40 protein-coding genes, 3 pseudogenes and 1 other annotated feature (1 of these 44 only partly in view) are annotated in these 41,726 nt (G+C 39.6%); of the genes and pseudogenes, 28 read left to right on the plus strand and 15 right to left on the minus strand.

From position 1 onward, the window contains the following. Positions 1 to 33 carry the start of a hypothetical protein gene (locus ACFX4H_RS15625; protein ID WP_164468797.1) on the minus strand. Its footprint begins 123 nt before the window's first position, so 33 of the gene's 156 nt are visible here — the first part of the coding sequence; the start codon lies at positions 31 to 33; its stop codon lies off the left edge, out of view. Positions 34 to 815: 782 nt separating this feature from the next. Here ACFX4H_RS15625 and catA point away from each other — a divergent pair. Continuing rightward, the gene (catA, locus tag ACFX4H_RS15630; RefSeq protein ID WP_377435788.1) at positions 816 to 1,463 is read left to right on the plus strand and encodes a type A chloramphenicol O-acetyltransferase; all 648 of its coding nucleotides are present in this window, start codon (positions 816 to 818) and stop codon (positions 1,461 to 1,463) included. Positions 1,464 to 2,252: 789 nt separating this feature from the next. Here catA and ACFX4H_RS15635 read toward each other — a convergent pair. The 3 genes from ACFX4H_RS15635 to ACFX4H_RS15645 form a co-directional block, all read right to left on the minus strand. Continuing rightward, positions 2,253 to 3,710: a S8 family serine peptidase gene (locus ACFX4H_RS15635; protein ID WP_377435789.1), complete on the minus strand. Its 1,458-nt coding sequence runs from the start codon at positions 3,708 to 3,710 to the stop codon at positions 2,253 to 2,255. Between the two features lie 550 nt (positions 3,711 to 4,260). Further along, positions 4,261 to 5,526 carry a nucleobase:cation symporter-2 family protein gene (locus tag ACFX4H_RS15640; protein WP_328136915.1) on the minus strand — a complete coding sequence of 422 codons (1,266 nt, stop codon included), beginning with the start codon at positions 5,524 to 5,526 and terminating at the stop codon, positions 4,261 to 4,263. Between the two features lie 209 nt (positions 5,527 to 5,735). Continuing rightward, positions 5,736 to 6,077, minus strand: coding sequence for a Na-translocating system protein MpsC family protein (locus ACFX4H_RS15645; protein ID WP_249599193.1), 342 nt, complete (start codon positions 6,075 to 6,077; stop codon positions 5,736 to 5,738). Between the two features lie 393 nt (positions 6,078 to 6,470). On the opposite strand from ACFX4H_RS15645, the gene map reads away from it, so the two are divergent. Continuing rightward, entirely contained in the window at positions 6,471 to 7,211 is a 741-nt protein-coding gene (gene map / locus ACFX4H_RS15650; RefSeq protein ID WP_096340484.1) for a type I methionyl aminopeptidase, read from the plus strand. A 672-nt stretch (positions 7,212 to 7,883) separates the two neighbouring features. Here map and ACFX4H_RS15655 read toward each other — a convergent pair. Beyond that, positions 7,884 to 8,459 (minus strand): pyridoxamine 5'-phosphate oxidase family protein, encoded by a 576-nt coding sequence (locus tag ACFX4H_RS15655; protein WP_063590075.1) that lies wholly within the window; start codon positions 8,457 to 8,459, stop codon positions 7,884 to 7,886. A gap of 289 nt (positions 8,460 to 8,748) precedes the next feature. Between ACFX4H_RS15655 and ACFX4H_RS15660 the strand changes: the two genes are divergently transcribed. Then, complete coding sequence (locus ACFX4H_RS15660; RefSeq protein ID WP_377435790.1) at positions 8,749 to 9,951, plus strand: macrolide family glycosyltransferase; 1,203 nt, start codon at positions 8,749 to 8,751, stop codon at positions 9,949 to 9,951. A 368-nt stretch (positions 9,952 to 10,319) separates the two neighbouring features. On the opposite strand, the gene ACFX4H_RS15665 is transcribed toward ACFX4H_RS15660, so the two are convergent. The 3 genes from ACFX4H_RS15665 to ACFX4H_RS15675 form a co-directional block, all read right to left on the minus strand. Further along, the gene (locus ACFX4H_RS15665; RefSeq protein WP_377435791.1) at positions 10,320 to 11,681 is read right to left on the minus strand and encodes an MFS transporter; all 1,362 of its coding nucleotides are present in this window, start codon (positions 11,679 to 11,681) and stop codon (positions 10,320 to 10,322) included. A gap of 258 nt (positions 11,682 to 11,939) precedes the next feature. Continuing rightward, positions 11,940 to 12,659: an RraA family protein gene (locus ACFX4H_RS15670; RefSeq protein ID WP_377435792.1), complete on the minus strand. Its 720-nt coding sequence runs from the start codon at positions 12,657 to 12,659 to the stop codon at positions 11,940 to 11,942. 42 nt (positions 12,660 to 12,701) lie between these two features. Beyond that, complete coding sequence (locus ACFX4H_RS15675) at positions 12,702 to 13,679, minus strand: 2-hydroxyacid dehydrogenase (RefSeq protein ID WP_377435793.1); 978 nt, start codon at positions 13,677 to 13,679, stop codon at positions 12,702 to 12,704. A 111-nt stretch (positions 13,680 to 13,790) separates the two neighbouring features. Here ACFX4H_RS15675 and ACFX4H_RS15680 point away from each other — a divergent pair, with 111 nt between their 5' ends. The 7 genes and pseudogenes from ACFX4H_RS15680 to ACFX4H_RS15710 all read left to right on the plus strand — a co-directional run bounded on the left by ACFX4H_RS15680 (position 13,791) and on the right by ACFX4H_RS15710 (position 16,871). Then, positions 13,791 to 14,246 carry a hypothetical protein gene (locus tag ACFX4H_RS15680; protein WP_377435819.1) on the plus strand — a complete coding sequence of 152 codons (456 nt, stop codon included), beginning with the start codon at positions 13,791 to 13,793 and terminating at the stop codon, positions 14,244 to 14,246. Between the two features lie 195 nt (positions 14,247 to 14,441). Then, positions 14,442 to 15,086, plus strand: coding sequence for a Type 1 glutamine amidotransferase-like domain-containing protein (locus ACFX4H_RS15685; RefSeq protein ID WP_328136887.1), 645 nt, complete (start codon positions 14,442 to 14,444; stop codon positions 15,084 to 15,086). 70 nt (positions 15,087 to 15,156) lie between these two features. Further along, the gene (locus ACFX4H_RS15690) at positions 15,157 to 15,300 is read left to right on the plus strand and encodes a hypothetical protein (RefSeq protein ID WP_377435794.1); all 144 of its coding nucleotides are present in this window, start codon (positions 15,157 to 15,159) and stop codon (positions 15,298 to 15,300) included. Further along, positions 15,269 to 15,469, plus strand: a complete 201-nt coding sequence (locus ACFX4H_RS15695; RefSeq protein ID WP_377435795.1) for a hypothetical protein — start codon at positions 15,269 to 15,271, stop codon at positions 15,467 to 15,469. The genes ACFX4H_RS15690 and ACFX4H_RS15695 overlap by 32 nt, the downstream gene beginning before the upstream one ends. Positions 15,470 to 15,491: 22 nt before the next feature. Continuing rightward, positions 15,492 to 15,989, plus strand: a complete 498-nt coding sequence (locus tag ACFX4H_RS15700) for an SRPBCC family protein (RefSeq protein ID WP_377435796.1) — start codon at positions 15,492 to 15,494, stop codon at positions 15,987 to 15,989. Between the two features lie 97 nt (positions 15,990 to 16,086). Next, positions 16,087 to 16,462 (plus strand): annotated as a pseudogene (locus ACFX4H_RS15705) (DMT family transporter); the annotation flags it as partial. Continuing rightward, complete coding sequence (locus ACFX4H_RS15710) at positions 16,452 to 16,871, plus strand: VOC family protein (protein ID WP_095679082.1); 420 nt, start codon at positions 16,452 to 16,454, stop codon at positions 16,869 to 16,871. The pseudogene ACFX4H_RS15705 and the gene ACFX4H_RS15710, both read left to right, overlap by 11 nt. Before the next feature lie 52 nt (positions 16,872 to 16,923). Here ACFX4H_RS15710 and ACFX4H_RS15715 read toward each other — a convergent pair. After that, positions 16,924 to 17,112 (minus strand): annotated as a pseudogene (locus ACFX4H_RS15715) (SDR family oxidoreductase); the annotation flags it as partial. A 469-nt stretch (positions 17,113 to 17,581) separates the two neighbouring features. Here ACFX4H_RS15715 and ACFX4H_RS15720 point away from each other — a divergent pair. The 4 genes from ACFX4H_RS15720 to ACFX4H_RS15735 all read left to right on the plus strand — a co-directional run bounded on the left by ACFX4H_RS15720 (position 17,582) and on the right by ACFX4H_RS15735 (position 20,072). After that, a complete protein-coding gene (locus ACFX4H_RS15720; RefSeq protein WP_034304323.1) occupies positions 17,582 to 17,845 on the plus strand; it encodes a hypothetical protein in 264 nt (87 codons plus the stop codon). A gap of 63 nt (positions 17,846 to 17,908) precedes the next feature. Continuing rightward, the gene (locus tag ACFX4H_RS15725; RefSeq protein WP_034304321.1) at positions 17,909 to 18,103 is read left to right on the plus strand and encodes a hypothetical protein; all 195 of its coding nucleotides are present in this window, start codon (positions 17,909 to 17,911) and stop codon (positions 18,101 to 18,103) included. Between the two features lie 419 nt (positions 18,104 to 18,522). Further along, a complete protein-coding gene (locus ACFX4H_RS15730) occupies positions 18,523 to 19,527 on the plus strand; it encodes a phosphotransferase enzyme family protein (protein ID WP_241637832.1) in 1,005 nt (334 codons plus the stop codon). An 11-nt stretch (positions 19,528 to 19,538) separates the two neighbouring features. Beyond that, positions 19,539 to 20,072 (plus strand): GNAT family N-acetyltransferase, encoded by a 534-nt coding sequence (locus ACFX4H_RS15735; RefSeq protein WP_052137144.1) that lies wholly within the window; start codon positions 19,539 to 19,541, stop codon positions 20,070 to 20,072. Positions 20,073 to 20,165: 93 nt separating this feature from the next. Here ACFX4H_RS15735 and ACFX4H_RS15740 read toward each other — a convergent pair whose 3' ends face one another. After that, positions 20,166 to 20,963: a peptidoglycan-binding protein gene (locus ACFX4H_RS15740; protein ID WP_202311830.1), complete on the minus strand. Its 798-nt coding sequence runs from the start codon at positions 20,961 to 20,963 to the stop codon at positions 20,166 to 20,168. Between the two features lie 290 nt (positions 20,964 to 21,253). On the opposite strand from ACFX4H_RS15740, the pseudogene ACFX4H_RS15745 reads away from it, so the two are divergent. The 8 genes and pseudogenes from ACFX4H_RS15745 (at position 21,254) to ACFX4H_RS15780 (ending at position 26,501) form a co-directional block, all read left to right on the plus strand. Beyond that, a pseudogene (locus tag ACFX4H_RS15745) lies at positions 21,254 to 21,905 on the plus strand (HAD family hydrolase). A 113-nt stretch (positions 21,906 to 22,018) separates the two neighbouring features. Continuing rightward, the gene (locus ACFX4H_RS15750; RefSeq protein WP_323602772.1) at positions 22,019 to 22,513 is read left to right on the plus strand and encodes a GNAT family N-acetyltransferase; all 495 of its coding nucleotides are present in this window, start codon (positions 22,019 to 22,021) and stop codon (positions 22,511 to 22,513) included. A 49-nt stretch (positions 22,514 to 22,562) separates the two neighbouring features. Continuing rightward, positions 22,563 to 22,802 carry a hypothetical protein gene (locus ACFX4H_RS15755; protein WP_034304313.1) on the plus strand — a complete coding sequence of 80 codons (240 nt, stop codon included), beginning with the start codon at positions 22,563 to 22,565 and terminating at the stop codon, positions 22,800 to 22,802. Positions 22,803 to 23,067: 265 nt separating this feature from the next. Continuing rightward, positions 23,068 to 24,000 (plus strand): ABC transporter ATP-binding protein, encoded by a 933-nt coding sequence (locus ACFX4H_RS15760; RefSeq protein ID WP_034304310.1) that lies wholly within the window; start codon positions 23,068 to 23,070, stop codon positions 23,998 to 24,000. Further along, positions 23,997 to 24,953 (plus strand): ABC transporter permease, encoded by a 957-nt coding sequence (locus tag ACFX4H_RS15765; protein WP_377435797.1) that lies wholly within the window; start codon positions 23,997 to 23,999, stop codon positions 24,951 to 24,953. Before ACFX4H_RS15760 ends, ACFX4H_RS15765 begins: the two co-directional genes overlap by 4 nt. A 152-nt stretch (positions 24,954 to 25,105) precedes the next feature. Next, entirely contained in the window at positions 25,106 to 25,243 is a 138-nt protein-coding gene (locus tag ACFX4H_RS15770; protein WP_161784818.1) for a hypothetical protein, read from the plus strand. 80 nt (positions 25,244 to 25,323) lie between these two features. Beyond that, on the plus strand, positions 25,324 to 25,866 hold the full coding sequence (locus ACFX4H_RS15775; RefSeq protein ID WP_063590089.1) for a hypothetical protein: 543 nt from the start codon (positions 25,324 to 25,326) through the stop codon (positions 25,864 to 25,866). 431 nt (positions 25,867 to 26,297) lie between these two features. Next, positions 26,298 to 26,501, plus strand: a complete 204-nt coding sequence (locus ACFX4H_RS15780) for a zinc ribbon domain-containing protein (RefSeq protein ID WP_034304303.1) — start codon at positions 26,298 to 26,300, stop codon at positions 26,499 to 26,501. Positions 26,502 to 26,565: 64 nt separating this feature from the next. On the opposite strand, the gene ACFX4H_RS15785 is transcribed toward ACFX4H_RS15780, so the two are convergent. After that, positions 26,566 to 27,432 carry a LysR family transcriptional regulator gene (locus ACFX4H_RS15785; RefSeq protein WP_377435798.1) on the minus strand — a complete coding sequence of 289 codons (867 nt, stop codon included), beginning with the start codon at positions 27,430 to 27,432 and terminating at the stop codon, positions 26,566 to 26,568. A 133-nt stretch (positions 27,433 to 27,565) separates the two neighbouring features. Between ACFX4H_RS15785 and ACFX4H_RS15790 the strand changes: the two genes are divergently transcribed. Both ACFX4H_RS15790 and ACFX4H_RS15795 read left to right on the plus strand, forming a co-directional pair. After that, complete coding sequence (locus ACFX4H_RS15790) at positions 27,566 to 28,699, plus strand: NADH-dependent flavin oxidoreductase (protein WP_377435799.1); 1,134 nt, start codon at positions 27,566 to 27,568, stop codon at positions 28,697 to 28,699. Between the two features lie 43 nt (positions 28,700 to 28,742). Continuing rightward, the gene (locus ACFX4H_RS15795) at positions 28,743 to 29,639 is read left to right on the plus strand and encodes a DMT family transporter (RefSeq protein WP_063590091.1); all 897 of its coding nucleotides are present in this window, start codon (positions 28,743 to 28,745) and stop codon (positions 29,637 to 29,639) included. A gap of 24 nt (positions 29,640 to 29,663) precedes the next feature. On the opposite strand, the gene ACFX4H_RS15800 is transcribed toward ACFX4H_RS15795, so the two are convergent. After that, a complete protein-coding gene (locus tag ACFX4H_RS15800) occupies positions 29,664 to 31,073 on the minus strand; it encodes a LysM peptidoglycan-binding domain-containing protein (protein ID WP_377435800.1) in 1,410 nt (469 codons plus the stop codon). A 270-nt stretch (positions 31,074 to 31,343) separates the two neighbouring features. Here ACFX4H_RS15800 and ACFX4H_RS15805 point away from each other — a divergent pair, with 270 nt between their 5' ends. Continuing rightward, positions 31,344 to 31,853 carry a DinB family protein gene (locus tag ACFX4H_RS15805; RefSeq protein WP_377435801.1) on the plus strand — a complete coding sequence of 170 codons (510 nt, stop codon included), beginning with the start codon at positions 31,344 to 31,346 and terminating at the stop codon, positions 31,851 to 31,853. Between the two features lie 126 nt (positions 31,854 to 31,979). On the opposite strand, the gene ACFX4H_RS15810 is transcribed toward ACFX4H_RS15805, so the two are convergent. Beyond that, the gene (locus ACFX4H_RS15810) at positions 31,980 to 36,149 is read right to left on the minus strand and encodes a S8 family serine peptidase (protein WP_377435802.1); all 4,170 of its coding nucleotides are present in this window, start codon (positions 36,147 to 36,149) and stop codon (positions 31,980 to 31,982) included. A 154-nt stretch (positions 36,150 to 36,303) separates the two neighbouring features. Next, positions 36,304 to 37,551, minus strand: coding sequence for a helix-turn-helix domain-containing protein (locus ACFX4H_RS15815; RefSeq protein WP_377435803.1), 1,248 nt, complete (start codon positions 37,549 to 37,551; stop codon positions 36,304 to 36,306). A 298-nt stretch (positions 37,552 to 37,849) separates the two neighbouring features. Between ACFX4H_RS15815 and desA the strand changes: the two genes are divergently transcribed. The 3 genes from desA (at position 37,850) to argS (ending at position 41,517) form a co-directional block, all read left to right on the plus strand. Beyond that, positions 37,850 to 38,881: a Delta(5) desaturase DesA gene (desA, locus tag ACFX4H_RS15820; RefSeq protein WP_063590093.1), complete on the plus strand. Its 1,032-nt coding sequence runs from the start codon at positions 37,850 to 37,852 to the stop codon at positions 38,879 to 38,881. Between the two features lie 92 nt (positions 38,882 to 38,973). Further along, positions 38,974 to 39,516: a response regulator gene (locus tag ACFX4H_RS15825; protein ID WP_377435804.1), complete on the plus strand. Its 543-nt coding sequence runs from the start codon at positions 38,974 to 38,976 to the stop codon at positions 39,514 to 39,516. A 67-nt stretch (positions 39,517 to 39,583) separates the two neighbouring features. Beyond that, positions 39,584 to 39,802: a binding site (T-box leader), on the plus strand. Between the two features lie 41 nt (positions 39,803 to 39,843). Then, positions 39,844 to 41,517 (plus strand): arginine--tRNA ligase, encoded by a 1,674-nt coding sequence (gene argS / locus ACFX4H_RS15830; protein ID WP_377435820.1) that lies wholly within the window; start codon positions 39,844 to 39,846, stop codon positions 41,515 to 41,517. A gap of 134 nt (positions 41,518 to 41,651) precedes the next feature. Here argS and ACFX4H_RS15835 read toward each other — a convergent pair. After that, positions 41,652 to 41,726 (minus strand): hypothetical protein (locus ACFX4H_RS15835; RefSeq protein WP_238141571.1); only part of this gene is annotated, 75 nt, incomplete at its 5' end.

Here is a 41,726-nt window from a genome sequence, read left to right on the forward strand (position 1 = left end):
TTGATCCTTGTTTTGCATCCCTTGTTTAGACAATACGTATCCATCTCGCTTTCGATATTATTGTTTTTAATATGCGCAAGTATAAGGAAAATACGTATTATTATTTAAAAAATAATTCTTTTAGTAACTTATTAATAGTTCTTATTATATTGGAAATTTTTTCTTTCTTCTTCGGTGTCTTACTTCAATAGGGGAAGGGAGTTGCAGCGAATATATCTGCTAAACGGCAGTTTCTTTTATCAAAAAAGAAGAAATTAGTTTAAGTCTGTTAATTATTGTAGTTAAACGAACGGGTGCTTTAGCGCCATAGAGGGCAGCCAATTTGCGGCCAGTAAGAACGCTTTTTAAAAAAGGGCTGAGCCTTATGAGTGATCTGATTGAGTTTGGTAAATCGTTAAACAAAAACCTCCAATTATAGCAAATTAAGTAGAGGCTAGCGCGACGACCAAAAAAGGATTAATCTCCCATGAGTGCTACCTATAAAGGGCGCGACAGTCGGTGGTACACCGTGGTCGTCGGAGTCAGACTAACGGATGGGCTCAAAGGCACCATAGTTCAACGATCTCTTCCCCAGCCGTTAAACATTATTGACCCCGAACCCATTTTCATTCTCTGTGGTGCAGCACCGGTTTTGCGCTGCATGGATGGCTAACGGAGCAGGATCGTTAAAGAAAGTAATCTCTGTAAGTTGATTTTAGTCTGGGAATATTTAATAATGTTGGGGTACAAATTCTTTTAAAAAAGGATGACTGTCATGAAAAAAGCAGAGGAAATAGCCTCCTAAATCAAGTAAAACACATTAGGAGGCGTTGTATATGAAATTCAATATAATTGATCATCAAAATTGGGTTCGAAAAGAGTACTTTGAACACTATTTACAACAACAAACAACATTCAGTATAACGAATGAAATGAATATTACTGTTCTAATGGAAAACTTAAAGAAGAAAAATTATAAGTTATATCCCGCGTTTATTTTCATGGTTACAAAAATAGTTAATTCCCATCGAGAATTTAGAACCAGCTTTAACCAAGAAGGGAATTTAGGTTATTGGTCAGAAATTTTGCCTTCTTATACAATTTTCGATAAGAAGACATACACATTTTCTAGCATCTGGTCACCAAATGCAAGTAGGTTTTCTGAATTCCATTCCCAGTATGAAAAAGATGTAGAAGAATACAATGGTACGGGTAGTTTATTTCCAAAGACCCCTATACCAGATAATCATATTCCGATATCCATGATCCCTTGGAGTTCTTTTACAGCATTTAATTTAAATATTAATAATGGTGGCGATTTTCTCTTACCCATTATAACCGGGGGGAAATATTCACAAATAAAAGATGAATGGTTCTTGCCTGTTTCGTTGCAAATTCATCATGCAGTTTGTGATGGTTATCATGCAAGTGTTTTTATGAATGACTTCCAAAGGTTTGCTGATGAAAGTGCAGACTGGCTCTAGTTGTTCATTGGGAAAATACAAAAGGGAACTGTGAAAATCGAGTTTGTCTACATTTTTTTGTTTGTACAAATTTGGACGTTGATTGGAACGTAGGGCACTCGCTTTCCGCGGGCGGTTCGCCCTCGGCGCACTTGCGCCTGTGGGGTCTCCCTTGGACTCGCTATTCCCGCAGGAGTCTCGCACACCCGCTCCAATCAACTATGTTTAAAAATTTGGATGGAACTCCTTTTGCCTAAAGTATTGGGAACTGTGAAAGCAGTTCCTTTTTTTTATAGAATTAAAGGTTTGTGTACCGTTAGCTCAATAAGTAGATGTTTTTGGTGGTATTATATGGATATAAGAATGACTTACATAATTTAAAGGGAGATGATTTAATGTCATTTAATATTTTGATACCAATTATTATAATGGGTCTCATAATTCTTTGCGGATTTGGAATTTTCAAGATTGCCAAAATCATAAAAAGGTGAGGCTAGCCGGCAGCCATTACTTATGAAAATAAAGGGCAGGATAATTCCATAACACAAATTGGAAAATGTATATTTACTTGGACTAGAATTTGTAATTAAGCGATAAAACAAAAAATCCCTGCAATTAAGCAGGGGATGAATTTTAACTGGTGAGTTGTGTTAATTAGAATATGGCCTTACGCATTTTATGTGTTTCCGTTTTTTATATTTCGGGAAAATAGCCTTTTTTGTTATGGATATATTTTTCCCAATTACTGTTTGGGTTACAGATTCTGATCAAGAACCTTTCCTTGTACTATTAATATTTCAGAAATATAGGCTACTTCCTTATATTTTCTAATGCTCTATATGCATTTGCTTCTCCTGAGCCAAATAAAGCATCTTGTCCTTTCTTTCCATAGTCAAGAGTTGTTTGCTTAATGCGTGCTGTTACTTGGGCTGGTTTATACTCCGGATGAGCTGCCTTAATAACTCCTGCAATTCCAGCTACTTGAGGAGTGGCCATGGAAGTACCAGCATTAAACTCATATGAAGTACCTAAATAGGTAGGCCAAGTACTAAGGATTAAGTTACTTGGATCAGCCGCCGCAGGGTCATTGGTTTCTGCATACTCAGGCCCGAAATCCCCTCCGGGAGCTGCCACGTCAATGGCACCGTTTCCATAATTAGAGTAGAAAGCAAGCTGTTGAGTTGACCATTTTGTGGAGGCAGACACATTAATGACTCCTGGCAGCTGTGCCGGTACCACGGTTGCAGGCCCTTTCACGCTCATACCATATGGTTCATACAATTTATTTAAAAATTCGTTAACTTCCTTCTTGTCATCTAGATTTAAACTCTCATTACCACTGCCGGCCACTACAGTTACTCCATTCTTTACTGCATATTGAATGGCTCTCTTCCAAAGTAACGTTTCAGCGATTGATTTATAACTTTCTCCCTCAATTGTCATTTTGTTATTATTATAGAAACGTAGAGACATATTAATAACATCTACCTTGTCATTTGTTGCTGCAATGATTCCATCTATAATCCAAGTTGGTAATCCAAGGGCTTGCTCTGAGTATAATGCGCGATAGGATCTGATTCCTAAATCCGGTCCTACACCCTTTACTTTACCATTTGCTCCAATGATCCCGGCAACGTGAGTGCCATGTCCATTGCGATCTTTAATATCAGTGGGATCACCTGTTTCAGATTCATCCATTCCAGCAGGAACAAGGTTACGTCCGCCTAAATTATTATTCTTTAAGTCAGGATGAGACTCATCAATTCCGGTATCAATCACTCCCACCACTGCTTTATGAGTAATGCTTCCATCTTTATTTTTATATCCGCCTGTTTCTAAATCATATGATTTCCCGTCGTTGGTCACCCTTTGTATATCCCATTGGGAGTCCCAATAACTCTCAGAATTTTGCTGGCTGATGATACTGGATCCATAGTTATAAGGGCTGACTGCTGTTTTGTCTAAGGTTAGGGGAAGTTCTCTGTTAGCAGCTTCTATTGAAGAATGAGCTTTTAGGTTTTTAAGAAATGAAGGCTCGTCAGATTGAGCTTCTATTCCTCCAACTTCGGGAAGGACTTTGGTTACTTTACCACCGGCTTTCCGTATTACCTCTTGGTAATTCTCTGGTAATCCACCTTTAAAAGCTATTGCGTACGAGTCATCCATCTCCTGATTTTGACTCTTAGCTTGGGCAGGAACATCACCAACGGAAAGTATCCCTGCTCCTACAGCAATCGAAAGTACCGTATGTAGAATTCTCTTTTTCATATGTCTCCTCCTATATAATGGAAAATATTAACCGTATACTATCTTAATATACAACAACTTAAATTCCAAGTTTTTCTAATGAATCTATTATTGAAATTGGCAGCTCTTTTTATTTATGAAATGATCCGGGCAGTCAGTTGAAGAAGGGAAAGGTTTTTTGTCTAGAATATGTCTTGTGGGAACTGTGAAAGGTGTAAAAAACCTGTGTCGCCAAAAGGTTTGTATATTAATGCAATTCCAGTATCAATCAATCTATGAGGAGGGTTCAAATGGATAAGAGAGTTCAATTTGACTTTGAAATCAAGTTTACTAATGGCGGTGGGCCTGAATTAAGTTCAACTTTTCTTCCTCGCTCGCTGTTTGGACAACGCTGACCATCCTCTCATAAAGCTACTCACAGGAACTAAAAGGACGAAACTCCCCTGCCCTTTTGGGCTACCCAAGGATAGTGTTCAAATATGTCCTTTAACTTTTCCACAAACTCAGACAATGGAATTTCATTTAATGCATTCAAAGTTGCATGTATCATAACCCCTTTATCTTTTTTTCATTAAACATGTGCTTCGTTAGCTTCCTCATGCTGGAGGGGTGCTGGAGCTAGAACAGTACGGAAATTAAAAAAGAGGTTCATAAAGATAGCAGTTAGGCTTCCGGTAATCACTCCATCGCTAACGATGATTCGAAGGGATGGAGGCAATTGACTAAATAACTCAGGTACGACGGTTGATCCTAGTCCTAACGAAATTGAGCAAGCAATAATAAGTGCATTATGTTGATTGGTGTAATCTACTGAACCTAGCATTTTAATTCCTGAAGACACGACCATACCAAACAACACAACCGTAGCACCACCAAGTACGGGGGCAGGAATAATGGTAGCAAGGGCCGCAATTTTAGGAATTAAACCAAGAAATACTAGGATACTACCTGCTGCAACCACAACGTTCGTTGATTTGTTTTGAGATAGTTGAACCAACCCTATATTTTGCGCAAAGGTGTTGTAGGGAAAGGCATTAAAGATCCCTCCTAAGGTGATAGCCAAGCCTTCTGCTCGATATCCTCGAGTGAGATCATCTTGTGTAACAGGACGATCACAAATTTCCCCTAAGGCAAAAAATACACCTGTTGATTCAACTACAATGACTAATCCTACAATTAACATCGTCAGTGTTGCACCGATCTCGAAGGATGGGGCACCGAAATAGAACGGTTGAGGAATACGGAACCATGAAGCTTCTAAAACCTCATGGAAATCTACTTTCCCCATCATCGCTGCTAGTGCTGTACCTGCGACAATCCCTAAGAGCACGGAAAGGGAGCGGACATACCCTTTAAAGAAACGATTGATAATAAGAATAATAGCGATGACACCCATGGACAATATCAAGTTATCTAAGCTACCGAAGTCCGGATTCCCTGTTCCGCCTGCCATATTTCTAACTCCCGATGGAATTAACGATAGTCCAATGATCACGACGACAGTTCCCGTGACAACAAGTGGAAAGAACTTTACGAGTTTTCCAAGATAGCGAGCAAATAAAAAAATGAAGAGTCCAGCTACTATAATGGATCCGTAAATGGCAGGAATACCATATTGTGACCCGATAGCGATCATCGGCGACAGGGCAACAAAAGAAGCACCCAATACAACGGGTAGACCAATTCCAAAATATTTGTTTTTCCACGCTTGCAGTAAGGTAGCGATACCGCAGGTCAATAAGTCAATGGCGACCAAGTAAGCCAATTGCTCCGGAGTAAGGTTTAATGCCCTCCCAACAAGCAATGGAACAAGAATCGCCCCAGCATACATCGCCATGACGTGCTGGAATCCTAACGAGAATACTTTTGAATTCACCTTTATTCCCCCTTAATTTGTTTTATAAAAAAAGCCGCAGAAATAGAAGGGGTCTCCTCCTATATCTACGGCTCCTAAACCACGTATAACGAAATTTAAGCTCCTGAATCCTTGAAACAAGTCCGTGAAGAAAAAATGATAAATCAAAATTTCTCCAATAATAAGTTTGGTTAGATACCAAGTGATTGTTCTAGGTAAATCACCGTACAAGCATGATCACTTGTAGAATCGTAATCCTTAAATATGGTGTTGACCTTCACTCCAAATCGCTTCTCAATGTTTTCTTTTAATCGAAGTTTATATTCCTTGGCTAAAGCCCCGTCGACGGATAAGGTCAGCTCAGAATACCTTTCACTTAATACGGAGATTAAAGGGGAGCGCTTCGTCTGCGCAAAAATGACAATGCGATTATCCTGGATATCAATTGTTTGCTTACTAACTCCCGCACTATAAATTTCTTGGTTGATGTCATTATATAACTGCGACAGCTGTTTTTTAAAAGAAGAATTCACCCATACTCACCTGCTGCTTCTAGTTCTTGAATTAATCATATAAATATTATTGCCCTTTGTCACTACTAATGTAAGGAAATCTAACATATTATTTTACATTTGCTTACCAGTCCGTAGCAGCTCCATCCGTCCAAGAATCAACACCTCCCGAAAAAAGAAGCCATGGTCTTCGATAAGAATGGCATTGACCAGAACTATCCCAAAGAGCGCATCATTATAGGATAAAAAAAGGAACTGCTGCAAATGTTGTTGTCTATTTCTTGATCGAAGAAAATTCAAGTTGAGGGGCATCGTACCCAATTATGTACATTGCTTTTATTTTTCGCTAAAATAAAGGGTATAATGAATGCGTATATAGTTTATTGATGATAAAAGATAATGAGGTAGAAAAAAATGATTGCAAAAACAGAAGATGATTTTAATGGTTTGAAGGAAATTGGCAAAATTATTGCCTCCATTAGAGATGAATTGGTACAAAGAACAATTCCGGGCATAACGACCAAAGAACTTGATGATATAGCCGGGGAACGTTTAGAACAAGCGGGTGCAGTTTCAGCTCCAAAAGGTGAATATGATTTTCCTGGCTATACTTGCATCAGCCTAAATGATGAAGTGGCGCATGGCATTCCTGGTGATCGGGTTATTCGTGAAGGGGATATAGTAAATATAGATGTATCCGCTTCAAAGAACGGTTATTTCGCAGATACAGGGATCTCATTTGTAGTAGGCGAAGGGGAAGAAGTATTAACGAAATTATGCGACGTCGCCAAAAAGGCATTTGAAGCGGGTCTTAAGAAAGCAAAACCCGGTTCCAAAAAAAGCAGAATCGGAAAAGCGGTGTTCGAAACAGCGAGACAGCATGGGTTCACGGTTATCAAAAACCTTACAGGACATGGTGTTGGACGTAGAATACACGAAGCACCTGACCATATTTGTAATTATTATGATCCATGGGATAATGAAATATTAAAGGAAGGGATGGTTATCGCATTCGAACCATTCATCTCAACCCTTGAAGAAGAAGTATTCCAAAAAGAAGACGGTTGGACCTATGCTACTGAAAAAAGCTTTGTAGCTCAAGTGGAACATACGATTATCCTTACTAAAAATGGACCGATCATTGTCACGCTTTAATTCAAGCATAGTCGGAAAAGGCGCGTATTCATATAAGTTGTTCGCCTGAAGTAACATAATTCGTAACAGTTTTAAAAAATGTTTCTCGCATCTAAAGGAGTTGCTTTTGCAGCTCCTTTTCTTATGCAACTATAGGGGCAGGTTAAGCAAGTTTCTTCAAACTGTTTCTCTAACAGATAATTTATTCACCTTGTAATCGTTACTCCATATAATGAAAGTAGATAGGACAACTCTCTCCTGTCCTATTTATTCCCATCCGGTTCATTTGAAGTAACTATTCTTAGCGGCGAATAGTTACTTTTTTTAGTTGCAAAGAATCTTCACCAAACAAGTCAATTAGCTGATTTCTCTACCCGTTTTTTTATTAAGGATCATCCACTCCACTATGACAAAGTTGAGAACGAGCCCTGCCCAAATGTTCACATTCAAAACTTTCTCGATCATCTTATCTCTTCCTTCTGAAAGCATAAATCCATTAATGGTGTACCAATATGTGTAACCAGTATAGAATATTGTGTTGTCGAAGTAATATCTATACGGCTGTTAGCAGGATTTAAAGTTAGATAGGGGATCATGAAAGGAATCATAATCCCAACCGGAACTATAACTAAAATCCACTTGCATCATACCTTTTTTAACTCCTTTATATGTTTGTACGTGACAAGCAGAATTTTAGGTGGTTTTAGAGTCATTCGATAATTTTTTCCCTAATGGTGTCAGAATGCCATCAATCGTGGAGGAGTTCTTTTCACGCAAATAATTTTCCAGTTCAGCTTCATCCTTTTTCATGTTGGATCGATTCAATGTTTCACGTTCATTGGAGTAGGTCATGAAGGGGACACTATATCCGCAAGAGGTTTGGACTTTATGAATTTTGGCTAAAATGATTTGTCTTGCACCGGGCATCATTTCAAAATGACCTATCATCCGATCCCATTCTTCTGTTTCAGGCAGAATCACCTTGCCTGAACCATATAAGCGCAAGATCATCGGCGGACCTTCAAATGCACAAAACATAAAGGTGATCCGGGCATTTTCATTAATATGTCCGCTCGTTTCGTTACCACTCCCGGTTAGATCCAAATACGCAATTTCGGTGGATGATAGGATGCGAAGGGTATCATACCCTTTTGGAGAAAGGTTTACATGCCCCGCCGCATCCAAAGGTGCCGTTGCAATAAAAAACAAATGCTGTTTCTTTATGAAGTTTTGATGCTCAGCCAACATTTCCGGAAAATACTTTGCCATCATTATTCCCTCCAAAGAAATCCATTTTAAAATATAAGTTCTCTATTAATGAGTGGATTACCTTTTTCAGCTATACTGCCCTGATGAAAAAAGCGATAGCTGCATACAGCGCTCATTTTCCCTTTAAGAATCCGGCTGACCTTTATGATCGATATTAACTTTAGATTACAAGGGTGATTAAGAATTTGAGATTTTCCAGTATTGTACTATGATAAATTTATATTGTTCAAATTTGGAAGGGTATGGGAGAGTGACCGTACTCTTACAGAATCATTTAAGGAGTGGTAGAATGGCACGTGTTTTATTTATTAATGCTGGATCAGAAGGACATATCAATCCAACTATTGGAGTTGTGCAGGAGCTTATTTCGCGTGGAGAAGAGGTAGTGTACTTTACGATAGAAGCTTTTCGGGAACGTATTGAGAAGACGGGAGCTACTGTACGAACAATTGACGGTGAAAAATTTATAGAAGCTTTTCTCTCAGGGGGAAGAAATTATTTACTCGAAAGAATCAACGGTCTTTTACATACGGTAGATATCGTCATACCTAGCGTGCTTGAACAGATCAAAGGAGAGCATTTCGATTACATCATCCATGACTCCATGTTTGGCTGTGGACGTATGCTTGCCCAAATCCTTAAGCTTCCCGCAATCAATTCTTGTACTTCTTTTGCGCAGACAAAAGCAACATTCGATAAAATGCTGGAACAGCTTTCTAAAGAAATCCCTCCAGAAATAGGTAAACCCATACACGATGAATTTCAAAGACTGACGGCAATGGTGAAGGAAAAATATGATGTGGAGATCCATTCTGCTTACGAAGTTTTTTGTAATCCTGCACCACTTTCAATCGTTTATACAACTAGGGAGTTTCAACCTTTTAAAGAAGCATTCGACCAAACTTACAAATTTGTAGGTCCGTCCATCTCTTCACGAATAAAGCAGGATAACTTTGACCTTGCTGATATCAAAGGAAAAAATCCCCTTTACATTTCGCTTGGGACAGTTTTTAACCGGTCTCTTGATTTTTATAAGCTTTGTTTTGAAGCATTTGGAAAAAGCGATCACACGGTTGTCATGTCGGTCGGTCAACAAACCCCGCTAATTGAATTAGGAGAGATTCCCCAAAACTTCATTGTTAAAAAATACGTTCCACAAACGGAAGTGCTAAAATACACTAAATTATTTATCACACATGGCGGAATGAATAGTACCAATGAGGGTCTCTACTATGGAGTTCCGCTAATTGTCATCCCGCAAAGCGCGGATCAGCCGATGATTGCAGGGCAAGTTGCCAATATCGGAGCCGGTATTACATTACAAATGCAAAGCTTGACTGCAAATCAACTGCGTGAGGCCGCAGATCATGTGTTAAACGACCCAACCTTCCATAAAACTGTTTCAAAATTAAAAGAATCCTTTCAAAAATCGGGTGGATATCACCAAGCTGTTGATGAGATTTTTGAATTTAAAAGACAATACGATATTTAAAAATGAATGATCGGTGGCATTTTCTTAGTGGCAATTCTTTTTTTATTGTAAATGAAGGAATGAATCAAATTGTATTTTTGAAAGATGTAAAAGTGGTCTGCTATTTATATGGTTAACCTGAGAATAATGGATATGGTATATTTTTTGAATCTGAGAATGCCGGCTATATGCTTAATATTAAGTATGATTTAAAATTTCGAATAGACAGAAACGACAGTGTCGTTATAGGCAAGGGTTTAATTGAGGGGTGCTGCGGCAGACTTTTTTTGTTGAGGTAAAGGGTCATTAATATTAAAAAAGATCAACCAGCGATTTTTACTGGTTGATCTTTGAAAAGAAGATGTAAACGGATACATTTTTAAAAATAATCATGATGTAGCTATTTCATGGTCATCTTTCTCTATCGCTAGTTTAGTCTTTTCCATTGGTTCAATGATCGTAAAGAGGAGGATAAAGGTCATTAAAGAGCTGACTGATAAAAACATGAATACCATATTCCAATTAAATGAATCTAAGATCAAACCTACTACGAATGGAGCAAATGCACCGCCTAACGATCCTCCAGTATTAACAATTGAAGCGGCAAGGGGCAACTTTTCTTTGGATGTAATCCCCATAGGATATGCTAAAAACGCTGAATATCCCAAATTCAACAAAATACCCGTAATAAGAAGAACGATACTTAAAAACATTGGGTTATTTGGGGCGTACAACAATGCATACATGCTGAAAATTGTCGATGCTGCAGTCACTATCATAAGAGGTTTTCGACGTTTGTTAAAGATGTTATCCGAAACCCAACCGCCTATTAGATTACCTAACATGGCCCCTATCCACGGAGAGGAGGCAACAAATCCCATTTCCATAATGGAATACTTTTTGACGTTAACCAAATATGTAGGTATCCATGTCATAATGGCATAAACAATACCGACCATGAAAAAGTACCCCAACGTACATCCCCATATATTCCATGAAAGAAAAACCTTCCTATTTGTATCAAGGAAATCTACTTTCTTGGTACGAATAATTTTGTCTACCCATTTCATCGAATATTTTTTCTTATTTCCTTTGATTTTCTCATCGATGGTCGAAGGCTTTTCTGATTTGATATAATCTATTTCCTCTTTTGAGCAATGTGGACTTTCTTCCGGATTATCCTTTACTAGCCAGAGCCAAAATAAAGCGAAGATAAAGCCCGGAATGGCAAATATATAGAAAACTTCACGCCAGCCGAAAGTATAAATGATGTAAGCACACAGCGGAGGAACTATGGCAGGAGCGAACTTGATTGCTGACATATAAATTCCTGTCGCAGTTCCCTTTTCCTTTCCAGGGAACCATCGGTTAATCGTGGAAATAATTCCGACTGGAAGTGGTCCCTCTGCAACACCTAGTAATATTCTGCCAATTTTAAGTTGAAGGGCAGAACTAGCCGTTCCGATAAATAATGTTGCAGCCGAAGTAACAATCATAGAGAAGGTGAATATTTTTCGTGTCCCAAACTTACTATAGATGAACCCAGCTGGAATCTGGATAATTGCATATCCGATGTAAAAAAGACTAGCCATTGCACCAATATCAGTGTTACTCAATTCAAATTCTTTTTGAAAATATGGAATGACTACACTGATATTTGCCCTGTCTGCACCAGCGATCATATAAGTTAGAAAAATTAATAACATGACTACCCAACGAAATCGAGTCTTTTTTTGTAATGAATTCTGCATTATTTTTCTTCCCCTCCTCATAAATAATTTGTCACAGTAACGATTTCCTTCTTTTTTGATTTAAATTGTAAGTAAGTATAGTGTCTAAAGGAATGGAGAACTCCAGTCTAATTTCCAAACATCATTATAAATGTCTGGAAAATTCCAGAGTAATCCACAGAAGAGGGTTCCCGTCGTATCTACCTTTATAACAACGCACAACTTAACGAGTTACCGTGAGAATATGCTAAGTTACAAGAACTTTAACATACACCATAGTTAGTCTCGATTACCTGTAATCAATTCTTTTACTTTGGATGATCTATTTTTAATTTCACAGCCCCGGTCTTGAAGACTTTTATCAACCCAAGTTCGATCCCACGTCATATTCATGATATCATCCATTTCCTGGTGTTCCCTGAGCAACTTAGCTTTCGATTTTTCTATTAACTCATCCGTATCTTGCGGGTTAATGACCACAATGCCATCATCATCGCCAACTACAATGTCTCCAGGATGAACCACTATTCCGCCACAAGAAATAGGAACATTAATTTCTCCAGGTCCGTCTTTATATGGACCCCGTGGATTGACACCTGCTGCGTAGATTGGGATATCCATCTTTCTTAAGGCTCCAACATCACGAATGGCACCATCGATTATAAACCCGCCTAATCCTCTTTTTTGAGCCCACAATACCATTAGTTCGCCCATGATTGCATTTGTTAAATCCCCCTGAGCATCAACAACTAATATATCGCCGGGTTGAGCAAGATCCAGTGCTTTATGAAGCATGAGGTTGTCACCGGGACGTGTTTTAATTGTAAAAGCTGGCCCAAGTAATGGCTTATCATTAATTGGACGAATTTTAGGATTCATGCAAAACATACGGTTCATATTATCAGCAATTACAGATACGGGTAACCCTTTAAACTCGTTTACTGCTTCTTTAGTTGGACGATTAATGTTTGAATACACACGCATTCCAATATTAGACATGATGTAGGTCCTCTTTCCTATTTTTACATTCGATTTTTAGAGTTAAACAGATGCTGAAGTCAATGTCACTAAATTATCAGGCATGTTCCCATCTTCTACTTTACTTATATTTTCAAAGGATAAGCGCAGTACAGTTTCCAACACATCCCTAGTCCCCCCTGCAATATGAGGAGTAGCAAGTATATTATCAAGTTTTAATAATGGATTATCTGAATTTATGGGTTCAGATGACCAGGTATCAATGGCTGCGCCAAGTAAACGATTACATTTTAATGCTTCGGCGAGTGATTTTTCATCAATGATATTACCTCGGGCTACATTAACTAAAATTGCTGAAGACTTCATAAGTTTCAATTCCTTTTCACCAATCAAGTTTCTTGTGGCTGGTATTAAAGGAATATGGAGGCTTATAATATCCGACTGTGATAATAAATCATTAAAAGTTACATAAGTTAATCCTAATTTTTTCTCCTCTTCCATTGATAATCTATTCACATCATAATAAACAACGTTAGTTCCAAAAGCCTTTGACAATGCTGCAACTTTTTTTCCTATGTTTCCTATACCGATTATCCCATGGGTTTTACCGTTCACTTCGAACATTGATGGGCGGTATTCCCACATTTTCCATTCACCACTTTTTGTTACTCGATCTAAGAAATGAAGTTTTCTGTACAGGCTTATAATCATGCCGATGGTCAATTCCACAACACTGTTTGAATTTGCTCCTGGTGTACTGGCAACATGGATTCCCAACTCACTAGCAGCATTCAAATCAATATTATCAACACCACTTCCGGTTTTTTGAATCAATTTAACATTGGGTGCTTTTTCTAATAACTCTCTAGTAATAGGATAAGATGCTGTAATTAAATAGTTTGCTTCATGTAATGCTTGTTCTTTTTTTACATCATCCAAATCAATCCAGTATTTAACCTCCATATCCAAACTTTTGAATGTATTTATTATTTCATGTGTTGCTGTGAATACTTTTTCAAAATAAATAACTTTACAACTCAAGGTACATTCCTCCAATTCAATTAGACAAAATAATTAATTAACTTTATATTAAATATAGAAAATGAGATTGTAAAACGAATTAATTAGCTATTTAATAACATAAATATTGCTATTTGGAGGCGGAATAATGGATTTTCCCATCCAAATGTAAAAGTTAAAAAGTGCTTTACATCACCTATGGTTGTTCTTCAAACTTCAGATATAAGTTGTTATAGTTCGGAAAAGCTTCATCCTAAAGAATTAGATTCTGATTACGAACTATTCATGCCTTGGGGAGTTGAATATCAATCTTGGCATTCTTATTGGTGGGATCCATTATCGATTTCACGAATAAAACTAGACAGTACTCATTTGCTTCTACATCTTCTTCAAGATCCATTACAGTGGGCTATTGTTCCTAAATGGATAGCTGATGAAGCAATTAAACGTGGAAGTTACAAAATTTATGAACTTACAGATTCACCCCCGGATTATACAGTTTATGAACTTACTCATATAAAACAAACAACGCTTAAGCAAAAGGCTATAGAAATTATTGATCACTACTTTCAGGAAGAATTCTATTAAACGTTCCTATCACTACTTGTGGTGGTGTCTACAAATCTTAAAGGTGCTTTACTTCAAGTAGGAAGGTTGCTGTGTCAGCCTTTTTTTGTTGAGCTACGGGGGCAATTTAGCTGCAAAGCGGTGTCCTATAAAGGTATTGTCTTTTTTACATAGAATATTTTAATAGAATAGCATGTAAATGAATGGGGGACATATATGGAAATTTGTTTAATTGGTGGCGGAAATCACACGAATAATGAATTAGGTGAAGTGTTCCTGGAACTTTCAAAAATGATTAAACCTGAAGCTAAGATTTTAATAATCCCTTTTGCAACGGACAATTCCAGGTATGAAAGTTGGATGGCAAGTATTACACAAGCCTTTTCAATCATGGAGGATGTAAGTATTGAATTATTAAATGAAGACCTTTCAGGCAAAGAAATGAAAAAGTCTATAATGGAACATGATATTCTTTATTTTATAGGTGGAAGGCCAGAAAGGTTAATCCATGTAATTGAAGAAAAAGGACTTACCGCAATTATCAAAAACTTTCAAGGTTTAATCATTGGATATAGTGCGGGTTCATTAGCTTTCGGCCATGATTGCATAATCACAAAAGATAAAGACTATCCAGAAACGATAGTGATTAAGGGTTTAGGATTAGTGGGGTTTAGCGTTGAGGTCCATTACGAGGATAATATAGATGGAGAATTATTTCCCCTATCAAATGAACGAAAGATATATGCAATACCAAATGGAAGTGCAGTTTTCTCCAAGAACGGGGAACTATATAAAGGTTTAAATGATATCTATTCCTTTCATTATATGAAAAAGGAAATTGTGAATTCCAAAGTCTTATAAAACTGGCAGGCGCTTTATCCTAATTGGAGCAAGGTCGCAGGAAGCTAAGGATAGTGAAAAGGAGACTGCAATGAAAGTAAATTTAATGATCTTCATTACATCAATAAAAGAACAAGAAAAGAATAGGTTAGTGATGAAAACATTTGAATCTGATATTCGTCCTGTTACAGGGGATATAATCGATGTTTCCCGGGTTCGATCCACGATTTCATAATGGATATGAGGTCGTAAAGGTTACCATAAATTATGCTTCGAATGAATGTTCGGTATCCCTGCACCCGCTTGCAATCGAAATCGAGGAAATCAGGATGGAAACTTATTTGGAGAAACTGGAAGCACACGGTTGGCGTGCTGTCTCAAAAGAGGAATTGAAAAGTATATAAAAATGATATAAGGAGTATGAAAATGGAAAAATACTCGACAACCACTTTAAAGATGAGTAGAAATTTTGATGTAATGCCTGAAAGGGTATTTGAGGCATGGTTGAGCCCTGGGATGATGAGAAAATGGTTTTTTACATTGGAGGGGACAAATAAAGTGACACAAAATGATCCTCAAGTGGGAGGAGCTTGGGAGATTATTGATCATCGCGATGGAAAAGATTATCGGGCGATAGGGGAGTACCTTGAAATGGACCGTCCCAATAAATTAGTGTTCACTTTTAAAATGCCGCAATTCAGTGAAGCGGCAGATACAATTACAGTTGAGCTGAAAGAACTTCAAAAGGGCTGTGAAATGACATTTTCACAAAACATCACCGTTCCTCATGAAGAAAATTGGACACAATCCGATATCGAAAAAGCTCTCGAAGAGTATCACGATGGATCTGAACATGGCTGGAATTTAATGTTTATGGGACTGAAAGAATTGGTTGAAACTGGACAAGTCAGCTATAAAGGCTAATAGTCGTTGGCCGCAGTTTTTAGACAAAAGGGAATCGGAATCGCATCCCGAACCCTGAAGGTTGGAATGGATTGAAGAAATCAGCTGGAACGCAGCAGGAGGAATTCTTTTGGCGGCCATTGTGTTCAACCAAGGACAAGCAGTCACTATACCGACATCCATTACATATTTATCTGCTTTGTTCTATTTAACTATATTCGCTTCCTTTGGAGCTTGGCTATTTTACCTCAAGCTTGTAGAAAAGATAGGTGGGGGCGAAAAGTGGATACATGGTTGCCCTTTTTCCGGCAATTGGAGGTATAGCTTCAGTGATGATTGGTTAATCAGATTCAACCATTTTCTTGGGAGCTGGCTGTCTTTTCAGTTGTTTAGGTGCGGCGATTGCATTAGGTTTTGGCATGAATATTGGTAAAAGTAATTTGAAAGAAAAATGTAATTCGATTTACAGAGAGGGATGGGACAATGGAAAGTAAATGGCCAACTGAAATGAAAGTAGCGCAGATCCGGGTTGCACGTCCTACTGATCAACTAAAAAAGGTAGTAAACTTCTATTGTGAAGGATTAGGATTGAAAAAAATCGGTTCTTTTGAAGGGCACGAGGGATATGACGGCATCATGATCGGGCTTCCGGATTCCAGCTATCATCTGGAGTTTACTCAACATAAAGATGGCAGTCCTTGTCCTGCCCCATCAAAAGATAATCTGCTTGTCTTTTATATTCCTGAACGTAAAACCATTGAGGAAATCACGAATAGGTTGAAAGGTATGGGCTATGAACCGGTTTCTCCGGAGAATCCATATTGGGAAAAATCAGGTGTTACCATTGAAGATCCGGATGGTTGGAGAATTGTATTGATGAATTCGCCCGGCATAGGAAATTAAATTTCACAAAGGAAACGACCGAAAAGCACCATGCTTTTCGGTCGTTTTGGAGTTATGAGGACATCGTGATCCCGCCATTGATGTGAATGCACTGTCCTGTTATATAAGCACCTTCATCAGAGGCTAGCAGCACATAGGCGCCCGCATGATCTGCCGGCTGCCCAGGCCGGCCAAGCGGTGCCTCGTTGCCGAATTCGGCAACGGATTGTTCGTCGAACGTCGCCGGGATCAGCGGAGTCCAAGCATTCAGCTTTTTTTGGTGCCATTCTATGGGGAAAGCGTGAAACTCACGAGTAAAACGCTGAAATTCACGAGTAAATCGGCTAAACTCACGAGTAAAAGCGTGAAACTCACGAGTAAATGGCTAAAATTCACGAGTAAACGCCGATTCGACAAATAAAAGCGTGAAAAATTCAAGAGTATATGCCCCAATATACGAATAATAGCCCCAAACTCACTGGAAATGCTCCAAAACTGGTCAATTGGCTGTATAAAGGTGTAAAGGAGATTGAAGAAGGCAATGATTTTCCTTTCGTAAGCAGTTATTGGTTTTGGCGGGTTTTGTTTATCGTAATCAGTTTATTCATCATTTTTACGACTGTAAATTCATTCTTTCGCTGAAAAACCCAAATTTTTGTAATGATTTATTTAGCCTTGGACATACTTAATGAAGATATCAATAACTAACATTTAATTAAGGAGGAAACCCAATGGCTAACGAAAATATCCAAAAGAAAATGGAACATATTTGGCAGGATACATGTGGATCATGGGAAAATTGTACGGAAGCCACAATTCAGTCATTTTTGGCAAAATCTGAAGAAAGCAATATTGACCCGCAATATTGCATGAGCTGGGTGGAACAACATAAAGCCCAAATACCTGAATGGGATGCCGTTTCAAAAGTATCGCTCGACTGGGTTAATCAACATACCTCAACGGGTTCACCCATTTCAATCAAGGATGATTATTAAAAAGATATATTCTTTCTGCTTATGACTGGTTCGAACTCTACTATGGTTAAGAGGTGAAGATAGTTGTCAAATCATGAGGAACAAAACGGTCAAACAAATCGTCGGGATCCAGATTACAGAGTTAATGAGTGGGATGAAATGAATGGTGAAGATAAATTTGTACAATCAGCCATCCAAGAGGAATTCAATAATCCGGTAATCGAAGAAACAATCTTGAAGTTCAATAAAATAGCGAATGAAGAAGAAAAGGAAACTTGATTTTGGACGCCCCTATAGGGCGTTTTTTTTTTGAGAAGGCTCTTTTCGTAAAGGTTGTTGTTTTTAAAACGAAACTATCTAAGGTTGATTGGAGCGGAAGTGCGAGACTCCTGCGGGAGCGGCGGGACAGGTGAGACCCCACAGGCGTTTACGCCGAGGGGGCTCACCGCCCGCCCCGCGGAAAGCGAGCATCTGGAGGGGAAATCAACCACACCTCACTACTTGGTAAATAGCAACAGAGTATGTGAAAACAGCCTTTGAGAAAGACGAAGGAGCCGTTAATAAATGATTATGCAAAAGAACATATCTTTACTTTTTAGATTTATAAAATACAAATAAAGGGAAATGGCATCTTAGTATCGTATAAAGCATAGTATAAATCGTTTTCATTAATAAAGTTGGCAATGGGAGTGAAGATCATGGAAGCAGCGGTAGAACGAATTTTTTCTAATGAATTGGTGAAATTGGCTGGGGATTTTTTTCAAGTGAATGCTGGGAATCCGGTTAAACTTGGAGATGCAGAGAACTACGTTTTTGAGGTTTACAGGGATGGGACGCCATATATCTTAAGAATGACCCATCAATCACATCGTACAAGAGATCAAGTGCTTGCGGAGTTAAAGTGGATTGAGCATTTACAGAATAATGGGAGTGAGATTCCTAAAGTTCTCTTTTCGATAGAAAAGAATTTAGTTGAAATTGTAAAGGGCTCGGATGGTACGGAATTTTATTGTTGCCTGTTTGAAAAAGCTCCTGGTGTTAGGATGAAAGTCACTGATGAAAATTTCGATGGACCTTTATTTTTTGAATGGGGAAGAACCATTGGCCAAATGCATAAACAAACAAAAAGTTATAAGCCTGAAGCGAAATATAAACGGCTGGATTGGTTCGAAGAGGAATTATTGAATGTCCAGCTCTATCAATCCGATGTACCGGAGCAAGTGATCCGCCAACAAGAAATAATCAACAAGCATTTAAATGCCCTTTCCGTTCATCAAGATAATTTTGGCTTGATTCATTCTGACATACATAACGGCAATTTCCACTATCATGAGGGGCGGATTCATGTTTTTGACTTTGATGACTGTTCATATCACTGGTTTGCCAGCGATTTGGCGATCCCTCTGTACTATCTGATGTGGAGTTTGGAACGTGAAGGGATAAAAGGGCTCGATGAATATGCTGCCAAGTTCATGAGAGAATTCATAAAAGGGTATGAGACGGAAAATATCCTGGCACCTGTGGAATACGAAACGATTCCTCTATTTTTAAAGCTAAGGGATTTAACGTTATATAACTTTTTTCATAAAAAGTATGATTTGAAGAATGCGGATCGTTCATTATCCAACACCGTTCAAAAAATCGAACAAAGAATCATGGAAGGCCGGACTATTGTTCACTTCGATCCGAGCATGGTTCATTAAGGGGGATTGGAATGCCAGGAATGAAAAATAATCGGCTTGCATATATGATCCGGACTGGTGTATTGGAAGATGCGGAAGCGGTTTTGGATGTACAGAATTCCGTTATTTCCGAAGGCGAGTATTTTATTGCCGTATCGGAGGAGTTCAATAAAACACCTGAACAGCAACGAGATTGGCTACGAAGGTTATTGGAAAATGAACGGGAAACCATCATCGTGGCTGAAATGAATGAAGAAGTGGTTGGATGGATAGCCTTTCAATCGGAAACTAGGAAGAGAATGTTCCACAAGGGTTCATTTGGGGTGATGATCAGAAAAAATTTCAGAGGGATGGGAATCGGAAAAGAGCTTATTGAGGCGTTATTGGATTGGGCAGAAGCCAATCCGTTGATTGAAAAGGTGAGTTTGGGAGTTTTTTCAACGAATCATCGGGCAATATCATTGTATAAACGGTTGGGGTTTGTTGAAGAAGGCCGTAAAATCAAAGAATTCAAGATGAGCGAAAGTGAATACGTTGATGACATTATCATGTACAAATTGGTTTAAACAGACCGAAAGAGCATGAATGGATTCATTACATGCTCTTTGCGGTTTGGGTATGTATCTATTTTTATAGTAAATCGATATTTATGTCATGCATTATCGAATGACTCTTACCTTCACTTGCTTTCTTCCCCACGTTAGAGCATCCGCTTCTTTTGCGATGAATACATCGATTCTGTTTCCTTTGATCGCACCGCCCGTGTCTGCAGCAATGGCTTGTCCGTAGCCTTCGACTTCCACGATGGAGCCTAGCGGAATCACGTTAGGATCGACTGCTATCAGTTTGGCATCATCATATTTTTCTAAATCGACACCCATTCTTGTAGTGCCTGAACATCCTTCGCAGCTTGCTGTATAAGCCGTACTTGTAACCGTCAATTCTTTAACTGCTGAGCTTGCTGAACTGGCTCTTTCTTCTAATTTACTGAAGGTCCGTGCACCGGCTATACCGTCAGCGGATAATCCCTTTTGCTTTTGAAAGTTCATGACTGCTTGTTTTGTACCTGTTCCATAAATGCCATCGACCGTTGATGAGTAAACATCCCAGGCTTTCAATAGCCTTTGCAGTTCAGCTACAGGTCTTCCCATATCCCCGCTTTTCAGTGTCTGTATTTTCTGATTCGTTTGTGTTCCTGATATTCCATCGACTTTCAGCCCTGATTTTTCCTGAAACTTCTTTACGGATTCCTTTGTAATCGGTCCGTAGTAGCCTGTTGCTTCATGATAGGGAAAAACCCCTTTTGTCAGTAATAATTCTTGTAATTCTTTAACATCACTATTACTCATTCCAAATGAAAGTGTGCGATCCAAAGCAGCGGCTTCGCCTTTAGTTGGCATGCAAACTCCTAGAATGAATACAGAAGCCGTTAGGATCGTTAATAAAATTTTCTTCATGTTTATCCTCCTCGTTGTTTCCTGCAATTAAACCATTCGTTAAACTATCACTCTTTTAGGCGCAGTTAAGGAAAAACACCGCGAAGGCACTAAGTAATTGTTAAAACATGTAACATAAAGAAAAGAAATGAGGCGGACATCGGGTTACCATATCCTTATCAATTGTCGAATTATGGGAAATAATCAAGTTTCATATGAAACTAACGGAACCGTTTGGTTGAACAGGGGCATTCATTCATGTACGTTTAAGTTAATAGAATTTCTATTGTAAGGTTAAAGGAGGGAATCATATGATTAAGGCCGTTATTTTCGACTTTGATGGCTTAATTTTAGACACGGAAACGGTTTGGTATGAGGCCTATAGAGACGATGGCTTTTTATGAATCTGATTTGCCTCTCGAACATTTTGTTACATGTATCGGAACCGATAATACTGAACTAAATCAGTACTTCAAAGATCAGCTGGGGGAAAGGTGTAATATTGAAGAAATTGAATCCAGAGCAAAAAGCCTCCATGAAGTAAAGATGAAAACAGCACAGGCACGTGAAGGTGTGAAGGATTATCTAGAAGAAGCAAAAAGAAATGGATATACAATCGCCCTCGCTTCAAGCTCGACAAAAGAATGGGTCACCCATCATTTGGGGGAACTCGGACTGTTACACTATTTTGAAGTTATGATCACAGGGGATGATGTTGATAAAGTTAAACCAGCGCCCGATTTGTATGTAAAGGCAATTGAAGTCCTAGGCATTCAGCCTGCAGAAGCCGTAGCATTTGAAGATTCGTTAAATGGGCTTCAAGCGGCCCTGACTGCTGGGTTGAAGTGTGTAATCGTACCAAATCCCGTGACGGACGCTTTAGCTTTTGAAAATCATCATTTACGCCTCCGATCCATGGCGGATAAGAGCTTGTCTGACGTTATCAAGCATATTGAGCAATAACAGTTCAACGGCAATTATAGTAAGATGAGAGAATGAAACCGCGCCGAAGATGGCAGAGTCTTCGGTTTTTCCAGTTATAATGAATGTTATATTTTGGTGTGGGGGATGAGTTTATGGGATTGCAAACGAATGACGAAGGAGTCCGCCTGCGGGAGGTCAAGGAGAGTGATCTTCCTATCTTTTTCGAGCAGCAATTGGATCCTGCCGCAAACTATATGGCTGCTTTCACATCTAAGGATCCATCAGACAAGGCGGCTTTTTTGACACATTGGAAGAACATCTTATCGAACCGGGATATTCAAAAAATGACCATACTCTGCAACGGGTGTGTGGCAGGCAGCATTCTCAAGTTTGAACAGTTTGGTAACCCGGAAGTGAGTTATTGGATCGGGAAGCAATTTTGGGGTAAAGGGATCGCTACATGTGCATTGCTCCGTTTTTTGCCGAACATAAAAGTCCGCCCTCTTTATGCCCGAGCAGCCAAGGATAACCTTGCATCGATCCGGGTGCTGGAAAAATGCGGATTTGAAAGATTCGATGAGGACAAAGGGTATTCCCATGCAAGAAGCAAAGAGGTTGAAGAATTCATTTTGAAACTTGAAAATTAAGAGAATAATAACAATATCGTTAAGCCTATGAGGAAACGGGTGACAGACAATGGGATATAAGATTTTTTCCATCATTTTTATTTTATGCGGTCTTTTTGTAATGTGGTTCGCCCTATTTGGCAAAAAGAAAGAAATCAAAGAGTTCGGCTCCGGAGTACCCACAAATTTCATCGATGTAATTGTAATGATGATATATAAGCTTTTACCTTCCATTATTAGAAAAATCCTTCTATTTGCAATGGGTCTGGCCATTTCTATCGGATTTACCTATATATTGTTTAAATTATAGTAAATTTTCCTTATCAAATAAAATAATCCTGAAACTTTATTCTTACGGAATCGTATAAAATGGTAACGATATATAGGAGTTGTTGCTATTTCGAAGAAAAAAAGTGAAGGCAGTGTTTAGGATAATGGGGGCGGGTAGTTAACGCCGGCGGAGGCATTGGTTCAATATACCCAATTAGAAGAATATCAGTATAGTAATAATATGCATAATATGGTAATGTTGAATTTGTGTGATTTTGGAAATTCATAAAAAAGGAAGGTATTATATGTCTGAAGCGGTTCTTAAGGTTCAATCCTTAACTAAAAAAATTGGAAAAGCAACCATCGTAGACAATGTTAGCTTTGAAATAAAAAGCAATGAAATATTTGGTTTACTTGGTCCGAATGGTGCTGGGAAGACTACGATCATCCGTATGATCACAGGTCTCATCAATCGTACGGGCGGTACGGTCATGATCAATGGCAGTGACCTCGATCATGATTTCGAAGGTGCGATGCATGAATTGGGGGCCATTGTTGAAAATCCGGAGTTCTATAAGTATATGACAGGCAGAAAGAATATCCTGCATTATGCCCGGATGTCATCCAATGACATATCCAATGAGAGAATAGAAGAGGTCATTAAGCTTGTCAAACTGGATCATGCCATCGATAAGAAGGTTAAAACCTATTCATTGGGAATGCGCCAGCGCCTTGGCGTGGCACAGGCCATTTTACATAAACCGTCGTTATTGATTTTTGATGAACCGACGAACGGCTTGGATCCGCAAGGGATTCGCGAGTTTCGTGATTATTTGAAAGTACTGGCAAGTGAAGGCGTCGGGATATTGATTTCATCACATTTACTATCGGAAATGCAATTGATGTGTGATAGTTTTGCCGTTATCGAAAAGGGAAAACTGATCCATACGAAAGAACATATTGTTGATGAAAAAACCGAAACGATCAATGAAGTGTCATTCACCGTCAGTGATGGGAAGCTAGCTAAAAAAATCCTTCAAGAACAGTTTGCGGATATTACGATCCTAAAAAATGGAGCGAAGAAAATCTCCGTATCGGCCACCAAAGAACAAACGGCCCATATAAACAGGAGTTTTAATGCAAATGATCTGGATGTCTTTGAAATTGGCATAACCAGAAAATCGCTGGAAGATAAATTCTTCGAAATCACTGAGCAGGAAATGAGGGAGTCTGTATGATGTCCTTAGTAAAAAATGAATGGATGAAAATCTTTTCAAAAGTATCAACTTATATATTCATCGCTTTTCTATTATTGGCAGCATTAGGGGCTGCGGTCATCGATTATAAACTAAGTCCTGACGAAACGAATAAAGATTGGAAGCAAGAGTTAAACGCCGATATCCAAGAACAGGAAAAGGCTTTGGAAGCTAAGGAAATCAGTGAAGAAGAAAAAGCCGCCATCATGGAAGACATTACTTACAACAAGCAACTGTTGGCTGATAATATAAACCCTGACTTAAACACGAATTGGACCTATATGGCTGAATGGACTACAACATTAACATCATTTGTCACTTTATTCGTCGTTATTGTTTGCAGCTCGCTCGTTTCCTCGGAATTTTCCGATGGTACCATTAAACAACTATTGATCAGGCCTTATAAACGTTGGAAGATCCTGCTTTCCAAATATATTTCATCCTTGTTATTTGCAGCGTTACTACTTGCGAGCCTGCTTATATTCAGTTATCTAATCGGAATCATATTCTTTGGCAATGGTTCGTATTCAGACAAAATCATGGATCCTGCATCTTTCGAATTCAGTCCGGTGGTAGTCGGCGAATATTTCGTGGACATGATCGTTTACTGGATACCAGGATTCCTAGTCATCACGACCATCGCTTTCATGCTAAGCACATTATTTAAAAACCAAGCACTTGCAGTAGGTATATCCATTTTCATCCTATTTGCCTCTTCGACATTAAATATGGTCATTCAATCATTCATCGGAAAATACGAGTGGTTAAAATTCGTCCTATTCCCCCATCTCGATTTAAGGGGCTATATTTCCGGAACGATAGACATGTTCGATGGAGCTACACTTGGATTCTCGATGGGTGTACTGGGAATCTATTATCTTATCTTTTTAGCGCTAACTTTCTTCTTCTTCCAGAAAAAGGATATCACTAATTAAATAGAGCTAAAAACCGAAATCAGTGGCTGATTTCGGTTTTTCTTATGCAACAGGAATGTTGCTGCTTAGAATCTGGCATAAATTGAAACCTTTATCCAAAATTATCCGTATAAGATAATATGAGGATATTCAGTTGGCTTTAGGGGTGTAAAATGAATGAAAACAAGGTTCTATTAATTGGACTTATAGGATTTTCTTTATTTCCAATGGGCATGATGATATCACAATGGACAGTTGCTGGCGTAGTGATTGTAATGGGGATCAGTTCCTACCAGTTTGCTAGTCAGTAGCTCCATGTACATATGAACAATACACTGGTTAATTGCGGACTTAGCGGAAATAATCTGATAGAGATGGAGCAGATTTAAAGATGGGGAAAATGCATTATAAACGAAAGTTAGTCATTGTGTTTACAATTATTGGAATAGTGTTAGGGTTCTATGTGTACTCGGCATTCTCTCAAAAATTGACAAAATCAACAGATTTGTCTGATGAATCTATCGGAGGATTTAAAGTGTTGGATAACATATCGAGTCCGGAATTCATTAGGGAATATGGAGAACCCATCGATCAAGATAATAATAAGGCTTATGATTATTATTATTGGAAGGGCGGGTTGAAAACGGCCTCTATCAATACAGACGAGGATAAAGGAAAAATCATGCGGTTGATCATTTCAAGTACGGACGACGACCAATTTGAAAACTCCCTTCAAACAAGCAAAGGCATTAAATTAGGAAGTAAGAAAGCGGACGTACTTTCGAAGTACGGAGATCATTATTATAAAAGTTATGAACAGGGAGCCGATATTATCGGATACATTGACCATAAACGAAATATTACCTTGGAATTCTGGTGTGTACCAGGAGGAAGGGTCGCAGAAATACGATTGGATGATGCAGATGTCATTTAATGATTTTTCACCAGCGTCCCCGATTATCGATTTTGGCCGTTTAAGTAAATAAGTAAGCGATGCGATAAAATAATATGTTCATAAAAAATTTCATCTATCATTACATCATTTATCCGATCACTTTTGTTGGGGTATATGCATTATTTGCTATTTTTAAGCTTGATGATACCCCCGTTCCTATAAGAGATGCTATGCATATGATTTTAATCTATTATTTTGCAATTAGTGTGTATAATGCTTTGCCTACCATTAAGTCTAACCGTAATAAAAAAGGCAGCCAATAAAACAGTACTCATTGGAATTTACATATTTTTGCATGAATTCCGAAACCATTTATCCAGGTTATCCGTATATGTCATTATGAACGGTGCCGGGAAGCTCCGGTATTTATGAGCTTTTATCATTTTAATAAATTTGGGAGATGAAGGATCATGAGCGAAAAGGGTTGTATGAAATGCGGAAGCAATGATGCTGCCAAGAAGGATGTAGCCATGACAGGAACAGGCTTGTCAAAAATGTTCGATGTCCAGAATAATCAATTTACGGTTGTTTATTGCAAGCAGTGCGGTTATTCGGAGTTTTATAATAGGCAATCATCTGCAGGCAGTAATCTGCTGGATCTATTCTTGGGATGATGATTGGCACGACAAGAATCCCCTTTTTCATGAAAAGGGGATTCTTGTTTTTTCATACTGCCCCTTACCCGATGAAGTGATCTTGAACGACTTTTGTAAATTCCTTGGCGACGGGTGAAAGGTGTTTAGCTGATTTCATGACCAATCCGATCTCCCGGGAAAGTTCCGGGTTCAAGGGCAGGCTTTTGAGGCGTTCGGGTTTTTCCGGTAAGGCCAGGTCTGGCATAATCGTGATGCCTAATTTTCCCGTTACCATTGAGAGCACGGTTTGATTGTCTTTAATGTCGTATGAAATGTTTGGTTTTATCTTGGCTTCCAGGAATCTATCTTCTATGAGTGTTTCACAGCCAGATCTCAGCATGATGAATGGTTGATCAACGAAGTCTTCCAGGTTCAATGAGGTTTTCCCTGAAAGCGGATGGCCTTCGTATACGACAGCTGATAGAGGATCTATTAGCAGAGGGATGAATTCCACGTTCTTCACTGGTTTTGCTGCAAAGCCGATGTCCACTGTTCCTTCTTCGATCCATGTTAAGATTTCCTCATATCCACCTTCATGAATCAGCAAATCGATATTAGGGTATTTTTCTTTAAAGATGGAGAATAGCTTTGGTATGAATCTGGCAGTGAAGCTTGGAAAACTGCCAATCGTTATTTTACCGATTTCCATTCCATTCACAGCTGCAATCTTTTGTTCGATAAGTGCAAGGTTGGCAGCAATAGCCCGCATATGTGGAATGACTTGTTCTCCCGCAGTCGTGAGTGTTATTCCTTTTCGGTCACGCTTCAGTAAAGTCACACCAAGTTCTGTTTCAAGTGCTGTAATGTTATGGCTCACGCCTGATTGAGTCAGTCCGATCCGGTCTCCCGCTTTCGTAAAACTTCCGTGTTCAACAACATGTAAAAAGACTTCCAATTGAAAAAAATTCAAATGCCTCACACCCTTCTTCTATGAATTATACATGAGAAACTCTAATCCAAGTAATGAAAAACATTCATTTTACTTATGATGTGGTCGAGAATACAATAAAATTACAAATTAAAATACGAATGGGTGATGGAAAATGTTGAAACGGAAATACGGGGAAATTTTTTCACCGTACACGCTTTCTAATGGAACGTTTCTTAAAAACAGGATTGTAGTTGCGCCGATGACCACTTATTCAGGTCAAGAGGATGGCCTGGTTTCTGACGAGGAATTAGCCTACTATAAAAGAAGGGCGGATGGACCTGCCATGTTCATTACTGCCGCTGCCGCCATTTCCCCTGTTGCGACAAGCTTTCCCCGGCAAATGAAAGTATATGATGAACAAAGCATCGCTGGACTCACTGAGCTTTCAAAAACCATCAAATCCAAAGGTGCAAAAGCCATTCTCCAGCTTCATCATGGCGGAAGCGAGAGCCTTCCAAGCTGTACAGGCGGAGAAAAAATGGTTAGTCCGAGCGGAATCATTGCAAGCGTTTATAAAGGAATGGGCGAAGAGTACATTCCAAGGTCAATGAGCCACACTGAGATTCTATCCACTATTCAAGACTTTGGAAGAGCCACCCGCCATGCCATTCGTTCAGGATTCGACGGTGTGGAAATCCATGGAGCGAATGGCTATCTCCTGCAGCAGTTTTTCTCACCCCACTCCAACAGACGGAGAGATCACTGGGGAGGGAGTCTGGAGAATAGAATGCATTTTCCACTTGCCGTCATCGCGGAGGTGAAGCGGATCCGTGATCTATATGCAGACAAGGAATTCGTTATTGGGTATCGCTTCTCCCCCGAAGAACCGGAAGAAGGCGGATTGAAAATGGATGATACAGCTGCATGGGTAGATGAATTGGCAACTCAGGGGCTTTCTTATTTACATCTTTCTGTTAAAAATGTCTGGTCCATGCCTAGAAGCGGATTGAACAGGGGATTGACAAGGACCGAAATTCTCCGCGATGTCATCGCTGGCAGGACCAGTTTCATATCACTTGGATCGATCCATACTCCAGAGGAAGCAAATGCTGTGCTTGAGAAAAATATACCGCTTTTCGCATTAGGAAGGGAATTGCTGATGGAACCGGACTGGGTCGCCAAAATAATGGAAGGCAGGGAAGACGAGATCATGACGACCTTGCCGCGCGATAGCAGGTGTACATTAAGTATTCCGGAACAAATGTGGGCGAATATCATTACTCGTGACGGCATGCCCGAGAAATGATAGTATAAATGTAAAAAATGGAAATTTCATGAGGGGAAATTAAATGAATAAAATAGCACTTCTTCAACTGTCTCTAGCCATGACAATCTTCGGTTCTGTCGGTTTCTTTTCGGAACTATCAGGACTTCCTGCATTGGAATTGGTTTTTGTTCGCTGCATTTGTGCTGCCGTATTCTTATGTGCAGCCTGGATGATTACCGGACATTTCAAGAACGAAATATGGAATGGCAGGGAGGTAATGCTCATCATTTTCTGCGCGGTGGCCAACTTGTTGAACTGGATATTCCTCTTTAAATCTTTTGAGCTGATATCGGTGACAATTGCCATTTCGCTTTATCATTTAGCGCCGATCCTTGTACTCATTATAGGGAGCCTCATTTTTAGGGAGAAAATGAATGTATTCTCCATCTTGGCCATTTCCCTTTGCTTCATTGGCACATTACTCATTATGGGAACAGATGGATTTCGATCATCATCTCCTGAATGGGAGGGCATCATGTATGGGATCATTGCTGCCTTTTTCTATGCGGCAACCATGCTTTTAGGAAAGAGCATTACAAAGACCAGTGTATATGCGACCACATTTCTGCAAATGTTCATTGGATTTCTATTACTGATTCCTTTTGTCGATTATTCCGTATATACAACGTTAAAATCTTCCGAATGGTTTTATACGGTGCTTACCGGCATCATCCATACAGGCGTCGTTTATTTGCTGTTTTTTAATAGTATTCGCCATTTGCCTACAAATGTAGTGTCTTTCATGATTTTTGTCGATCCGGCAGTTGCCATCCTTTTGGATATTCTGCTTTCAGGATTTAAACCGGACGGGATTCAAATTCTTGGTATTTCCTTGATATTTATTGGGGTGGTCTATTCACTTAAAACGACTGGACCGACTGAAAATGATGTCATGCAGAAAAGGCCGCACACAATGTGAGGCCTTTTTCCTTTATGCATGTACCTATTGATTAAAATGATAGACATCCCAAATGTCAGGGGTTTCTGATCCAATGTACCAAGCAGCTGCACCGCCTAGATGATTTTGTTTAACCAGGTCGATACGGAGCTTCATCGATTTTTTATCTTCTATCCAAATTTGATGCTTTTTCCCTTTGGAAGTGTACACCACGTAATTTTGTTGCGTCTGTTTATCCCATACCTTTTTAAGTTTTTGAGTTGAAATGATTTTGTTGACCTCAGCCATGGTACGGTCATGACTTTTCACTTTTTTGGTCGACAAATCGGTTTCCCATTCTCTCGTATAAAATGGTACAGCCAATATGATCTTATGAGCAGGTACTTCTTTCATTAAAAGCTTGGTTCCTTCTTTGATCCAAGGTAACGAGGAAACGGACCCGGCTACCGGACTCCCTCCCCAATGCTCGTCATAACCCATTATGATTATATAGTCCGCTATTTTGCCAAGTGCTTTCCTATCTAGGCTTTTTGACCAATAAGGGTCTTCATTTTCTCGGGTGACATCCACAGACACTATAATTCCATGCGGTTTTAGTGCCTTTTTCAGTTCGCCTATGAAAAGTACAAAGTCCTTCTTATTTTTTGGATCGATGTTTTCAAAATCTACATTTATTCCATCACTTTTCGTTTTAACAAGTGAATCGCGTAAAGCTGAAACTAATTTCTGGCGTTTTTTTGTATTGCCTAGTACAGAACTAGTTAATACAGGGTCAAATTTATTCCCGATAAGCTGCCAAACTTGTTTTCCTTGTTTATGGGCAGTTTGGATGTATTTTGTATCTACAGAAACGGAAACGTAATTACCGGTATCCGTCAGCGTATAAGAACGGGGAGATACTACATTCAAATTGGGGTGTTTAAGTTGCTGGGTATAGTTTTCTTTCGATCCATTATGCTTCCAGCCCATGACGATACGGTTTTGCGCCTTATTTTGAAGCTGGGATTTCTTTATCCAGCCCTTTTTTCCGCCAAGCAATTGAACCTGGTAGTAATAATCCGGAACCTTCAATTTTTGGCCCACTTTAAGGGTAACCGTGCGTAAGTTATTTAATTTCGTCAAATCATTTGTGGTTACCTTGTATTTATTAGAGATCTTCCACAATGTATCGCCTGATACAACCTTATGGATCTTATATTTCTGGGGAATCTTCAGGTTTTGGCCAACAGTTATTTCGGAAGAGGTTAATTTATTTACTTTTTGCAGCTCACTTACTGAAACACCATATTGATTTGCTATTTTCCATAGTGTGTTTCCAGACTTCACTTTATGAATGATGGGCCCCGCGGAATCCCCAACGGAAGAAGAAATGATGGGAAACTCTTCGCCCTTCTTTAAGGTCTTTAATAGAGTGGAACCTAATTTAGGAGAACTAAAAACTTTTGTATTGTCCACTTTAACAAAACCTATGGATTGGGTTTTACCTGATGAATGACCACTGGTTGGAAAGAGACACATACAAAGAAGGCTTAACATAATAAAACATCCAAAGAATTTTTTCACAATGATTTTATTCCCCTTTGTAAAATTTAACTTTACTAGTTTACTATGGAGAATAGCCATATAAATAGAGGTACATTGTGGAAAGGCATTTCTAACCATCGTGTGGGACGAATTAATCCGTAAGACGGGCAATTGATTTGTAAGTAGAAGGGGAGGGTTTATATGTCAAATTTTGCATTACAGTTTTATGATTACAACATATGGGCAAATAATCAGATTTTCAACCGTTTAAAAGAGCTTCCAAAGGATGTTTACCATCAAGAAGTTCAAAGTGTGTTTTCATCAATATCGAGTGTGATGGCCCATGTGTATCTTTCCGATCTGGGGTGGGCGGAGGTTTTTTCCGGTAAAAGCATGAAACATGCATTAGAGCTGGCTGAACAACGGAAGGAACAACTGGAGTCAAAGGAATTGGAGGAAATGGAGGCCATGTTTTTTGAGTTGTCCGAGCGGTACAAATCGCTGCTTGGCCAAAAAGAAAATTTACATAAACCTCTTATAATTGAGAATCCAGCTGGCGGACAAATGAAAACAAGTGCAGCTGAATTGGTACCGCATGTCGTGAATCATGGAACCTATCATCGCGGCAATATCACGGCCATGTTGCGCCAAATGGGTTATGCCTCAACTTCGACGGATTATGGGCTGCATTTATTTTTAAAAGGAGAGTAACTGGCCTTCCTCACCTGGATATCGGATGTTTTCGAAAGAAATTGTTTAGTTTTACTTATGACTTGAATGTTTCCATAAGAAAAACACCCCCTGACAAATCAGGGGGTGCTTTTTCTTCGGTTTATTTTAGTTTATGTCTAACGCACTCTTGATGCTTTCTAATGTAGCGCCTTTAACCTTCTTTTTCACTGACGGCGGGTTTTTCACTGTCGGGTTTTGTATCAAGTAATTCTTTTCAACAAATGCAAAATCCTTCGCATTGACATCTCCGTCGTAGTTGATATCCGCCTCACGCTTATTTGTTCCCCAGTAGTTTTGGATGTACAATGCATCAAGTACATCGATTACATCATCTTTATTCACATCTCCCGCAATTGCCGGATTGTATGGAAGTAGTAAATTTTGATGGATTACTTTTCCATCCTCGTGGAATCCGATTGTAAATTGTTTGTTTACCGTAAAATGACCAGGTACATTAAACTCCAGTTGGAACGGTTCATCTGTTAATGGTAGATTTGGTATGCGGTATGAGAGCGCTAGCTCCTGACCGATTGTTCCTTTGTAAATTTCCCCATCTGATCCAGTTGCTTTTACTTTAATCCCCATAGTTGAGTAAGGTAAAGACTTTGGTTGTTGGTTAGGAGTTCCATAATAGATCATTAACGCCTCTGCATTTAGTCCACCACGCGCTTGTGAATGCGTCGGGATCATATATAGAGCTGGATTTCCATTATAGGCCTGTTTTGTTTCGCCATTCACATCTGTATACGAAACATTATCCAACGTGTTCGCAAAGAAAGCAGGATATGCACTATATTCGTTTTTCATTGTAACCGCTACATCGGCTAAGGAGAGATTACCAGATAATCCAGATGCTCCATCCTTCAATGTTACTGTAATTGTTGCTTCTTTCTTAGTAGGTGTGACGTCTATTTCATCAACCTTAACACTAACTTGGTCAGTCACACTTGCATGCGGTTTGACATTGATTGACGCAATATCACTATAATAATCTAGCTTAAACACAGCTTGTTTTACATTACTTACCTTGTTTAGGCTTAATACCGAGTGTACTGTCTCTCCCATATTTCCCGCTCGTTTTTCAGGCTGCAGGAAGCCATAAGGTTGATCATCCCTAACGAAGTATATTTCTCTTCCTTCTTTAAAAGTTTTATTCGAAGCCACATCCATTCCAAAGAATGCAAGGAGCATGGGTCTAGTTTGGTTGACTGGTATAGTTGCCGTAAACGTCCCATCAGCTTTGACAGGCACTGATTTTACGGTACCCCCGAATTGGTCTTGATAATACACTCTGTTGCTTCCTTGTGTGTATGGCAGACCAGCCGCTTTCATTTCTTCTGTTTCTTTATCATAGATGGAACCTGTAACATTCACTGTGCTTGTTCCAGGTTTATACTCAACCACATCAGATGATAAATCGAGTGTCATTTTCGGTGCTGAGTTATCCATATAAACAGCTGCATCTTTTGCGAATGTTTTGCCAGAATCATTTGTCCCAACAAATTTCAGTTTATAATACCCTGGCTTAGCAAGTTCTTGATCATAAGCAATTGGCTGCTCCGAATTTCCTGTCAATGGATAGTAATATCCGTCAAATACATGTGAAATACTAAAATCCGTATTATCATTCATGAAGAGACCGTCTAATGTCCCAACAAACCCAATGTCTTCATTTGTTTTTCCGTCAACAAGAACGACGTCAACGGTTCGCATATGGGATTTTAAATTTAGATATGCATTCGTATAGACTAGCTGACCAGCGTAAGCAGAATCAAATGGTCTTGTAAATGCTTGTGGACTAAGTGATAAAGAGTTGATTCCTTCTTCGACTGTACGAATCGCAAAAGGTACTTGGAAGGTTTCTTCCGGATTCTTTTGATTGGAATACGTTACATAGCCTTCATATGTTCCGATTGCAGCTGTTTTAGGTACGGAAATCGACACTACGGTTTTCTTTTTCGCATTTGCGTTTACTTTGAGCGTTTTATCCGTCTCAATCATGACACCGTTGGAATCCGCATCTTTTGAACCGCGGTGATCCGTTTGAAACGAAACAGTGACATTAAATGTTTTTGCTTGTTTGCTATTGTTGTAGACAGTAAGTGAACGGTGATCACTCACATTCGTTCCGCCTGGTGCAACAGTTCCAAAGGCTAGTGCGCCCGTGTAATCTTTGACTGTTTTAAGCTCACCTTTTTTGTTCAATCCACCCTCTGTTTCGTCAATCACCTCGATGCGAGTTTGAGAATGAATCGCTTCATATGGATCTACTTGGCCCGCACCTACTTCATATACGCTGTAATTGCCATTCAATGGGTCCGCTGTGTTCATCAGCGTTTCCTTCACTTGAGCAGGTGTTAGATCCGGATTAGCTTGTAATAAGAGCGCCGCAACTCCAGCAACATTTGGCGTTGCCATGGACGTACCCGATAAGTTTTCGTATGCATATTGATAGTTTCCGATTTGATCAGCACCGTGCATATACGATGGAACAGTCGAGAAGACCGCTACACCTGGTGCCGTAACTTCTGGTTTAATATCATACGTGATACGTGCTGGACCACGCGAACTGAAGTCAGCCAGTTTATTTCCTTCAGAAACCGTTTGGGTTATTTCATCAAACGAAAAAGTTTCCGAGCCGGACGTTAGTTTTTGCCTTAGGTCGCTTCCTTGTTCATTCGATACAGAAAATGTTGGGATGAAGCCATACCCTTCACCTAGATATGACGGAATATATCCTTCTCCTGCCACATTATTGACGAGTAACACTGCTTTTGCCCCATTTTTGCCAGCTTCCTTCACTTTTTCATCGAGCCCAATTGTTCCTCGATTCACTAAAACAACTTTTCCGTTCACATCTTTTCCGTTATAGCTTGTTGCATCACCAATCCCAGGTATGAAAACAATCGGAAGAGTTTGTCCTTTTAATGTGTTGATTTTGTCGTCAAACCCTTTTGCTAAAAGTTTTAAGTCAGCTGGTACATCTGATCCTGTGTGCAAAGACCCTTTTGCCATGGCGATGGTCTTCGCTGTATCATTTGCCCCGACTGTAATTGCTAATGAAGCTGCACCCGGTGCGCCGAGTGTATACATTTTTTCTCCGGAATTCCCAGCTGCGACAATGGCAGTCACACCAGAAAGTACCGCGTTATTCACAGCAATACTCTCGATATCCGTTGGGTCGTTATAGTTAGAGCCAAGTGATAAATTGATGACATCCATTCCATCCGAAACGGCTTTATCAATTCCGCCTAATACAGCTTCCGTTGAACCAGATCCCCATGGTCCTAAAACACGATAAGCATAAACTTCGGCATCTGGTGCAACACCTGTCACCGCATAATCGGTATTGTTCTTCCCGCGTCCAGCAATAATGCCCGCTACATGCGTACCGTGTTCGGTATAATAGGCAGAACCGTCAACGAACTCACCACGTCCGGATTTTTTCCAATCTTCGTAAGTAGTTTCCATTGGATCCGCATCGTTGTCGACGAAGTCCCACCCTTTAACTGAACTAGGATTGCTTGTTTTCGGGTCGACACCTTTTTGTGTTCGGTATCCTTTATACGCATCCGTTAAATCTGGATGGTTATAATCAATCCCGGTATCGATGACACCTACTTTAATTCCTTTACCAGTCAACCCCTCATTATGTAATTTGCTCACTCCTGGAAATGTTTCGCTTGCTTCGCTTTTTGTTTCATCCGTTCCGTCCGGGTTTGCAGGTGGTTCTATTTTGATTTGATGGTTACTCCAAACCGATTGAACAGCATCCGATTGTAACAATGATTTAACCTTATCGGCCGGAAGTTCCATCGCTACACCGTTTATGGTGCTTTTATACGTTCGTTTAATCTTGACGGCATCTTTCTTCTTTTTTAGATCTTCTTTGTAGATGGTTTTTAAATCATTTTGGAATGTTTCATGTGCTTCATCCGCTTTTTGTTTTGCGTCAGTAAGCGAAAGGTCATGGCCATTGACCGCTTCTTCGACAACGGCCACCTTAGCAGGCTTGTCCTTGAATTCGACAATGACTGAAACCTTGTCTGGACTTTTTAAATCCACGTCTGGTGAAAGTTGCAAACCACTTTTATTACTTACATTCAATTTTTCTAAGGCTTGACGTTGGGCGGGTGTTAATTCTGCCAACATTTGTTCGATTGTTTCCGTGGATTTTGCTTGGGCATTTGAATGGGATGGAATTGTCAGTATGGCACTAAATAACAGTCCACTACTCAATGTGACAATCGCAGCCCCTTTGATGAATCGTTTCATCCATTTCCCCTTCTTTCGCTATAATTAGTTCTTCTTCATTATACGAAGGGTTGATGCCATTTTAATTTGGCAAAAAGGAATCAATGTTGAATTTATTTTATAATCAAAATATTCGGACATTAAAAAAGGCCCTCCTAAGGGGCTTTTGATGAAATTATTCATTTATTGACAAAAGTTGAAGGTATTTCGCCTCCAACTCTGGCGTTAAAAACATTCGATAATGCCAGATTTTAAGAAGACATTGTGTAAACTTTTCATGGATCCGGCTGTTTTTTACCATCTTCGCTACCTTGATGAATTCTAGTAATCCTTCACTGTAACGTCCATTTTCACATTGAAAGAACGCATGTGCATAACAATAATCCACGTATAATTGTTGTTTGAAAAAATTAGAGCTGCTTGCCATTTCCGCGATTTCTTCCGTGAACTCTTTAATGACGTTTTCCGCTTCGTTCAATCGTCCTTGTTTCACCAATGTTTCGAGAATGCGTGGGATGCCTGCATACACATCTTCACGATCACGAAGCCATTCCAAATATTCATCTACGTACGCTAATTCACCTAAATCAATCAACGCGACCAACCGATTACCAACCGCAAGCTCCGCATAGTAATCATTGATTTTTTCGTAGCGCCTTATTAATTCGAGTATCTCTTCAATTGAGCCGCCTTTTCTCGTTAATGCAAAACATTGATACATGAGCGCCCGTCCTTGATGATCCTCATTCTGCGTTATCTCTTCCAATCGTTTGGCATAATGAAGGACGTCATCCCATTGTTTGATCAGATAAGATGTTGCGGTAATCCATAATATGGTCAGTTCTTGAAATTCTTCTGGCATATAGCCGAGATATTCTAACGCACGAATCATCGCGATCTGGCCATTTTCGGTTAGTCGGATCATGTAAAATATCCGATAATGACTAATGGCAACTTCCTCGGATAAACGTTCCGGCATATGGTTTATGACGGTTTCATACAAGGCTAATGCTTCGTTTTCATGGCCCGCCAAAAAAAGCTGTTCGGCAACGAGAAAAACATTTTGTATATTTTTAGTCCGGATATTTTTTGATGCTTCTTCCAATATCACGTCCAATAGATCATTCATTTCTTTTTTGTAGCCATTCACGGCACACCGGTATAGAAAGGCTACACTTCTTCGTTTATCAAGATGCCCCTTTTCATTGAAACAAAATGGGATATACTTCGCATAAAATGTTCCGCGCGGGAGTCCGAATGCTTCTGTTATGAGATCTAAAGATTGCAGTGATAGTGGCTTTTTGTTGTTAAAGATTCGACTGATGTCACTATAATGGATGCCCGACCGTTCGGATAATTTCTTTTTACTCCATTTCCTTTCATCTAGGAGTGTCGTGATAACATGCAATAGCATTCCATCCATCTTTTCACCTCTGTTATCCCAAGTTATAGTTCAATTCTACTTGGGAACAAGACTCATCACAATTGTTAAATAGTCATGATCTGAAACAAAAAACAGAAGGAGGTCAATTTCCATATTCACGGCGAGGAGATTTGGCAGACAGTCGGCGGAAAGGAGCTGGTTTTCATTCATGTGCAGGCTGGAAATGACTTGTACATGACATTTGTCATCTTCTAGTCATGACACCTGGTACTAATAAAATCAGGGTGGTTTCTTTATACTATGGATAACGACAAATAAAAGGAAGTGCAATTGAAATATGACCTTGCAAAATACGAAATCCTTGAGAAAACAAATTGCTCCTTTTGAACAATCAACGACAAAGCAAAGTATATGGCAGATCATCAATACCCTTGGGCCGTTCATCATTTTATGGTACCTAGCATATATAAGTCTTTCCGTTTCTTATTGGCTAGCTTTAATCCCAGCTGTGTTTGCTGCAGGATTCTTGACGAGAATATTCATCATTTTTCATGATTGTACGCATCATTCATTTTTCAAAGACCGCCGTGCGAATAGAATAGTCGGTACGATCATGGGTGTTTTGACTTTATTCCCGTTTGATCAATGGGGACATGAGCATTCTGTGCATCACGCAACAAGCGGTAATTTGGATAAGCGGGGTACAGGAGATATTTGGACCCTTACGGTAGATGAGTATTTGGCTGCACCGTTTAAACTTCGTTTTGCTTATCGTTTTTATCGTAATCCATTGGTCATGTTTGGTTTGGGACCGATTTATGTTTTCCTTCTTAAAAATAGATTTAACCGTAAAGGTGCTAGAAAGAAGGAAAAAAATAATACGTATTTGACGAATGTATTAATCGTCGTTTTTGCGGCATTGCTTTGCCTGGCAGTAGGCTGGCAGTCGTTCCTTCTGGTACAAGGTTCCATTTTCATGATTTCTGGTTCAATCGGCATTTGGCTGTTTTACGTCCAGCACACATTCGAGGACTCTTATTTTGAAGAAAATGAAGAGTGGGAATATGTATTGGCAGCAGTGGAGGGAAGTTCTTTTTATAAGCTTCCAAAACTGATGCAGTTCCTTACTGGTAATATCGGTTACCATCATGTTCATCATTTAAGTCCAAGGGTGCCTAACTATAAATTGGAAATGGCGCATAATAATACGCAGCCTTTAGAGAACGTTCCGACGATTACTCTTGCAACAAGCTTGCGCTCACTCCGTTTCCGTTTATGGGATGAGGAATCCAAGAATTTCGTCGGTTTCAAGGACATAAAGTATTTAACGAAAAAAAGTGTTCCCACTCAAGTGAAATCTGAACTGTAACGTTCATGTATCATTCCAGACTCCCTTAATAATCCTCGGATTTGGGGAGTCTTTGCTTCATATAAGGAACTCGATAAAGGAGAGAACTTAAAATGATTCGAATTGTCATTGCAGAGAATCAGCAAATGCTGTTAGAGGCAATAAGTTCTCTACTCAATCTTGAAGAAGATATAGAAATTGTCGGGCAAGCCAGTAATGGAGAAGAAGCGATGGCTCTTGTAAACCAATTACAGCCTGATGTGTGTATCATGGATATGGAGATGCCTGTAATGAGCGGACTTGAGGCAGCAGAAGCATTAAGGTCATTTGAATGTAAAGTGGTCATTTTAACGACATTTCGAAGGACTGGTTATTTTCAACTCGCATTAAAGGCTGATGTAAGTGGTTATTTATTGAAGGATAACCCGGGTGAAGAGTTAGCCTGCTCGATTCGCAGCATAATGGATGGCAAGCGAATATACTCCCCAGAGCTTATTGATGGGCCTTCCAGCCATAATGGCCGGGAAATGGGAGTGTTAGGGCTGTTAGCCGATGGTCCATCCAATATTGAGCCGTCCAATCAAAGCGGCACAATTGGGACAGTAAGGAAGTATTTTTCGAACATCAAGGACAAAATGAAGTTACCGGCTGGTTAGGATTTGTTTCTTAAATTCTGTTGACACGTTTTTTTAAATTGTGTACGATGGATTAAATTATAATATTGAAAATTCTGTGATGAAGAGAGTAGTTCATTTTGAAATGGAAAGCGAGTTAGGGATGGTGGGAGCCTAATGCAGGTCGGATGAATGAAGCGCACTTTGGAGAAATTTCTTGAACCGTTCAGTAGGGAATATCGGGGAGTCACCTCGTTAACAATGGAAAGTGGCCGCAATTTGTGGCAACTAGAGTGGTACCACGGGAATTCATGCTCTCGTCTCTTATTTAGAGGCGGGGGCTTTTTTGTTTAGGAGGGGAAAATGTCGATGAATAAACCAATTGCAGAATTGATTTCAACTGCTTTGAACAATGAAATGCCAGCAAGTGAAATAGAAAAATTAATGGAAAAGCCGAAAATGATGGAGTTAGGTGATGTCGCCTTTCCGTGCTTTACTCTTGCGAAAAAATTCAAAAAATCGCCTCAGGTGATTGCGTCGGAAATAGCCCAACAATTAAACAGTACGTTGATTCAAGAAGTGAACGTAGTGGGAGGTTATCTGAATATCTTCGTCAATCAACAGATGGTGACGGAAAACGTGCTGCAAACGATATTAAGGGAAAAGGATCAGTATGGTTCGATGCAGACTGGAAAGGGAAATGTCGTGATTGATTATTCCTCCCCGAATATTGCCAAGCCTTTTTCCATGGGGCACTTACGCTCTACGGTCATAGGGAATGCACTGGCCAACATTGCCGAAAAAAATGGCTACAATGCCGTGCGTATCAATCATTTAGGAGATTGGGGCACGCAATTCGGTAAGTTGATTGTCGCGTATAAGCTGTGGGGGGACAAAGAGGCAATCGAAGCTTCGCCGATTGAGGAATTATTGAAAATCTATGTGAAGTTCCATGAAAGAGCAGAAACCGATGAATCATTGAATGAACAAGCACGCGCAAGCTTCAAGTCGCTTGAAGACGGGGACGAGGAAGCACTGGCATTGTGGAAATGGTTCAGGGATGCGTCTTTAAAAGAATTCGAGACGATTTATGATTTATTGGGCATCCGTTTTGATTCCTATGCCGGCGAAGCATTTTACAATGATAAAATGGATGCGGTTGTCGGGGAACTAAAAGAAAAAGGCCTGCTTGCCCTATCCGAAGGTGCCTATGTCGTGCAATTGGAAGACATGCCGCCGTGTTTGATTACGAAAACCGATGGTGCGACACTTTATGCCACACGTGATTTAGCTGCAGCCATGTATCGTAAAAAACAGTATGAGGCAAAGAAAACATTTTATGTGGTCGGAAATGAACAATCCCTGCACTTTAAACAACTCTTTAACGTCATTGAAAAAATGGGGTATGAGTGGTCAAAAGACTTACAGCACGTAGCATTTGGCATGATGCTAAAAGACGGTAAGAAAATGTCGACCCGTAAAGGGAAAGTCGTGCTGCTTGCGGATGTATTGGCAGAGGCGATCGAAACTGCGAAGCGCAATATTGAAGAAAAAAATCAAGCGCTTGAACAGAAAGAACTGGTTGCAAGACAGGTTGGTGTCGGAGCGGTAATCTTTAATGATTTAAAAAATAACCGCATGAACGATATTGATTTTTCATTAGAGCAAATGATGAATTTTGAGGGAGAAACGGGCCCATATGTACAGTACACATATGCGCGAATTTCCTCCTTGCTTGAAAAAGGTGATTTTAAAGAGCAGGCCATCCAATATGACGCTTTAGGCGAATATGCGTGGCCAGTCATCCAGCTGCTGGAGCAATATCCGATCATTGTCCAAAAATCATTTGAACAAGCCGATCCATCACAAATCGCCAAATTCAGCTTGCATGTATCGCGTGCATTCAATAAGTATTATGCACATTCGAAAATCCTGGTTGAAGATGAATGGAAACAGATGAAGCTCTCATTCGCTTTTTCCGTTGCGATCGTATTGAAGGATGCGCTAAGTTTATTGGGAATTTCAACGCCGAATAAAATGTAAGATGAAAAAGCAATAAGAGTGAAATATGGCGGGACCCCTTCAGCGGGTGCCCGCCTTTTTTGATATGAAAAATGCCCTTACTCCCAAACGGGAATAAAGGGCATGCACCGTGAACATGTCACGGTGATAATGAATTAATAAGCCAGGCTGAATAGGGCTTTGATGTGTGATAGGTAACGAACATTACTTGCTTCTTTCATCAATGTAGC

Source organism: Peribacillus sp. YIM B13477 (genome assembly GCF_042787955.1).
GTDB lineage: Bacteria > Bacillota > Bacilli > Bacillales > DSM-1321 > Peribacillus > Peribacillus frigoritolerans.

Bases quoted from the DNA above. Each gene is read 5' to 3' on its own strand.
- ACFX4H_RS15660 (WP_377435790.1), top strand. From the start codon at position 8,749: ATGGCACGTGTTTTATTTATTAATGCTGGATCAGAAGGACATATCAAT.
- ACFX4H_RS15825 (WP_377435804.1), top strand. From the start codon at position 38,974: ATGATTCGAATTGTCATTGCAGAGAATCAGCAAATGCTGTTAGAGGCA.
- ACFX4H_RS15710 (WP_095679082.1), top strand. From the start codon at position 16,452: ATGGAAAGTAAATGGCCAACTGAAATGAAAGTAGCGCAGATCCGGGTT.
- catA (WP_377435788.1), top strand. From the start codon at position 816: ATGAAATTCAATATAATTGATCATCAAAATTGGGTTCGAAAAGAGTAC.
- ACFX4H_RS15770 (WP_161784818.1), top strand. From the start codon at position 25,106: ATGAATGAAAACAAGGTTCTATTAATTGGACTTATAGGATTTTCTTTA.
- ACFX4H_RS15795 (WP_063590091.1), top strand. From the start codon at position 28,743: ATGAATAAAATAGCACTTCTTCAACTGTCTCTAGCCATGACAATCTTC.
- ACFX4H_RS15735 (WP_052137144.1), top strand. From the start codon at position 19,539: ATGCCAGGAATGAAAAATAATCGGCTTGCATATATGATCCGGACTGGT.
- ACFX4H_RS15815 (WP_377435803.1), bottom strand. From the start codon at position 37,551: ATGGATGGAATGCTATTGCATGTTATCACGACACTCCTAGATGAAAGG.
- ACFX4H_RS15740 (WP_202311830.1), bottom strand. From the start codon at position 20,963: ATGAAGAAAATTTTATTAACGATCCTAACGGCTTCTGTATTCATTCTA.
- ACFX4H_RS15780 (WP_034304303.1), top strand. From the start codon at position 26,298: ATGAGCGAAAAGGGTTGTATGAAATGCGGAAGCAATGATGCTGCCAAG.
- ACFX4H_RS15790 (WP_377435799.1), top strand. From the start codon at position 27,566: ATGTTGAAACGGAAATACGGGGAAATTTTTTCACCGTACACGCTTTCT.
- ACFX4H_RS15670 (WP_377435792.1), bottom strand. From the start codon at position 12,659: ATGTCTAATATTGGAATGCGTGTGTATTCAAACATTAATCGTCCAACT.
- ACFX4H_RS15805 (WP_377435801.1), top strand. From the start codon at position 31,344: ATGTCAAATTTTGCATTACAGTTTTATGATTACAACATATGGGCAAAT.
- ACFX4H_RS15655 (WP_063590075.1), bottom strand. From the start codon at position 8,459: ATGGCAAAGTATTTTCCGGAAATGTTGGCTGAGCATCAAAACTTCATA.
- ACFX4H_RS15750 (WP_323602772.1), top strand. From the start codon at position 22,019: ATGGGATTGCAAACGAATGACGAAGGAGTCCGCCTGCGGGAGGTCAAG.
- ACFX4H_RS15640 (WP_328136915.1), bottom strand. From the start codon at position 5,526: ATGGCGATGTATGCTGGGGCGATTCTTGTTCCATTGCTTGTTGGGAGG.
- argS (WP_377435820.1), top strand. From the start codon at position 39,844: ATGAATAAACCAATTGCAGAATTGATTTCAACTGCTTTGAACAATGAA.
- ACFX4H_RS15730 (WP_241637832.1), top strand. From the start codon at position 18,523: ATGGAAGCAGCGGTAGAACGAATTTTTTCTAATGAATTGGTGAAATTG.
- ACFX4H_RS15635 (WP_377435789.1), bottom strand. From the start codon at position 3,710: ATGAAAAAGAGAATTCTACATACGGTACTTTCGATTGCTGTAGGAGCA.
- ACFX4H_RS15695 (WP_377435795.1), top strand. From the start codon at position 15,269: ATGTTTCCCGGGTTCGATCCACGATTTCATAATGGATATGAGGTCGTA.
- ACFX4H_RS15810 (WP_377435802.1), bottom strand. From the start codon at position 36,149: ATGAAACGATTCATCAAAGGGGCTGCGATTGTCACATTGAGTAGTGGA.
- ACFX4H_RS15760 (WP_034304310.1), top strand. From the start codon at position 23,068: ATGTCTGAAGCGGTTCTTAAGGTTCAATCCTTAACTAAAAAAATTGGA.
- ACFX4H_RS15700 (WP_377435796.1), top strand. From the start codon at position 15,492: ATGGAAAAATACTCGACAACCACTTTAAAGATGAGTAGAAATTTTGAT.
- ACFX4H_RS15665 (WP_377435791.1), bottom strand. From the start codon at position 11,681: ATGCAGAATTCATTACAAAAAAAGACTCGATTTCGTTGGGTAGTCATG.
- ACFX4H_RS15720 (WP_034304323.1), top strand. From the start codon at position 17,582: ATGGCTAACGAAAATATCCAAAAGAAAATGGAACATATTTGGCAGGAT.
- map (WP_096340484.1), top strand. From the start codon at position 6,471: ATGATTGCAAAAACAGAAGATGATTTTAATGGTTTGAAGGAAATTGGC.
- ACFX4H_RS15690 (WP_377435794.1), top strand. From the start codon at position 15,157: ATGAAAGTAAATTTAATGATCTTCATTACATCAATAAAAGAACAAGAA.
- ACFX4H_RS15775 (WP_063590089.1), top strand. From the start codon at position 25,324: ATGGGGAAAATGCATTATAAACGAAAGTTAGTCATTGTGTTTACAATT.
- ACFX4H_RS15685 (WP_328136887.1), top strand. From the start codon at position 14,442: ATGGAAATTTGTTTAATTGGTGGCGGAAATCACACGAATAATGAATTA.
- ACFX4H_RS15765 (WP_377435797.1), top strand. From the start codon at position 23,997: ATGATGTCCTTAGTAAAAAATGAATGGATGAAAATCTTTTCAAAAGTA.
- ACFX4H_RS15755 (WP_034304313.1), top strand. From the start codon at position 22,563: ATGGGATATAAGATTTTTTCCATCATTTTTATTTTATGCGGTCTTTTT.
- desA (WP_063590093.1), top strand. From the start codon at position 37,850: ATGACCTTGCAAAATACGAAATCCTTGAGAAAACAAATTGCTCCTTTT.